The organism is Rhizobium sp. 2YAF20, assembly GCF_052114685.1.
Classification (GTDB): Bacteria; Pseudomonadota; Alphaproteobacteria; order Rhizobiales; family Rhizobiaceae; genus Rhizobium.
This window is the reverse complement of the sequence record NZ_JBFRFF010000007.1, coordinates 167,482-224,145: the sequence shown is the minus strand read 5'-3', so window position 1 is coordinate 224,145 and position 56,664 is coordinate 167,482. Positions and strand designations below refer to the sequence as shown.

The following is a 56,664-nucleotide window of genomic DNA, read 5'->3' as shown; positions in this document are numbered from 1 at the left end:
AGCCGCACGTAAACGGGCCGCCATCAGCGGCCCGCTTGCGTTAGCAACCGGACAAAACAACGCAAATCGTCGGATTTGCAACTGGAGACAAACCCTTCCGGTTTGCTCCAAAAAGGGGTATTTTGCTACAGCAAAAACCCGAACTATTTTGCCCATGGCAAAAACGTCGTGACGCGGGGTGGAGCAGCCCGGTAGCTCGTCAGGCTCATAACCTGAAGGCCGCAGGTTCAAATCCTGCCCCCGCAACCACTGACACTTGCAAATTTGCCCACTCTGGGTATTTGCCTTTGAGCTCCTCGGCATATGCGTCGAGGAGCTTTTCTTTTTTGTCCTCGGTGTCGATCTCGCCCGAAGCGAGCTTCTCCATTAAGTCGTTCTGCGCGGCCACGATAAACTGACGCTGCAAGAGGTCGATGACTTCCATCGAGGCCATAATGTTGGCAATCGAGCCGTGCACTTGAAGTGTCGCCGGCTGATGGCCCGGCGTTTTGCCGATCACCACTCTCTGAATAAGATCGCGAACAATCGGCATCAGCCGCTGCTTTGCGTAGTCGTCAGCGTCGTTGCGAGCCAGGAAGATGAGCTTGCGGATCACAATCTCTATGTTGTCCGCGTTGAACTGCGCCTTAAGGCGCGCGACCTTCTCTGTGAAATCGTCCGCCGGCTTTCTGGCGTCGCCAAGTTCGGCGGCAAGATTTGTCCTGCTTTCCTCCAGCTCATCGAGCTGGTCGTCCAGGGCGGCGAGGCGAGGGCGCCCTTCGACGTCGCGATCGCTGATCTGTTGGATAATGCTGCGCTGGCGTTGCTCCACCTTTTTGAGCTCTCCCTCCAGTTCGGCCCGTCGCGAGGGGGCGTTTCTCAGGAGTGCGACTTCATGCGAGATCATCTTTTCCGAAACGCGGTCGATCGTGCCCATGGAGAAGAACGCCACTGGAATGCAGTTCAGCACCCGTCCTTCGATCTCGTGACGTGTGATCGTCTTGCTGTTCGAGCAGCCGCCGCCGCCGAGATCGTCAATCGGCAAGTGTTTCTTGCGGTTTGTGCAGCTATAGCGGTCTTTGCCATTGATCGCGTAGGGCCCACCACATTCGGCACATTCGAGAAGGTGGCTGAGAAGATATTCCGGCCGGTGCGTTGCGTTGAGACGGTTGCTTGACGCGCTTTCGTAAAGATCGCCGACCTCCTTGTCTCGAGCACGGACACGTTCCCAGAGTTCGTCGGAAACGATGCGCATAGAAGGGACCTCCGATACGACCCATTCACTGGCGTCGTTGAAACGGGCGACACGCTTCTCCGTCTTTGGGTTCTTGCGATAGGTTCGTCGGTTCCAGACGATGCGGCCGATATAGCTCTCGTTGTTGAGGATGCCGCTTCCACGCCTCTTGTGTCCCCTGATCGCCGTGTCGCGCCAATATTCGCCGTCCGGTCCCTCGACGCCGTCTTTGTTCAAGATGACAGCAATTGCCTGAGGCGATGATCCATCCGCATACATCCTGAAAATACGCCTGACAATCTCGGCCTTCTTTGGATCGATATCGCGCAATCCCTTGACGCGATCGCCATTGGCGTCGCGCGTTTGAGAGAGCACGTAGCCGTAGGCGAGACAGGTTGATGCCTTGCCCTTGCTGACGGCTGTCTTCATGCCTTCGCGGGTTCGGTAGCGGATCTGTTCCACAAGCTCGTGGCTGAGGACGGCTCGGATTGACAGTTCCATATCGGTCACGGGCGTACCGGCGTGCACGGTCCAGAGTTCGATGTCGCGATAGCGCAATTCTTTGAGGATCTTCGAACTGTGCTCGATATCGCGCGACAGCCGGTCCACGGTGACGCAAAGCACGACATCGATCTGTTCACGCTTCACGTGTTCGAGAAGCTGTTGGATGCCCGGACGCGACGCGAAACTTGTGCCGCTGATCGCGGAGTCCGAATAGGTGTCTACGAGTGTCCAGCCCTTCTTCTCGATGAAACTCTTACCGAGTTCGACCTGCGTCTCGATCGACACCTCGGTCTGACGGTCCGTAGAGTAACGCGCATATAAAATTACTTTTATCACTGTCCAATTCCGTCCCTAAAATTTGAGGGAGGGGCATGTATCGCCGACCCCTCCCGTTTAGCTCTTAGCTCAGTTTCATGCGGCTGGCGCCGGTTCTGCCGCACCGCGCGCTCATTGCGGCGTCCCGCCTTCGAACGCGATCCCAAAGTTCGTCACGGAGGATCCGTAGCGGCGGCAGATAGGCAAGCGGCGATCCACCTGGACTGTTGAGCTGGCCAACGTATAGCGCGTTGTTGAGAATGTCGTTTCCGCGAGATCGGTCACCGCGAATGGTCGTATCGCGCCATGCTTTGCCGCCAGGGGCCGCTACGCCCTCCGCGTTCAAGCGTTCAGCGATCTGGCGCGGCGAGAACCCTTCTGCGTACATCGCGAAAATGCGCCGGACCGTCTCGCTCTGCAGGGGATCCACGACCCGAAACCCCGAAATGCGCTGGCCTTGAGCATTATGCGCGTGCGAGAGCTTGTAGCCAAAGGCAGGAGAGACAATCCCGGTAGTCGTGACCGCATCGGTCTGAAGCGACTCAACAGCAGGATTGCCGCTGTGATCGGCGTCGTTACAGTCGGGGAGTTGGTCGAGCAGGTTTCTGGTGACGATCTGCGCGCCGGGATCGGCAACCCAAAGCTCGACACCATTGAGACGAAGTTCGCCGAGGACCTTCACGAGAACGCGGAACCGACGTGACAGTATGGGAAGCGTGTCACACAACACTGCATCGATCTTCTCGCGCTCGAGATGCGCGAAAAGTGACTGGATCCCCGGCCGCGATTTGAAGACAACGCCGGTGACTTCGGTGTCCGAGTATGTCTTCACGAGCGACCAGTCGTTCTCGGCGACAAATTCTTTGCCGCGTTTGATCTGCACCTCAATCGATCCGCCTCCGCGGCGGGTTTTTGCGCGAGCGTAAATGAGTACCTTCTTCGTCATGCCAAATTCCGTTCCGAAAATTGCTGGGAGGTCGGAAGGCGGGCGTTGTATCAGCCCGCGATCCCTCTGAGAGCCCGGTCGCAGCGGAAACTATTGCCGCCTAGTGGCAAGAGCTTCGCGATCGACCGGAAAAGCGCCGTGTTTGATCAGAGCACAGGGTCAATCATTTGCCAGCTTCTGCGGCGCGAACGACGGCTGCCTGGAAAGCCGAAACGGCATTCAGCAAATTGACCGTAAGCGGCGGCAGATCGGCAGCTCGGCCGCCCCTTGCGGCGTGAGCCGAGTGGTGATCGATCTCCCGCACCCAGAGCTGCGCTGAAACCAACGGCTCCAATGCGTCCTTCTGCAAGGCGACCGCGATATCTGCCAGTCCCACCTTGGCAGGCAAATCCAGCGTGAACCGGAATTCGAATTTTGCGAAGACCGATCCCTTCGGATTGAAGCCTGCCTGCTCAGGGAAGCTGACCGCCCGTGGCTCGATGTAGACACATAGCGGTCCCTGCGGCACCACCGCCTGTGCCAACACGGTGTCGATCCTGGCTAGAAGGCCGGGCAGCTCCTTCTTCCACCAAGCAAGATGCCGGCTATAGCCAGCAGGACTCGCAGAGAGTTCACGCCGCTTGGTTGAAGAAACACGGGTAGATGTGATGCTCGTCGGCATAGGGACCTCCTGTTGCTGCCGTTGGCCATCGTCGTCGAAGACGATGGACGGCGGAGGTAGCGTCGCCAGAGAGGGTAGGGCCGAACGGATGGCTCTGCGAAAAGCGAGCGCAAAAGGGCGCGCCGGAAGAGAAGACAGCGGTATCGAAAAAACGTGAAACGATCATTTGCATCTCCTTTCCTGTTGGCGCTATGGGCCGTTGAGTAGTCGGAGGCGCTTGTATCGCAACTTTTTGGCAGGCGCAAGTGTCTATAATATCTATCTTTTTGGCAATAATTTGTTGCCACCCCGCCTGTGCCTTTTTGAGACTCGCCTGTAGAATCTGTAGGTTGGGGAAACATGTTCGGCAAAACTTCAACCACTGTTAAGTATCTGCTTACGATTTTGATCGTCGCGAAAATGCGACGCGCAGCGTTCCCGACGGGCGTCAGCGAACAGGGGCGATGCACGAGTCGGCGTCTCACTTCGACTTTGACCAAGTCACCGCGCCACCGCGGTTCTGGTGGACCGATAGGCAAAAATTGCAATCGGGACTTGTCACTCGAAACACTTCAGCACCAAAGCGGAAATGATTTCCGCTTTGGTGTGAACAGGAAGCGTTATAGGCGGCAGCCATTGGTCCGAAGCCGACTTGTGGCGAATCCAGCCTGTATGACCGCTTTGCGCCCCCAAGTCGGTCATTCGAAATCTCGGTCGTGATGCCTGAAACCTGCCGTTGGCTCAATCGCGTCGCTAATCTTGAATGTAGTGAAGCCCAGCTCAACCAGATGTTGGCGGTCAGCTTCGCTGGCATTCGGAGATAATGTGACTGTCAGATCGACCTGAATGGTAGAAAGCTGCGCCAAGGTATCAAGAATCTCGCGTCGTTTTGTCTCCATGCCTTCGAGGAGCGTCAGCGTGAGGATGGCACCCGGCAACAATGCATCGTCGGTTGTGGATATGTTCGGCGCTTCGGCAGGCGCACTCGACAGCTTAGCGACCGCGCGATCGCCCAACGCCGTTGTCGCGCTGTCCTTTCCAATCAGGAAATCGATATTGGGCGCGCCTTCCTCGCCACGTCGGCCGATCGGTCGTGCTCCCGCGCGTCCCAGTGCATCGCGCATGGCGGCCGGCGTCGTCTCATAGCGGACATAGGAAATCGGCGTTTGCCCCCACTTGGCGAGCCCCTTGCTGGCAAGCCATTCGGGTTCCGGATCGGACAAAAGGAGGGCTTCGGCATTCTGCCGCAGCATTTCCATCGTCTGCGCAAAAAGCTGCCGACTCCAATTCCCGTTGGCGGGCGCCGCCGATGCAAAGCTCAGCGACCCGACACCATCCCGCCCGGTCTGCTTCGTCAGAGCTTTGCGGGTAAGGACGCCGAAAGGTAGTAACATCACGACATCGACGCCTTGCCTCAGGAAGATCTCGGCCAAGTCTTCGCTGGCGCGAGTACCGTAGACCAGCGCGACGGTCTCGCCGACGGTCGAACGTGACAGTTCAGCCGCGATGGCCTGCAATGCCTGCAATTCGCGCTCACCGGGATTGCGCGAGGGCAACAGCCCGATCCAACGCCGCGACAGCGCTTGCGGACCTCCCAAAACATAGAGAGGGCCGGGCGCCTCCAAGCCTGGCAGGCTATCGCGTTCGACAAGGTTGTAGCCGAGCCGTTCGGCTTTCTTCCGCTCGTCCTCATTTGAATTCTCTGTCGCTGTGCGGCCAGCCTGCCGCGACGCGGCAGGTTCGAAGACAAGCACATGGGCATCGACGCCATCAAGCTTGTCGCTGATCATCCGCGACACGCGCTCCCAGTCCAGGCCGCCATGCCCGCAGCCTAGTGCGGGGAGCGCGACGGTCACCGGGCCGAACCCGTCCAGATAGGAGCGCAGATCATCCAAGCCAGCGTCAATATCCTCGTAGCGCGATGGTTCGCGCCAGTCCCGCTTGGTCGGGAAATTGATGATCCAGTCCCCCGTCAGGGGCTTCCAGACGTGCATTGTTCCGGGGGTAACGCGACCGTCCTTGCAGTCCCGTTGATACTCCTTGAACATTTCTGGGTAGCGCTGCTTGAACGCCAGAGCGACGCCGGCCCCCATCACGCCAACGCAATTGACGGTGTTGACGCGTATATCTGCGGGAGCATCGAACATGTCGCCTTTAACGAACTCAAGCATGACCTACTCTTCCGCCTCTTCCATCGTCTCTACGCAGCGTTGGTATAATTTAGCTGCCTTCTCCTCGTCCCACCAATGTGGAACCAAGGCACTGACATCCGCCTTAGCGATCGCGAACAGCATATCCAGTTCCGTCACGTCGTCCACGATATCGAGTATTTGCTGTTCGTCGCGTCCTTGCCCGAGGACGTCGCCGACGAGGTCATGATAGCACACAAGCTTCATCAACCTTCTTGCAGACGACGCGCCGACCCTGCCGACATGTTTGGTCAGGATCTCGGCCATCATCGGCATCGCGCCAACAGGATGGTCAGGATCGACCTTCTGTAGACCCCCATTGCCGTCCCAACGCGAGCGCGGCCCCTTTCCTATATCGTGCAAATAGGCCGCGATTTCGATAAGCATCTGCTGTTTAGCGTCAAGCGCATCATATTCATCAAGTGCCAGAAGCTGCGTGACGACCTCCTTCGTGTGGACATCGACTGTGCGTTTGTGTACGCCGTTCTCCGACCGCAGTTCAACCAGTTCGGCAGTATGCGGTAGACATCCGAAATCGACGCGGAGTCCTTCGCGCAGACGCTTCAAGCTTTTGAACGTCGCAGTGTCTACATGATCGCCGCCATGCTTCTCGACGTAGGCGACTGCATTTTCGAGAATGCTCGCGATCTCGCCGGGTCCCTTCACGAGGCTGCTCTTTCCATTGCTCGCGAAGTTCGTGAACCAGTGTGGTCGGTTCCATTGATCTTGAAACTCGATGGGCGGAAACGGTCTGCTGCCGACAATAGCTTCGACACGCTCCTTAGCCTCTTTGTTCCACACGACGCAGCGCGCCGCGGCACTGACTGGCAATTGACCATGGATGAGCACCTCGGCCATGCGCCTGTGACGAAAGTTTTCGTCAGGATTCCCCCACTTTTTGCTGTCGATCGCGGCCCAGTCGAGCTGTACGAGTTCCGCCGCATCGTTGTAGAAATCTGGTGCGACCGCCGTGTTCGCAGATGCGCCGGTGAAGACCGCATCCGCACGTTCGACTAAGGCGATGGGGAACTCAAAATAGAGAATATCATATTGATCGACATTCTTTGCATTCACGACGCCCAGCAGCATCGGGCTTACCGAGCCGAAATAGAAGGGCACATAGTCATGGACGCAGCCCTCCGGCCCGCATGTCACCTTCATCAGTGCTCGGCGGCCCTGGATGCCCTCCGCCGCGATCGAGCGATGCTTTCTGGGAAACTGCGCATGATTGTTCGCCAGGAAGCCGTGCCGCAGCAATCCGGGCAAATTATCTGTATGGGAAAAATGGTAGACGTAGCGATGCGCGTGCTCGGCTGGAATTGGCATAGGTTGTCCCCGTTGTAACCGGGGTTCGCGTGCCGCGTGCTTGCGCTAAGCCCCGATGAATGCTGGTCGTCAATATGGTGCGCCAGCACAGAAATCACAACCTGTCGGGCAATGACAACCAAAAGTTTAGGCGCTCTGACGCCGCGTTGCCCGAATGAAGGTCCTGGGAATTGGTGAGCCCGTGTTATAGTCCTTCAAGACTCTTCGCAGCGGAGTTCCGTCCCGCTGTGACCCAGTCCAACAATCAGAAGAAGAGCAAGACTATATAAACAAAGAGGTGAGAGAGGGATTCCCGGCGCCTCGGCTGAGAAAGATGGGGTAGTGAATGTCTGTCTCGCACTGCCGCCATTCTAGCTCCTCGGATACTCGGCCGGCCGCCTCTGGAAGCGGCGCAATTTATACGACGAGCGCTCCTCTGACTCTTGGGACGACGTGTAAGTGTGGTCTGACAGTAGATGTTTTCAGGCTGGGGCGAGGCAGTCTCTGGGTGCAACGATGGTGGGTTTCGCGCTTAATCAACAGAAAGCCGCCAGACCGGTTCCGGCGCCGAGGCGGTCACTCGTCAACCCGACGCCGATGTCACGTACTGGCGCGAGGGAGAAGCTTGCTAAGCGCAGCGCCCAGTTTAAGAAGGGCCTTAGACGGCAGTCGCGGTATGTGCATTCATGTCGGCTCGGCAGTCCAGACACCTATCGCAGATCGTCCGAGCAACGTTTCCCCGGTTCCGACCTTAGAAAGGGTTCGGTCGACGAGCGTGTGGGCTGAAGCTGCGAAGCTTGCACGATTCCAAGGCTTTCGCTGATGTGATAATGCGAGCCTAAGGCCAATCGCCGCCATCCATCCGATCACGCTGATGCAACGGAAATTATTTCCGCCTGTAGTTTGACAGCGCGGAACGAAGATACGAAAGCCGCGGGCTTCGATAAGCAGGATTGCAATCTGAGATAGTAATACGAAATACTTCAGATTCCAAAAGCAACAAAATTTGATTTTTCCACATTTGGACCATATATTAAGTATCCCATGTATAAAATATAGTATATATTTATATCTTACTATGACTGCAACTATTTATACACATTTACCGGATTCTCTTGTTATGCGACAATATGTATATCAGATGGCGATGTGCCTCTGATACTTGTTGAATGCAACAAAGGATCTTTGACATGACGAATGTGACTACAAAGGCGGCACCGGCGGTTCCCTTCAACTACGATGCCTACGATCTCGTGGGCGCCACCGTGAAGGAGCTGGAATCCACCGCCGCCGACATCCTTTCCCTCGGCCGCAAGAGCACGGCCCAGATCTTCGATCTCGGCAGGCTTTTCGAGCACGCTGCCGGGCTCGTGGAGGAAGGCGCCTACGGGAAGTGGATCAAGGAGCGATGCGACATCGAGCCGAAAACCGCCCGAAATTATCGGGCGATCTTCCGGAACCTGGAAGTTTACCGGGAGCGCATCGTTTGGCTCGGCGTCAGCCCGACCGTGCTCATCCATTTGAGCTCGGCCCCCGAGGAGAAAATTGAGGAAGCGCTTTCCTTTGCCGAGCGTAACGGCCGCATCAAGGTGAGCGACGTCAAGGCCTTGCTCAAGGATGATGCGTCTTCGAGGGATCAGGCCGACGCCGATGCCGATCCGACCGATATCGGCGGCCTCGATGGTCTGAAAGCGATGATCGCTCTGAAAATCAAGGGAGGCCTTACCTCCTTTCTTGAGCATACCTCCGCACTCCAGACCACAGTCGGCGACGCACTTGCCGCCAGGGCCACTGGCAAGCGGCTGGTCAAGAGCAAGCTCATCGATCAGGTGGAAGCTACCGCGAGGCTTGCTCACCGGGAGCTTTCCAGCCTGGTTCTCTTTGTCCAGCCACTCGACCGTGATCCTTGCACGATCCAGGAAAGCCGGTTGCCGAAGGCAAGCCATTGGAGTGCGGTGCTCGCCATGCTCTACAATCTCGGCGGGCGCGATTACTGGCCGGAAGCAAAGGAGCTGCAATCCTGGCTCGCCAGTGAGGTGATGCCGCTGCTCGATTGGGCGACCGCCCGGACCAGGCTTCCTGAATGGCCACTGGCAGCATCCGAAGACGCACCTGTGGCGGGACCGAGGTCGGATGTGATCATGCAGAATGGCCTGGAAGCGCTCAGCGGAATTGTTCAGGTCGAGGCGCCAAGTCTCGATCCGGCCGAAACCGAATTGCTGTCGGCAGGCGAACTCGCCGACTTGGATGAAGACGGCGAGGAAGACATGTTGCCGATCGACGTCGAGATTGTCGGCGATGCCGATATCGCTGCCAAGACGCCAAAGAGCTTTCGGCCTCCGTTTCTCGACGTCGGCAGGACAACCGTCGAGGCATGAAGCTGCCGCATTGCCGGGTTCGGCATTGCCATCAAAGTGAGGGGCCTTCGGGCCCCTTTTCTGATTCCGGCGGTATCGAAGGATGACTGAGGCCACGGAAACGTTCGATTTACCATTGTCGAAAACGCCGCGACCGCCGCCGCGTGAGCCCGCCGTTAACCTTGTACCGGCTTCGTTCTCTTTTTTGTTAGGGGATCCTTGAGATCTGGTCCCGGTCCTGCCAGGAAAGGGAGGCTTCATTGTGAAGCTTAGCGGCCCAAGCCGGTGTTTGCACCACCGACAAGGACCTGACCCTCAAGCCTTGGTGAAAAGGAATCGGGCTATGACCAGACTACACAATCCCATCCCAGTTGGGGAAGTTCTCCGTTCAATCTGTGCGGCGGCTGCGTCCGGCGAGCGGTCCACCGTTACCTCGACGTCGCATCGCCAGTTCGAGGCCCGGCCTGCCACCCGGCCAGAGCCGCCGGTGTTGCGTCGCCATCCGCACATCGTGCGATACCCCGACATCGAGACCGACTTCGATGCGTTGATCGAAAAGGCCATTGCCGCCATCGCCGACGGCGACCCGGTCGAGGACGAGATCCTTGGGCACTACGTCAACGTCGCCTCCATGGTCCGTGCCGTCTCGTTTCGTGAGGGCAAGCTACTCGAGCAGGCGGTCGAACGCCTGTCGAAGGCCAACCCGGAACTCGTCGTCCTGATGCAGTCGATTAAGTTGCCGCTGGTCAAGGCGGCGATCGAGGCGGTGGCCGGCAACGACTGGCGCAGCCTCGAAGGTGTCCGGCTCGATTGCGAGGCGCCGGCCAGAGGCAGCTACACGCCCGACTTGATCGTCGTCAACCGGGCGAAACACGCGGCCGTGATCCTCGATCTCAAGCGATCGCTGGCATCCTACGGGGATACTAGCCGGCTGGAAGAATTGAAGCTGAAGTTGATGACTGCGGCAATGATCCTGCCGGACTGGCTCTACAAGACGCAGAAGCGGATGATGGTCGATACCGTCGGCGTCGCCATCGTCGACGGCGCCAGCCGGCCAAGCGACCATGCCGCAGGTGTGTGGGCGCTTTCCGAGGTCGATGACCTGCTGGACATCGACGGTGCGGCGGTCTGTATGGCGGAGCTTCGTCTGCGCTTTGGCCAGCGCGTGCAGCAGCTTCTCGAAGCCGAGGCGCGGCGCGCGCTCGGCTTCGTCCAACGGCCGGCCGTGGTGCCAGCGGTCGCGTCGGCCCTGGCATCGCTGCGATCCGGTCCGCTGCGCAGCCGACGGCGGGTCATCGCTTGCTCCGAGCCCGAGGACGACGTCTTCGACGCCAACTGCTTCGAAGCCTTTGACGACGAGGCGGATGAGCCCGCCGCCGATGAGGACGACGAGATGCCCTGGCCGCCGGAGCGCATCCGGGTGGGCTTTGCCCGGCGCCTTCTCGACGCCTGATCGGCTCCGACATCGGCCCTCGACATCGGCAATGGTTGCGGCGCTGACGCCGCGGCCTGTCCCATTGTCATTCCCTTTCCATAAACGCCGACCGCTTGCACGGTCCGGCGAGGAGACATTGCATGTCCAAACATCACCATCGTCGATCACTCGGCTTCCGGGGCGACGCCGCCAACGACAACAACGACGTCGCAGGTCGCACCTGCGTCCGCGATACCGATGCAGCCGCGGTCATCGGCCTTGCTCTTGCTCACGCTCGGCGGGCCGGAGATGGCAGCACTCTCATTCCCGTGCCCGTCATGGCGCGGCTCGATGCGCTGGCCGACCGCGGCGATCCGGCCTGCCGCATGGTCCGCAAGTGGATCAGGGGCGAAGCGGAAATTATTTCCGCAGCGGCAGCCTCCAGGGAGGCGCGCTGATGGATCGGCTCGCTCATTTCCTCGTCCGTCGCCTGCGTCATGTCGCGCACCGCGAGGTTCTTCGCCAGGCTCTTCGGAACGGGCTGGTGACCACCAAGATCGTCCATGTCGACGGTCATCTGGTTCACCGCTACACGCCGGCATTCGATCTTTCCCATCTGACCGGCGACACTGACCGGGATCTGCACTGGATCCGGACCCAGTTCGCGCCGTTCCTGATCGAGCCGCCGAAGGACAGGGCGGGCAATATCGATCCCCTCGGGCCTGCGCCTGTCCTCGCCACCCATCTGCGGCGCAATTCCGTAGAGACGTCGGCGGATCGCCGGGAGACGGATCAACGGCTTGCCTACACCGTCCGGCTTATCGCGGACGCCGGCGAAGCAGTCGGCATCAAGCATATCGCCACGGTGCTTCTACTTGCCGGCGCCATCCGCAATGCGGGCATTGAACTGCGTGAGCTCGTCAATCTTCTCCGCCAACCGGCGCCAATCGTTTCGATCGAAGTTGCCGTCGAGGGCTTCGAGCTGGCTCTGCTGCAGCTTGTCGAGAAGACCGCGCTCGTTCTGTTCGGTCCATATGTAGGCGTGTCCGCCGACTTCATGAGCGACGAGCAAATGTGGGCGTGGAAAGAGGCCGAGGTCAAGAGAGTATTTCTCTACGTGCTGTCCGAGGATGATGTTCGACAAAACCGGCCTGTCATGCGCAAGAGACTGATCTCGGCCCTGGCGCACGGATCGCCGGTACTTGCCGTCGCGGAGGCCGAAGACGGCATCCCCGACCAAATCGACATTGCGTCGGATATCAGGTTGTCGGGCGCGCGGATGGATAGATCGCTGCTTGCCGATCTTCTTGAAGCGGTCCACGGGGAGGCGATGACTGAATACGAGGGCGCCATCGGTCTGATTGATGCCGCCGCCCTGACGCTCGACGATCTCAGTCTTGCAATCCGTCCGGGGCGGTCCATCGAAGCGAGCCTTGAGGCACTTGCCGGACTTGCTGCGCGCAACCGAGACGATGCGGAGGGTAACGGCAGTGCCTTCACTCGCAAAATCATCTCGCAAAGTACCTCGCAGCGTCACGAGGCCGACAAGGACAACAAGTCGTCCGGCGACTCCTCGTCGGGATCGGGCGGCAGCAGCAGTGCACGTTGGAAGCGGAAGCCCAGCGGCGCCGAGGTGATCCGGCCGCAATCCTTGGCGCCGGAAGACGCAAAAGATGGGAAGCCCCCGCTGGTTGTCGAAGCCTTGTCCGGTTACGGCGCCGCGAAGGACTGGGCACTGGGGCTGAAGGCCGACCTTGAGGATTACCGGACCGGCGATCTCCACTGGTCGGATATGAGCACGAAGCTGCTGCTGTCCGGTCCGCCCGGAACCGGCAAGACGATCTTTGCGCGGGCACTGTGCAACAGTCTACAGGTCCCGTTGGTGGTCACGTCGGTATCCACGTGGCTGCAGGGCGGTTATCTCAACGACGTACTCCACCGGATGGCGAACAGCTTTGCCGAGGCAAGAGACCTCACCCCCTGCATCCTGTTTATTGACGAGATCGACGGCATCGGCGGACGCAGGCCGGGCAATCACCCTCATAGCGACTACTGGAATACCTGCGTCAACAAGATGCTCGAGTTGCTCGACGGCACCGTGAAAAGCGAGGGCGTTATCGTTGTCGGCGCCACCAACCGGCCGTATGAGATCGACGAAGCAATTCGGCGGTCCGGGCGGCTGGAGACCCATATCGAAATCCCGCGCCCGGACATTCCGGCGCTAGCCGGCATTCTCGCGCATCACCTCGGCGCCGATCTCGACCTCATCGCCGAAAGTGCTACGCAGGAAGGAGCAGCCCTATGATCGGAACTGGAGAAGGAAGCGACGGGAACGGGCTGACGGCCGAGCGGGTGTTGCGGCGTCTGGCAACAAGGGCAACGGGACTGACCGGCGCCGACATCGAGCGGGTTGTTCGCGAGGCCAGACTGAAGGCGCGGCGTGAGAAGCGGCCGTTGACCTATGCCGATATCGAGGCCGGTATTCGCGGGCATCGGCCGCCAGTGCCCTATGATCTTCGCTGGCGCCATGCTGTCCACGAATCCGGGCATGCCGTTGTTCATCACGCCCTGCATCTCGGTTCAATCAAAGCGTTGACGATCGACACGAAGGACGGTGGCCATAACACGCTGACCTTTGGCAGTGCGAGAACCGACACCGTCGATTGGTACCGGCGCATGCTCTCCATGCTTCTAGCCGGTCGGGCTGCCGAGCTCATCGTCCTCAAATCCGCTGGAAGCGGCGCAGGCGGCGCGGAGCACAGCGATCTTGCTCGCGCGACGCGGATCGCCCTCGACATGGAGCAGGCCCTCGGCTTCGGTGCCAGATATCCGCTGCTTTATCTTGATCACCGCGATCCGGCCATCATCCTCAATCGCAATGATGATCTTGCCGGGCGCGTTCACCAGCGGATGGAGATGGCACAGGCCATGGCGACCGAGGTCATCCTTGAACACCGATCTGCCTTCGACCGGCTCGTGCGGAGCCTGTTCGACGCCCAGGCGCTCGATGAGGAGACCGTTCTCGAGATCCTGACGGCGCCGGAGTGAGGAAGGCAGCACGAAATTCGAGGTGTTGGCCTGCTCAAGGCAAAGTGAGCGTCAGGCGAGACAATGTCCCGGCAACGTTACTCGACGCGCCGGCAACCTAAGACAAATTGCGCTCATTGGATTCGAAGAGCCGGATCGGCGATTCCAATCTGCTTGCGAACGATTCAAAACTTCGGAGGATGGATTCGGAATTCCAGATTTTTGATTCAGAACTCAAGCCGAGTGATTCACGATTGTGGCGTCCGAGGCCGGAGAGGTTGGAAAGGGCTATATGCCTTGCAGGCAACCTGTCTCAACCTGCCGTACATCGAAACAAATTGCGCTCATCCGATTCAATATTACTGGCGACCGAATCAAAACATCATAATTCCGATTCACCCGAAAACGCCTTGCGCCGGTCCGCCGGTCCTCTGACCATAGTGGAACCACAACCGAAAAAGGAGGAATGTGATGGCAAGACAATCGGACAGCGAGCGCAATCGCAAGCAGCGAGAGCGGCAGCGGCAACTAAGGGATCAGCAGCGGGCGGAGCGGAGACCGGGACGCGATGACGTCGCCCGCATCACGCTTCATTGGATGATCACCCGCTCGGTGGCGACGAGCAATGAAGACCAACTAGACGTAATCGAGGACGTGCTTGTGCGCCGGCTGGTCGCCCAAGGATATGACGAGAGGGCCTCGTACGAGGTCTTCGATGATCTCGTCGATAAGTACGCCGATACGAATTTTGGCTTTCGCAGAAAAGTGCACCTGCTCTTTTCTCCAGACCTCCTTTCCCAAGATGAGCGATGACGTCGCGCCTGACCAGCTTTCCCTTGTTCTGAGGGAGAGGCCCGTATTGCAAACCGCGTTTCCAGATGGGGGGATATTCCCCCCATTACTGCGCAAAACGCCGTTTGATTCTGAATCGGATTTTCAAATGTCCTGCCGGAGTCGCCACATAGACATGCGTTCCCATAGTATTTTTTCACACATCATAGTATTTTTTCACACATCGACGCAACATCCTCCCAGTTAGGCGACAAGTCGACCTCGGTATATTGCCCCTCGTCACCGATTCAACGAAATTGACCGCCTCGATCCGCTACGAGTCGGTCTTGTTGAGATAGTATTTCGGAATGGCTGCTGCCCGATCGGTCAGGTGGCTAACGCCATGAAAACGAGAGCTTAAAAATGTTGCCTGACAAGAGCAAGCAATGGCGGCGATGATTCCGCAGCTGCCAAAATGCGAAACCGTTCGTTAAACAGTTTAGGTCGATGCAATAGCGGACGCATCAACCCATAGGTGCCATAACGCAATGGCGCCTGGATCGGTCGCAGGCGGCTCGTGTGCGCATGAAGAAAGGACCGGCTGAGCCCCGAGCGGGCGATCGATTGACCAGGCGCGTCAAAAATTATTTCAGTCTCAAAGCGTACTTGTCTATGTTAATCGGATTCAGGGGGCGAAACTTCATGCAGATTACCAATTGCGGCCGTGGCGTACATAAGAGAGAAGTGAAAGGTTTAGAGCGGCTCAAAAAGGATTTTCCGCAAGGTTGGTATGCCTTCACGAACCTTGATCTAACGTTGGCGCTCGGAAAATCCCGTGAAATCGACCTCATCATTGTAGCGGATCATCGCATCTTCTTTGTTGACATCAAAGATTGGGACGGGCGGATCGAAAACAAGGACGGGCGCTGGTATCAGAACGGCAAGGACCACGGGCCATCCCCGGTCCAAAAGATCGGCGACGTCTCGCGTGAGGTGCTGCCGCTCCTCGGCAACGTTCTTAAAAGCAGACAGGAAACGCAAAGAGAACCAATCCCCCAGATCGTCGGTCTCGTTGTGCTTACAGGATCCGCGACAAACACCCATCTTGACGGGCTTGAAAAGGCAAAGGTTCTGTCGGTCGACGAGTTCGTAAAGCTGGCGACTAATTCACGAAAACAGAACGAAGCGTTCGGAGAACCGTTCACAACTTTTATACGAAGACCCCTCACCGACAATTTCTGGAAGGACAAACTTAGCCGGTTCTTCAATGTCGGACCAAACTCGCCATTCAAGCCGGGACGCCGCCGCTTTCAACGATACCTGGCGGAAGACAATGCCAGCTACGCGCACCCCAGCGATGTTTACCGTGAATATGAAGCAGCAGAAGATGGGAATAAAAACAATCAGGGAATTCTGCGGCTCTGGGATTTCACCAAATGCACCGACGGCCGCTTTCAGACGGAAGAAGGCCGACTGCAAATAGCGGGGAGGGAGCAGCAGGTTTATCACTGGCTGCGTGATCGCGACCAGGATCTGGAGAGAACGCTGCTCACGCCGCGCTTGGACGATCCCGAACGTGGCGTTAATTACTGGGAAATCTATGATCGCCGCCGCCGCATGCGGCGCCTGAACGAGTTTTCGATCAGTGACGCGACGACGTTGCTGCCGGGTGAGAAAATAGAACTGGCGCGCCAGGTCGTGTCAGCCGTCGCCGCTATGCATAGGCAGAACGCCTCGCATCTTGATCTTGGGGGTCACAGTATCTGGCTGGAATTGCCGACATCGGTCAGATTATCCCACCTGCTGGCAGCACGGTTCCCCGAAGGAAAATCGCTAGGACCATCCCGTTATCAGTTCCTTTCGAGCGTGGCCGTTCCTGAAGATGTTCTCGGCGTCGACATGGGCCCGAAAAGGCGCGATGTATTTCTGCTGGGCGTTGCACTTCACAATTTGCTGTTTGGCGAGATTCCTGCTGGGGAGCCAGCCGAATGGAAACCCGCGGTCGATCGTAGCAACGATTACGCGCTGTTGCATGATTGGTTCTCGGAGGCTCTGGAAGTCAGCCCCGAGCAGCGTTTTGCAGACGCAGCGATCGCTCTCGAAGCTTTCAACAAAGCGACCGCGTCACGCCCGACGCCTAGTGAGGTGATAGCCGGTCTCGACTCGTTTCGAACCACGATTCGCTCCCAACGGCAGTTGTTCCTGGCTTTCCCGGCGGAAGGCGAGATGATCATCGAAAGCGATCGTCTCGATGCTTGGCGCAGTCGCGACAATGGACTCCCTGTTGTGGTGAAGCAATGGAAACAGGCCTCTTGGGGCGACCTTCAGAAAGAAGGTGGCACGGTCCTGACCTTCTTGCGCAAGGCCGCCGACGTGAAAGCGGATCGGCTCCCCGGCATAGCACTTGTACGAGATGTTTGCTGGCTGGGAGACAGTTTCGTCATCGTTCAGGACTGGATAGAAGGTACGCCGCTGGATGAGCTGCTACTGCAACCCGCCGACATGATCCGGGCACCTGACAGTGCGCTGGCGATTGCGAACCGCCTGCTGTCGGTAGTCGAAACCCTCCACGATCATGGTTTCGGCCACGGTGATCTCAAGCCGTCGAATATCATCATCAATTCGGATGGTGAGCCGGTTTTGATAGATGCGCTCGACTTTTCTCCCAGTATCGACGGTGAGCTTACGACGTCAGAATATGCTCCGGAAGCAGGAACTCGCCTGGAGCGCGACCGCTTCGCCCTTACGAAGATCGTCGAGGAAATATTCACTGTTGTGAACCTGGAACCCGCCATCGCGGCGGACATCGCGTCGGCGATCCGCGATTGTCGGGAAAAGCAACCTGTGCTTGCCACCCTTCTGCCTCTGCAGGATTCATTGGCGCGAACGCTAGAGCGTCTTGCCGCCGCAAACGAACCGGAGACAATTCCCGGCGATCAGGCGATTTCAATCTCACTTGCGGGGCAGCAGACTGGCGCGATCGATCCCGATGAGGGCGACCTATTCCTTCGCGTCCGCCGTCATCCCCGTTATGGCCACCTCTGCCTCGTCATTCGCGGTGCCTTTGAAGAAATCGAAGTCCGTCTTGACAGCCAAGGGCAGGCGACCAGCGCTTTGCGGCGCAGGCTGGAGCAGTGGCTGCTATCGCGCGTGGCAAAACAAGAATTCCACAAAATAAGCGCGGCGCTAGCTGTCACCCGATCAGACGTCACCGACCTGTCGGCTCTCGCCCCGCTGCTCGCCGATCCCATAGTGAAAGCTCGTATCGAAAAAGAAATTTCAGGCCCGGTTTTACCAGCGATTCCCGAGGCGCAGGAAAGTGAGGAACTGATCCCTCAAGAAGACGAGGCCGAAGATGCGCTCGCTGAGGAAATTGCAGCCGCCACTATACCGGCGTCAACTGACGTCGACGTACCGGCCCTTTGGCGTGCCCTCATCGATGTAGAGAATGAACTTACTACCGACGGCGTCGCGCAGCTCGACAGCTTCTATGATCGCAGTATCGGGCGTCACAAGGTTGTACTGGAGCTCGAAAGCGGTGATTTCGGATTTTCGCGCAATGATACCGTCGGCGTGCAGAAGCTAGACCAGCGGGGAAACTGGCGTCGCATCGGCGATCTCGATTTGAACAGGTCGCGCCCTGACCTGGCCATCATCGATGCCCAGGGCGGAAACGCGTTTGGATCGTGCCTGGTCGAAGCTGGCCAGCGCCTGCGGTTTCTCAGCCATTTTGAAGGAACCAGCCTTAAGCGCCGTACCGACGCGGTGGATCGCATTTTGCTGGGGAACGGACGGGCCGCCGACTTATTATCCGTATTCGATCCGCGTTCGAATTCCGCCCCCGTAGTTGGCAACCAGCAAGCTCCCGACGAGATGCTGGCATTATATGGGTTGAACGAGGATCAGAAGGACGCTTTTCGCCAGATCATAAGCGCCCGCCCGGTGGGTCTCTTGCAAGGCCCCCCTGGCACTGGAAAAACCAAGTTTATCGCTGCCCTCGCTCATTACGCCATCATGACAGGACTCGTCCGAAACGTGCTCCTGGCAAGCCAATCGCACGAGGCGGTCAATACGGCCGCAGAAGCCGTACTTGCTCTGTTTCGCAAGACCGGGGAGCTGCCCAGCCTATTGCGCGTGGGCATGGACGACGGGCAGGTTTCGGCACCGCTGCGTCCCTACCATACTTCGCGGGTCGAGCAGTCCTACAAGGATCGCTTCAGCGCCACCTTCGGCGAGCGCATGGCCGTCGCCGGTAAAACCCTGGGGATTCTACCCGAGGTCATCTCTTCCGTGGTCATGCTGGAAACAACCATACGCCCTGTGATCGAGAGGATTGCCGAAGTCTGCCGCGCCCCGGAGCCTCAGGCACAGCGGCTAAACGGTTTGACAGAAACCCTGCGGCAGCATCTGTCATCGCTCGACCTTGATGTTCAGTTGCCTGAAAGCCTCTTCGAGGAAGACTGGATCTACTTCCTGGAGGATGTAGCGGGGGCGATTTCCCGCCGTGCGGGCCGGCAAAACGCCGTAGGCGCCGACAAGATCGATCGCCTCAGATCAATCGCCGGACTGGGGCGCGATTTTGTAGGAAGCGTCTCGCGCGCCGAGCGCAGCTTCGACACCTTTCTTGCAGGAACACGGCAGATCGTCGTGGGGACATGCGTCGGCCTTGGAAGATCCTCACTTGGTCTCACCGCGACAGCCTTTGACCTCGTGATTATCGACGAAGCGGCCCGCTGCACATCGGGAGAGCTGCTAGTGCCGTTGCAGGCCGCGCGCTGGGCCGTTCTTGTCGGCGATCAGGCGCAGCTCCAGCCGCACCATGAACCCGAGGTCGTCAACATGGTTTCCGAGCGCACCGCCATCTCCAAAAAGGAAATAAAGCGCAGTGATTTCGAGCGCGTGTTCTCGACGGGTTATGGCCGTACGGCAGGCGCAAGGCTGAAAACGCAATACCGCATGCTGCCACCCATCGGGCAGCTCGTTTCCGAAGTGTTCTACCCCGACTTGAGCCTTCTTGCCGGCCGCTCCCAGCCTGAAGTCGATCCCCTTTGTTTGCCGCAGGACCTGACCAGGCCCTTGGCCTGGATCGAGACGGACAATCTTGGCTCTGCTGCTTACGAACGGAAAGAGGCGAGCAGCAAGACAAATCCCACAGAGGCGGAAGCGATCATCCATCTACTAGAGCGCTGGCATTCTGAAGATAATTTCCGCGAGTGGCTCCTCACCCAGCAGAAGCATCCGGTGGGCATCGGCGTTATCTGCATGTACGCAGCGCAGCGCAATCTCATCGAACGAAAACTGCGCCAGTCATCGTTGGCGTCGCTGCTGGAGCGGCATGTGAAAATAGGGACAGTCGATAGTTATCAAGGCAAGGAAAATCCGATCGTCATCCTTTCGCTGGTACGCAACAACGCCCTCGGCCCGACTGAAGCCGGGGTGAAGACGATCAGGGAAGGCTTCCTCACGACGCCGAACCGCATCAACGTTGCTGCCAGCCGCGCGATGGATCGGCTGATCATCGTCGGCGCGCGCCATCGCTGGCAAAGCGCCAACCCGATGGGCCGCCTTTCTGCGGGGTTCATGCGCCGGGTGGAAGACGGCTCTGCTCTGGCGACTTCGATCGAGGATTTGACCGGCGCGCCTGTAAATCATCAGGAGTCCCGTAGCCATGCCCCGGCTGCGGCTAAAAAGGAGGGCGCAAATGGGAACGCTTAGACGTCCGCTGCTTCGGCTGAAGGGCGACGAGCTCGTCCCGCCGGAAGAAGATCGCCGCGTCGGGCTTGAAATATTCGACGTGCTCCTGCCATGCCGCACCTATGAAGTGAAATACAAGGTCGCTTCTCTAGGGCAGGTCAGCCCGACCCTTGAGTTTCTATTGCGGCTGGTGAAATCAGCGCCGGGAATCAGCGATGCCGACGCGGCGTCATTCTTCGGCTATAGCCCGTCCGAAATGACTTACGTCCTGGAAGAAGCGTTTGGTCCGGGCTACCTTGAGCGCAAGGCCGGTCGGCTCTGGTTGACGACCTCGGGTGACAGTCTGTTCCGGGAAGGCGAAAAAGAGCCCACGATTTATACGGTGGAATCGCGGCGCCGCTCTTTTGGCTTCGATTTGATGGCGATTGCGCCTCAGGGTCGGCGTTGGCTCGAACCGCTGGAGAGGTTCTTGCCGGAACTGGCGTCGGAAGATCCGGCCGGAACCGGGCGGGTTGCCGAGCGCCTGCCGGGAAGGTTCAGGCAGTTTTTCCGCGAACTCGCGAATCAGGCAGATCGGGGAAAGCTCGAAAAGCGTGACATATATTCCATCGACCCTGTGGTTGTGCCGGGTGAACGCTTTCAGATACCCATTCGCGTTCTGACATATGCGCAGGCATCGAATCCCAGTGCTGCGGAAATCGATCTCTCCCTCTGGCGGCCGGATCATGAAATCGCCGATCGACCGGAAATCGAGCGCGCGGTCGCGCTCTTCGTGAAAGATCAGCAGACGTCGGTAAATCAATTGGATGCGGCGTCCGCATACCAGGCACTTATTGAATTTGCCCCCGAATTCCTCAAGGACTTCACAACGCGCAGCGGCCTTTCCGAGGGGCGGTACTGGAGAGAATCCGTAAGCCGGACCGGCGAACCGCGGACCGACAGAAAGACCATACCGATCGTCGGCTCTCTGCTATTGCCCGAAAATATTGAACGTCTTCAGGCAGTCCTGGGCTATGGGTTGCGCATCGCGACCGAGACGCCAGTCGATGTTTTCGCCGTCGCGCCGCAAACGCGCAGGTGGGGCGCAACAACGCAGCAGCGCGATATGCTTACCTTGATACAGGAGAAAGTCGCGGGGGCATTTCCTATTCTGGAGCGGTCAGAGATGAAAACGACATGCCTGTATGCGGGAAAGCCGGCGCCTTACACGCAGAATGCGTTCGATGAGATCCTATCGAGCCACGTTGAGTATTTCCCCAAGGCGTTGGAAATCCTCTTGATACCGGGAGTGTTGGTGGCGGCGCTGGTTCATGCCCCACTGGGATCGCCAACCGGCAATCCGGTCCCGCTTGGGTTGGCTTCATTCGACCCGGTAGTAGTGGATCGAGGGTATCAGTACGTGATGGAGCGTTTAGAACGGTACCAGAACAATGGGGCGGCATCCAATGCGACATCGGGAGTCTTTAGGTAGTCTCCGGCGGGAGGTCGTCCTCGTCGAGGTCCATTTCCAGGCGGAAATCGTGCACCTCTGCATGGCCGTAGCGCAGCTTCGCGCCGCGCAGCACGGCGAATCTGATCCTGTCGCCGGTCAGCATCGTCAGGAGCGAGGGCAGTACGTCGCCCGGAAGCGAGAACAATCCGTCGAGCTGACCCCGATGCAGGTTGAGCGTGCCGATGTGTGGTCGGTGATGGCGGTGCCACTGATCCCGATTATAGGCGTTATCTGGGAGGAATATCAGCCGCACCGCGTCCGCCTTCGTTTGAGACGGGCGCAGTAGCTTTCCGATCAAGTGCAGATGACGATAGTCGCTGTAGACATCGCTGTTATCTGTCATGTGGTTGACGCCAAACGAGTAACTCCACTCCCAGCTTTCCACGACCGTGTAGTATACCGGTTTCTCCAGTGGCTTTCGTTTGTGGCGATTGCGCTTTGCTCTGGTTGTTGCCGTCTTGGTCATCGTGGTGCTTGCTGACGTTGACCCTATGAGTTTTGTCAGGACGTTTGCTTCAAAACGCGTATGTATCGAGCGGTCCGTCGAAAGGATGAAGCCAGCACACCCGCGAGGGGCTGACGTGGGCAGACAGCTCTATCCAACGATGCAAGCATGGCATCGTTGCGCCTAATACTTTCCGTTGCGCTCGCTGCAAGCTGGAATCTTCGCATCTCCTTCTTATTGAAGGTCGTCAGTCAGATGAGGGGCACGCACGCCGCTTAGGGCATCGTCGGCTTCTACAAGGCGGGCGACTGAACATCCAGCGATATGGGTATCGACGATCCCAAGGGTACCTTGCAAGGTGAGGGAGGGGAAGCCGGAAATAATTTCCGGCGTCATTGAGCCACTGTATTGCGGCCCCCACCAAAATCGCGAGAAGCTTCTGAGGCCAAGGAGTCTCACTTGTTAGTTTTTGGCTCGCGTACTCTATCCTGACGGTTCCGAGCAGAATGCTTAGTCGCGTTCGTCCGTTTGTTGCTTCCCAGCTCGATCAACCGCTAACGGCTATTGCTTCCTTTGCGACTTCTCCCAATACAGAGGTATCTATTTGGACATTTGCCAAAGGAGTCGCGGCGCTCGGTATGGCGGGCGGCATCTTTGTGACTGCGACTGCTCACACGTCTACTATCATTCGAAGAAACCGGACAGATCACCGGCCATGGTCGGGACTAGCAAATTGCGATCTAGAAACAGATTTCTCATTTCACAACTTGTTTCAGCGATGAGCAGGCAACCATGGCAGGCAGCACCATGAGTTGCACGATCGCCGCTCCTATCGTCCGGCTCATGATCCGCGCAAACTGGATCATTTGAACAAATCCGGAGCCGATCTAAAGCGCTATGAAGGATTCGCGCAAACCGGGGGGCGGTTGCAACAAGACCACCGAGCGTGCCCTGCGCGCCGGCGCTTGCCGTGTAGATAAGGATGCCGCAGCGGTCAATATCGCCGCCGCCTCGCGTACTGGACAGCGCGTAGACTCGCTCCTTCAACGAACTCGCCGGATAGCCGCAATCCAAGGCAATTTCGGCCATCAGTGCGTGTGAGATGCTGTGAAGAAGGACGTACGGGGTTCCGGGGTAAGCGGGCGCCTTCCCAGCGAACCGCTTTTGCCAATGTCCATATCCCGCCAGAAGCTTTCGATTGCGAGAAGCCGTGCTCTCCTTTTGAAGCCATTCGCCGATCGCCGTCGCGTCAAAATGGACGAAGATGCCTTCTCCAAACTGCTCAATCGCCGGCAGCCAGTCCGCGTCGCGGGAAATCGGCGCGCCGCGGACGCTCAACTGAACATCCTCAATATCGCCATCCGCGCCCGTAGGCGCAGCTTCAAATCGTGTGAACCCATAGAGGCAAGACACCTCCCGCAATCGATGCACAGCGACCAGGCTCTTGATCCCCGACAGATCGATCTCCGCATTGGGATCTGCCCAGACATCGCGTGCGAGCGTTTGAGCGTAAAGCTTGGCGGTTGGATGGTTGACTCCGATTTCCGAACGTCCGCTCGCGAACGTGTCGAACTCGGACAGCTTTGGCGAACGAGTGGCATCCGATTTCGCGCCGTCGCGAATGCGCTGAAGTCTGTCGAAAATGTCGCCGTCCGGATAAGGTCCAAGCGCCGCCGATACCTTCGGATTGAATCGCTTCGCTTGGGCGACATCCTGGACCGTTTGAACGCCTGCTAAATCCCCCGACAGCTCATCAACAAGTTGGCTCAATTCGTCCTCCTCGGTTGGAAGCGAAATCACCGTAAGAACCTGCGGGAAATAAGTATTCGTGGCGGTGCGGGTCAGCAGTTTGAGGTTGTCGCCACAACCATTTGGGTCTCGGTCGAGCAGCCAAGGCCTCTCGCCGCGGCACTTGCCCAAACGACCAGGCTGAAAGGTCTCCTGAAGCGAGAGGCGGCGACCGCAACCGCAGACGATGCTGGTGTCCGCGGGGTCAGCGCTAGTGCCTTTTTCCTCCACCCACATTGGCTCATGGCACGGCCCCGAACCGTGGACTACCCATCGCCACTCAATGTCTTGAAGATGGCCCTTATCGCACGCGCAAACAAAGCGGATCGGCGTGACGTCGCTCTTGCGCCCGTCATCGTATTGAAACTTTCGCCGTCCCTTAGTGTCGAGATCCTGCCAACGCACCAACCGGCGCCGGCGTGCCGTTTTGGTCCCCGCCGTCGTTGTCTCGACCTGCTCGCAAATGAACCATGTCGGGAAGATCGGGACAGCGACACCGCGGGGTACTCCATCACGCGCATCCACCGATGTGGGAGGAGTACGCAACGAAAGGGTTACTGCTGGATCCAGGCGCCCTTGTTCCTTGAGAATTTGCTCCAGGCGCATTGTTAGGCGTGGTTCTGGAAGCGTTGTGAATGCGTTGCCCCTCATGTCCCATTGTTCGAGGCCGCCGACCACGACCGATCGAGTTGGCAGATCGATCATCGCGCCTGGACCGAAGGTCGAAATCAACTGGCTTAGTCGCTGAGCATTCTTGGTCATGCGAGATCATCCGCGTTCGCTATCATGTTTCCGTGAGGATCCCTGACCTTCAGGGTGACGTTGGGTTCCACGTCGCGCATGGAACGGCCCGCCACAAAGCGGCGATGGGGTTCTGTCAAATTGCCGATCTCGGGTTCGAGCGGCATGTGCAGTAGTCGATGCGGGCTCTTCTTCTTAGCGTACGCAAAGGCGTTTCCACCGGCCGCCTGTTCATCGGCGGTTTCGATCCAGGCATCCAAGATGTCATCAATCAGCGCTGCGAGAGCCGCGCGGCCGCCCGCTATCATTCGATCGGGCGCCCGATCGACGATCGAGTCACGCACCAAATTCCTTATCCCGGCATTGTTCTTCAGCTCATTGACCGCGACATCCGGGGTGAGCGCGCCATCCACATGCCGTGCGGCGGCGACAACGACCGCAGCCAAAGCGCGATCCAACGCTCGGGCCGCCCAAGGCGTGACGCTCGTCGCTTCAACGGCGCGATAGAAGGTACGGTGGAATTGGCCGAATTGCTCAAAGTGCATCCGGTCACGCGGCTTATGCAGGTTCAGAACCGCCAGCACGAGGCCAGGCCTGGAATGGTCGCGTCCGACGCGGCTGGTCGCCTGAATATATTCGGCGGCGGTCTTTGGCTGCCCCTGCACGACCATGAGCCCCAAGCGCGTGATGTCGAGACCAACCGAGATCATGTTGGTTGCCAGAGCTACATCGACGTTTTCGGCATCCCGACCAAAGATCGCTTCCAGACGCTGCTTCGCTTTCGCGACCTCATCCGTCGAGACACGCGAGGTGAGCTCCATCGGCTCCTTGATCGCGCGGTCCGCAAATGGGATGTCGGCAGGGTCCACCCGACGCCGTTGGGTGCCGTAGCGCGCGGCACGATCGCGCACCTCATCCTCTACAATCCGGCGTGCCCCCCCCAATTCTCGCAATGCATTGAAATAGCAAAGCGCCGTCATGTACGGATCGGCAGGATTTCGGGCCTTGGCGTCAGCAGGGATATTCGCATCGTAAGCCGCCTGCGCGGCGGCAACGAGCGTGGTCAGCGAACGCAGGAAGACGAGCTTTGGGCCGCGACCCTGCGCCGCAATGCCCAGATAGAGCCGGGCAGGATTGGTCGTTGACGGCACCGTGCGCGCGAAGAAGCTGTCGACACGATCGATTCCCGGCGGCGGAAAAATGCTCGTGGTGTCGCGATCAAACAGGGCGGCGATTTGATCGGCGGCACGCCTGACAGTGGCGGTCGAGGCCACGATCTTTGGGCGCACACGGTTTTCACCGGCGCCGCGCGAGGCGAGTTGGTCAATAGCGGCTTCGTACAGCCCGGCGACCGTTCCAAGTGGCCCGGCGATAAGGTGCAATTCGTCCTGGATGACCAGGTCGGGCGGATCGAGCGACCAGCCGTTGCCCAACGGTCGGCCTTCGCCTGGCTCAGCCGCGCCGTAAAAGCCGACGCCATCTTCGAAACGGTCAACGTGACCGAAGAAAGCGCCAGTCTCGCCAACCCACGGCAGCGCGGCGAACTTGTCTACCGTGGCGATCAGAAACGCCGGCAAGCGCCGGTAGATGGGCTCATCGACAGTAAGGACCGGCAGAGGTCGGTTCCTGCTGAACTCGCAGGCAGTGCTAGCGCAGCGAATTTCCAGATTGGTCGGCGCATGCTCGTTCGGCGTGCAAGAAAAGGATGACGGCGTGAACTCCGTTCCGCACCACGGGCAAGCTTTCAGTGGCGCCGGCGCCCGCTTGTCGCGCCCGTTGCGATAACGCCGAATTCGACCGACCGCGGTTGCCTCATCGGACTTTCCTTTGCCGCCGAGCTTGTTCGGCGACGCGTCGGAGCCGACCCACAAGCCGATCTCGATCGGCCAGTCGCCAAGCATTCGGCGGCCGCGCTCATCAACGTTCTTGGCGTCGGTACGCATAAGTTCCAGCGCGCATACGACACCAGCGGCGCGTGCGAGCTGGTCGAGGGTGAGAAGGCGCAGCGTGTAGCGCATGATGACGGCGACACCAGCGCCGAGCACACCCGATCCACCCAGTCGCCGATGCGCAATCACCAGTGCCGCGAGGCCGAGATAGGCTTCAGTCTTGCCGCCGCCTGTCGGGAAAAACAGCAGGTCTGCCGTCTCACGATCAACATGAGTCCGGTCGATCAGGCCGGCCATGTTGAGCAGCACGAAAGCGAGCTGAAACGGCCGCCATTGCGGCTCATCGAGCGCACCTGGATCGCCGGTCGCACCGGCAACGCGACGACGCGCGGCCATGGAAACGGACAGATTCATGAACCGGAACGCCGTGCGGGCCTTGGCGTCGGTTGCGAGGATCTCGATACCCTTTGCGATCCGGTTCTTCGCAGTCTCCATCTCGGTGACAAGACGTTCACCGGTCTCGCGGCGGCGAGCGGGAAGACCTACGAGCTTGTTACGCTCGGCGTCAATCCAAATTCCATAAAGGACGGGCAGGTCTGTCAAGGCGGCGCGAAGTCCAGAGCCATCCCCCGCCGCCAAGTGTGCGAGAGCCTCCATACCGAAGGTCACCTGGGTCTTGAACGCAGCGTCCTCGTTCGGCGCAACACGTTCGACCTCCGCCGATGGCAGCGGATCGGTCCATACCCGCGTTACTCTGCCGGTACCGGCTTCGGAGGTGTCCCATCCGGCAGCCGCGTTTCGGCCCACAGCCCATTCACGCATGTCGCGATAGTGCAGATCTGCGATCCGAAGGTCCCAATCCTGGGCGCGATAACCAGACAGATCGCGACGCGGAAGAAACCCTGTTTCGCTGGCAAGTTCGAGCCGCGCCTGAAAGGCGTAGCTGACATCGGCATAGAAGCGATGAACCGTGGCCCGACGATTGACCAGGAAGACAGTGAGGGCGCGGACGCGCTCAGTTTTGCCGTCCGGCGTCGCGTAGCTGAACAGGCGCGAATGGGTTTCCAACACTAGGCCGCCGCCGCGGCGCTGTTCGGCCGCGCTCTCCGGCACGATGATTGGGCCGCCGCGGCCGTCTTTGATGGGCAGAACGACGATTCGGTCTTTCGGGCTCCGAATCCAATCAACCATGGGCCGCTCGGTGCGCTTGGGCTTGCCATCTTCCCCAAGCTCCTCGGGCAAAGGCTCCGGTAGCAGGATGGCCTCAGGCAATGGTGGTTCTGTTCGATAATCACCCCAGGAAACGCGCGCTTCGATCGAAGTGACATCCGGATCGAGCAGGACGGTCAATCCGACGGAGGACGGCAGAAAGCGCCGACGAGCATTCGGCGCCTCAGGCTCCTCGTTATCCGTCGCGGCTCCCCCAGCGCCATCGGCGTCCGGTTCCTCGACATCGATTTCCATCTCTTCCTGAGCGGACGGATCGGTCTCGTCGTCATCCCCGTCGAGGGCCAGCGCATCTTCCGCGGGCGCGAGAAATCCCGCCAAATACCACCGCGCCGGGCTCTCGTTCAGGCGCTCGCTGGCCAGGTCGGCGTCCTGTGGACCCGGGCCGATTAAGTCACGACGAAAGACGTCCACGATATGGGCGCGTACTTCGACCGAGTTCGTCATGACCGCCCAAGCCCCTCTGAAATAAACAGTTCTCCAAGGACCTTTTCGAGCCACTTGGTCGTATAGGCCAATTTCAAAGCCTCTTTCGGCCGATGCCCGGCATCGCCAAGAAGCGTTTCCAGAGCGATCAGCCGATCTTTGAGCCCAAGCCGGACGCCGAAGCGCAAACTGGCCTTGTCCGGCCCGCACAAAACCCAGGCATCATTTCTTGTCAGCGCATGAGCCCACAAAGATCGCTCACCGACATCAAGCGCAATGTCGGGGGCTCGCACCGCCACGACGGCACGTTCCGCGTCCGTCACCGGATGGACTGCCTGGAGAGTGGCCACAAGGTGTGCGGCATCGATCTGCAATTCCGCCCGACGCCTCTGAAATCCCGTCTGTGTCTCAGTCACGCAATCCTCGACAGTCTCGACGCCGTAGCCGCTCGAAAGTGCGCGCCACGACCCAACCCGGAAGCACTCCAGGATGGCGTTGGTATCGAGGAGAACGGGACCGTGGTGGCGAGCCATGCGACCTCACAAATCGACCGGGGATTGAACCCCATGGGTCGCGAAGAGGTCAGCAAGATCATCAACCGTCAGGTCCAGCAACGCGCCCGCTCGCCGTGCCGAGACGTGGCCTTCGTCAACGGCTAGGGCAATCACTTCCATGAACGGCTTGGAGAACGGTGGGGGCAATACAGCTTGAACACCGTCCCGACCATTGTTCCGCAAGGCTACGTCTGGGATTGCGCGCGCCATAGCAGGCTTCAACCGATCGAGGGCGACAAGGCGCCATTTCAATGCCGAGGCTGTAACCTGAAGCTCATCCGCCACGGCATTTAATCGGCCCGCAAGTTCGCCTGTGGCGATCTCGGACCAGTCGCCAAACCTGTCGAGCACGGGGGTCGGCATCAGAACGGCTGACGCGAAATTGTTGGCGAGCTGCTCCACTCGACTGCCACCGGTCTCCCGCGCCTCCTCGGAATGCTCGGGTGGCATCGCGTCCCAGGTGAGGATGTGGAAGAGCTCGTGAGCCAGGTCGAAATGGCGGCGGCCAACAATCTCGTGACGATTGATCAGCACGATATCCAGTTCTGGCAGCCGGCACGCCGCGCCGGAAATGCCTTGGAATGCATCCACCATGAGCACGAGGATGCCCAGTTCGCGCTCCATGACTTCGACAAGGCGAACCGCCGGCACATCACCAAGCCCGAATTCCGCGACGAAACGATCGCCTGCCTCCATGGCGTCTTCGAAGCGTTGGTGCCGCGTGATCCCCAAGGACCGGCGTAGCAGGGGTGCGGAGCGGCCGACCTGAGGTGCAATCGCGCGAAATGCAGCAATCCATCGCCCGGCGTTCCGTTCGTACGCATTCAGGCGCTGCGGCCCAACGTCTGTCTGACGCCAGGAAAACCGGCCCTCACCAACGAGCAGGAACGGATCGGTGAAGTAGTCCAAATTGGCGCCGAGTTTCTCGACGGCGATGACCAGCTCCTCAGCGGTTACACGTCGCTCGCCGGTCTCGATCGCCGAGACGGTCTGGCGGTCCTTGAAGCCGAAGAGACGCGCGAGGTCGTCCTGCGAGAGCCTTCGCTCTTCGCGCAACGCTTTAATCCGCGCTCCTATAAAATTTTGCACCATGACAGTCTCCATCGGCACTCTATAATCTTGCAAATCGATAATTGCAAGATTATATTGCTTTTTGCGAAGCGCCATTTGCCCGGCGACGCAGAAGAAAATCGGGCGCAAAGGATATTAAGATGACCCGCAAGCCGCAGCATCCCGGCCTCGATGGCCGGTCCCGGGACAAGGATGGCGAAATCCGCCATAAGAACGGAAATACCCGCGTTGATACACTTCGCGAAACCTACGGAGACAGCTTCGCGCCAGGCGTCCGCGGCGACATGCATTTGGACACGCTGCTCGAGCGCACGGGGGCGAAATCGCTCAGCGAGCTTGTCAAGAACAAGGGGGAGTAGGCGTAAGGAGCTTTACGCTGCCGCCCCCTCATCGTCGAGATCTTCATCCTCTTCATCCGCCATGATGGTTAGCCCAGCAGCGCGTTCCGCTCGCGCGCGGTCGGCGTTGAGGGCAAGAAGGCGGGCCAATACCTCGTCCTTGAACTCCGTCGGCCAGTCGAGACGGGTCTTCGGGGTCTTTCCCTCATCTGCGTCCTGCTCGATGAATTCGGGCACCGCCTGATCAGCTAGATCGTCCCAACCATAGGCGTGCAGCACTGCGACATCCATCTCGGCATGTAGCGCGCGGAGCCGGGCGATATCGGGTGCATTCTCATTGCGCGCGTGAAAGCGGTTGTAGATTTTGGTTAGACCCTCGTCGCGTTCGGTCATCATCTGAGCTCGGAAGGTATGATAGGCGCAACCTGCGGCTTCGAGGTCGAGGTCCATCTCGAAACCTTCAGGAAATGGATAGGTGCGAAAGCAATCTTCGATTGTATACGTTAGGTCATCTTTCATAGTAGTCCCCACGAATCGGGCCCAAATCTCATGAGATCTCGATTGCATAGCGGTAAATGACGCGAAGCTCTCAAGAGCGAAGACATTAAGATTCTGAGAATAGACAAGACCTTTTGGGAGAATCCCAATTACGTATTGAGGGGCTGCCTTGCTCGCATTCACGAGAATCCGATCTAGCTTAGCCATTGCTTTCTTAAGGGCGGGAACGCGTCTTGTGTGCTTCCACCAGATTTCACGACGAGTTCGATCAGCGTTCTTGGCCCTCTCCGGCTTGACCAATCGATCAACAATCTCCAAGAGATCGGGCCAATCCGAGGCCGCAGGCTCCGAGTAATCGAGAGGCACAATGCCATCGCGTAACGCGTCATCCCGCTCGCGCGGTGTCATCGCCATCCAAGGCTTCATTTCCCCGTCGCGCCGTAGCGGAAGATCGGCAAAATCGATCACGTAGCGATGGTGTGCATGGCGTGGATCGGTGTTGACCTCTTCGCCGCCGATGTAAGGGAAGATGCGCTCTGAATTGCGTGGATCCTTTGCCATAAGGCTATGCAAAGTTGCTAAGCTCTCAGCCTCGCCTTTTGCAGCGGCCAAATCGTCGAATATAAAACCCGCGCCAAGAACAATGGATCCCTGGAATGCTTTGCCGGAATTGGCGACAAGGGGCGACGGCGATGTATCGAGGTCACCCTCAACTAAGTAGGCTGAAATACGGCGAACTTGCCGATTGTCGAGCACGGGCGAGCTTGCTTCGCCTTTCACGATGTGAACGACGGACACCACTACCGATGCCTCGCCCGGCCACTTCAATCGACGCCGCGCGCGCACGATGGCACCGCCGTCGGCGACAATCATTGTTAGGCCAGAGGCTCGCGTGTCGCCCTGACCGATAGTATTTGTTGCAATCAGACCGAATTCACCTCCCTCTCGCAATAAGCCGAAAGCGCGTCGGAAAAAATGCGCAACCAGGTCGGAATTGCCATGGGCACCTTCGTGCAGCGTCTGCAGCCACGGAAGATAGCTCTTGGGGCTACCGCCAACGATCGTGTTCTTGCCGGCAAATGGCGGATTGCCGATGATGGCGTCGAAGCCTGGATTGCGGCGAGAAAAAACTTCCGGGAACTCAATTTGCCAGTGAAAGGGCGGAATCGGGTATATGCCAAAGAGAAGGTCCTTGGAAAACCAAGCTGCCTTCTCCTCCCAGCCTCGCGAACCCAGGTTGCTTTGCACTAGCTTCTGAAAGGCGACCAGTTGTTCGATCCGCTTTTTCGGCTTGTCGGCCGAAAAGAAGGCGGCCACGATGCCGTCGCCAATCAACCTAGCAACCTCTAGCTGAGTTTCAACGGCTTTGAATTGCGGGCGCAGTTCAGCCTCGCTTGCCCATTCGGCTTGCTCGCGAATGCGCACTCGGCCTTTCTCGGCTTCTCGCAAATGGTCGCTGACCAACTTGCCGACAAAAGTGGGCGGCTTCGTTGTGTCCCAATGGGTTGCCGAAATCTGATCCTTAGTCAGTCCGACGAGGCTGTCGCCGCATTTCAGCGCATGATCGAGGAAGGTGAACTCATGGTCGCGTGCCAGCGTGGCAAGCCAAAGCGATAGTCGGGCCAGATCGACAGCGCGTGGATTCTTGTCGACGCCGTACAAGCAGCGCTGTGCGACAAGGCGGCGGGCATGAAGCTCCTCATCCTCGTCGGCCGGGATGGTGGGCCGTGTTTCCGGCCAGCACGCCCAGGCCGCGACCAAACGCTCGCCCAAGGCACGGCACGCCTCGACCAAGAAAGCACCCGATCCCATGGCTGGGTCGCACACCGTCAAATCTAGCACCTGCTCCGGCGTTGCGTTCGAACCCAGCCGAGCGAAAGCCGCCTCCAATGCATACTTGACGATCGGGGCTGTCAGTGACCGCGGCGTATAGTGGCTACCCGTCCGTCGCCGCTCTCCGGTCGGTTGCAGGATCGGCGTGCCCGATGCCGCAATCCTTTTCTTGGGAGAGCCGCGCTCATCGACCATCCCGTCGAGCGCGGCCACAAGATCTTCCACGCTCTTCGCTTGCTCAACCGGGCCGCCTTGAGCAGCAGTCAGGGCGCGTCCAACATTTTCCTTCAGGTCTTTGATCCGCTCCTTGCCCTTTCTTGCAAGAAGCTCATCGAGCGCGACAAAAACCGGAGTCCTGTTGTTCTTGCCCGCCTTGATAGCGAGAACCCGAGACTTGGCTGCTTCGACCGTGAAACCCATCACGGTTTCGTAGACCGAACCAATCTGTTCGACATCGAGGGTTCGGTAGGACAGGCGTTCGCGCTCCGCTCCGCGCAACTTCAGGGTCATGAGTCCCTCAAGGATGCGCAGGAGACATCCATCTGACACAGTCAATATCCGGGCCGGCTCATCCTTCGACGCGCGCCCCTCAAGGAATGGGAACTCGTCTGGGTCGAACAGTTTGCCGCCACGCGCCTGCACAAAGCCGGTCTTGTGACCTTTGTGGATCAGGCGAAACAGCGCCAGCAGGCCACCCCAGCCGCCCCGACGCTCGTCCATCGTGTCGGGATTGAGCGTCGCGTCTTCCGTAAGCTTCGCGTAGAGCCCACGAACCGAATAGCTGGTTTCGTAGATCTCGCGCGCCCGCGCGTCGGATCGTGACGGCAGAAGGTCCCGGTCCTCGGCGTAGAGCACGAACACCAGGCGCATGAGGACGGTAAGCAACCCCTCGTAGAGATGATCAGGACGGCTGACCGTGAGGTCGCGGACGAGCGCCGGCTCTGCGTTGTCCAAGCCGCGCAAAAGCTCGTGAAGCGCGCCAAGGACCTGCTCCGCTAAGGCGGTCGAAACCAATGCTTGGGCATCGCGGCTCCGTTTTAAAAGCGCCGGTAGGCGCCTATCGTCGGAATCTGAAAACAGCCGGAACCGATCAAGGAGGAGCTTCAGGCCGCCGAGCATCGGCCGGCCGGCAACCATTGTCATCGGCCGGATTGGAAAGCTCTGATGGCCTGAAGTCTCACCGCGAGGGGCATAGATCAGACGGAACTCGGGATAGTACCGAACCTCGCCATCTTTGCGCTCGTCCCGCTCTGAAATCAGCAGACCAGCAAAGACCCCGGTATCGCGCAACAGCCGCTCGAACCGCTGATGCGGCGTCGCCTCCCAGCCATCGAGCGCGTTTCGGGCATCTGGATCGACGCCAGGTGCCTCGATGCGGACCAGAAGCTGCCAGAGACGACCTTCCTCCCCAAGTTCGGCCACTGCCCACGTCGGTCGAAGCGTGGTGCCGTGTTCCGGCAGCGCGACCAGCAGTTCGTCGGGAATATCTGGGCCGCCAGGCGCGCCGGCGACATGGCGCGCTTCCCAGCCAAGCACCTGTTCCGCGAAGGTCCATGGATCGGAGAGACTGGGTTTTGACGGCTCTGATCCAATAAACTCGCCGACTTGGCCGGTGTCGATTGGTGTTTGCCTGAGCGGCGAGAGCCCAAGTTCCTTGAGGAGAGTCGCGGCGACCACAAGGCCAACCGGCGGCACATGGTCGAGCCATTCGAGGTCTGGGTCCCTATAGATTTCCGCGGCCATCGTGCTCATCCCGACACCGGCCAGAGATAGACAAGGCCGACGGGCTCGAGCCGATGGGCGCGCACTTCATAAGACTCGCGAAGACGCCTCGGTTCATTACGCAATTCTCGCTCAAGGCGAGTCAGGCGTCCTTCCCAATGTCGCCGGTCGGCCTCTCGCTCGCGCCGTTCCTCGGGGACCAGATCGAGGGTGAGCTGATTGGGGTCGAATTCCTTTGCGGCCTTTGCGATGCGTGATCGCTGCTGTTCCAGCAAGTCGGACAGCGAACGCGCTTCCTCCTCTCCGCGCTTTTGGAGTTGCGCCGTAACCGCCGTCAGTCGCTCGGCCGCGATCTTTTCCAACGCCGGGACGAGGTCCGCGATATCCTTGGCGACGAGACCTTGGATACGAGCGACGGCCGCACCTGGCGCTTCGCGCGCATCGCGCAGCGCCGCTTCAAGCTGATTGAGGGTTTTCTCCTCGCCGCTCTCGCCCAAAGGTCGGAGCGGCTTGCGGTCGCGTTCTGACTCAGTCCAAATCGCCGTGATGGGGATGACCTCTTCGTGTAGCCGGGCAGCTCCGGCGCCAAAGACCGCGAGCCGTCCCATCAGCACGACGCGTGGCTGCGCGCCTGGTCCATAGATGACGGAGACGCGCGATAACTTGGATTGGAACCCCTGACTGAGGAAGCGGGAGAGGAGGCGGCGGACAAGTCGGTGCTCGAGATGTACCTGGACGACGTCCGAGGCGTCGCGGCCGTCACTTAAGACGGGTGGACTGAATGCGATTGACCGAATGGGCGCATCGCGCCGCCAATCTCCGAGACGCTCACCGCGCTTGCGCGGCCGAACCCGCAAATCGTCGAAAGCGTCCTCCCAGCCTGCATCTTTGGTGAACGCTGGGTCATTGGGATCGAGCCGGTAAGTTGCGACGCTGCCGACCGCTGCGCCACGTGCGTCGTCGAGCACATAGCCTGCGCGCGATAGCGCGGCTGCGGCCACGCGATGCAGGTCTTCCGGGTCTACGCCGACCCGCTCCCGAGACCGTTCAAGTGCGCGCTGAAGATCGGCCTGCTCTCTCAGTAACCGTTCGTGACGGGCGCGTTCGTCGTCGTCCATTTCGGCGCGCGCGCGATTCAACCGTTCTGCATCGCTCTCCTCCGCAATGGCACGAGCGATCGCCGCCCCCTGACCGCGCAAGATGCCCCCTTCGGCCAAACGTTTTGCGATGCGGTCCTCGATCACCTGACCGACCGAGCCGAGCTGTTCGCGGATGGTCTCCGTTTTCCGGACCAGCGCTTCCAACACGATGTCGGCTTCACGCTGCTCATAGCGAAAATATCGGCAAATGACCTGCTTTGCCGGCTGAAGCTTGCGATCGATTCGGCCGTTGCGTTGCTCAAGCCGGGAGGGGTTCCACGGCAGATCGAAATGGATGAGGTCCGAGCAGTAGGTCTGGAGGTTGATGCCCTCCCTGGCCGCATCGGTGCAGATGAGAATCCGCAGCGGTTCCACATCGGGGTCAGCGTTGAAGGCCCGTTTGACCTCCTCCCTTCGATCCGATCCCGTAGCGCCTGTGAACACGCCGATACGGTCATCAGCGCGATCTGTGTCCGACACCATCTCTCGGAGACGCCGTTCCAGCCAACGGCGTGTGTCCTCGTACTCGGTGAAAATGATGAGACGTCGACGGGTCCAGTTGTGACCGGAAAGGAGATTAGCTTTGATCCAGTCGTTCAGCCAAAGCACTCTCTCATCTGGCCGTGACGCGTATCGCTCCGCGATAGCCAGCATATCGTCGACCGCGGCTAATTCGGTGCGCAGGTCGCTTGTCGCCGCGCCGGCGGCACCGAGGGCTGATGCTGCCTCCGCAGTTGCGTCGTCATCCGCATCGATGGTTTTCTCAGCTCGATCATCCTCCAGGCCAAGCTCGGCGCTGTCTTCGCTGGTCGGACCTTCGACAAACGCCAGCGCGGCAGCCGCTACCAAGGCGGCCTCCTCGCCATCCAGCATGCGTTGCAACGTCGCTTTGTGAACCTTCAAGGTTCGTGCGAACGCAGCAACGGAGGACAGGAGGCGCTGCTGCAGGCCGACAAAGGCGAGTTTCGCCATTGACGCCCTCTGAGTCGGAAGATTGGCGATTCGTGTCATGCGTTGTTCGCCGTAAGCTGCGAGCCGGCGGGCGAGTTCAAGCTCTGGCGTATCCTCCGGCAGACCCGCGATCCGAACCGCCTCGATAATCCGCTCGGGGAACGCCTCGCCAAGACGCCGAAGATCGGCCTTCAGCCGGCGAACCATGACCGGTTCGAGGTCCTTGGGTCGAACTTCGACACCTCGCGTGAATCGCTGGGGATCGAGCATCTCGAGCAACGCCGAGAAGCTATTGGAATGTCCGTTGTGGGGCGTCGCTGTCAGGAAGAGACGATGCTCAAACCGATCTCCGAGTTCGCGAACCGCCTTCGTGAGCTGACTGGAGATAGCGTACCGGATGCCGGCCGCCGGGGCGGCATGGTGCGCCTCGTCCAGAATGAACAGCGCGCGGGCGCGAAATTCGCCGAGCACATCGCGTAAACCGGCGGCATAAACTTCATCGGTGAGCAACCGATGCGAGACGATGAATCGCGAGCCGGTCGCCCAGGGGTTCATAGAGAACCCGCGAAGCCGGCGCATTTCGCCGATGCGCTCACGGTCGATGATTTCGAACGAAAGCCCGAACTTTGCCTCGAGCTCATCCTTCCATTGGATGGTCATCGAAGGCGGAGCCGCAATGATGATGAAATCTATCCGACGGCGCAGCAGTAGCTCGCGCGCGACGAGACCTGCTTCAACCGTCTTGCCTAGACCGACGTCGTCAGCGATCAAGAGGTTGACGCGCGGAAGCCGCAGCGCCTTGCGAAGGGGCAGGAGTTGATAGGCATCAAGTCGGATGCCCGCCCGAAATGGTGCTTGCAACAGATCCCGATCAGCGGCTGTCGCAGATCGCCATCTTATCGCGCGAAGGTGTGCCGCCAGCACTTCGGCCCTGTCGGGCAGCCCCGCGCCGATATTTTGCCATCCATCCTCATCGAGCACAACGGCGCCGATTTCGGCGTCCCAAAGGATTTCGAGCCTCTCACCTTGCGCGTCGTCGGAGATGCAGGAGAGATTGAGCGTCTGAAGGTCGTTTGCTTCGCCTTGGATTCCTTCGACCAGCCACGGTCGCCCGCGGAGTTCAACAAAGCTTCCTTGTTTGATAATTTCCCCCATGGCCCGCTATTTCATTTCTCTTGCTTCTTGGGGGAGCTGATTCTTGTGCTCTCTCGATTCGTTCTGGTTAGGCGTTCGTATTCCTCCACCGCCAGCACAACCACGACAGGGCGACCATGCTTGTCGATCGCAACGGGAGCTGCCCGAGCGTCATCGATCAAACGACCAAATTGATTCTTAGCTTCGCGTGCCGAGACGTGCTGCATGTGTCGCTCCGCTTTAAAGGAGCTATTTTAGCTACAATTCGGCGGCTAGGTAAGGGGGCGCTAGCAATTTAGGTGATGCCGTGGGTCAGGCAACTCACCGACACAAGGAAGCCCCGAATTGCCGGCTTCTGTGCCGTTCGAGCCGTCACCAGCGATGGTCCGCGTCCGTCGATCACTAAGGCGTGGTCGCCCGACCGGAAACGTAGGGCTCCATTGAGATTGGCAAGCCCGATAAAAAGCGGGCGAAAACCAAGGCCCCTGCCGGAATTTATGCCAAAGCGCGAAACGCCATCGGTCAAGGTTAGGCGCAATGCTTCGCCGTGATCGCTGAGGTCCGCATAGTCGGGACTACCACGAAGGCTTTCTAAAACCCCAATGCCACGATCGCTGACCACTAATTCAAATCGACCGGGTTGCGCATGAAATGCGACGACGCCGGTATCTGATGCCTTCGAGTGCTCGTAGACATTGCTATGGAGTTCGCCGAGCGCAGCGGTAAGCTGTGCTGCAATCTTTCGTGGAAAGCCTGCTGCAGTTGCCGCCTGCTGCGTTGCTAGACCGAAAGCAGTCCAGATCGTCTCGTCCTGCGGGAAGGAAGTTGCGCTACGCAGGAAACCAATCATCCGTGACTGTGGACAAATCCACTGCGTGTTGCCGGTACAGAGCGCTTGCACCATTGGACTGAGCCCGTTCAATGACAGGAACGGTGAAACGCTAGGGGCAGGTAGCAACCCTCCGTCGCTAAGCTGGGCAAGCTCGAGAATCGGGCCGATCTCCCTCGCGATCATGATCGGAAGTGGCCGGCCGTTAAGACGCCCACGCGCGGCGGCGAAGGCGAGATCATCAAGAGCGGCGAAGTCAAGGGCGGGAGAGGCGGTTTCGATCATCCCGGCATCCGTGCGCCTTCAGTCGAAGATGCGAGGATGTCGCCGATCCATGCTTCTACAAACTGGCAATTGTCGGCAAACAGCTCGTCGATGGGCGCGCCGCGCTCGGTCGGTGAGTTCATCCATCCGAGCGCTGCATTGGTCTTCGCATAGGCACGTTGCCGTTTCATCGTCTTCATAAAGATCGACGTATCGAGCACGGTCATACCGGCGAAGGCGCGGACCAGAATTGGAAGCGCGTCGAGCCCACCCCGCACGACCAAATGAAGCGGGTACCCGACAGTGGCCGCCAGTTCGGTCAACCACTGCGCATGTTGTTCCTGGCGCCCGGCCCAACCGGTGCCGGTCGTGAATTCATAGGCGACATGTGTAATCTCCGGGCGGGCACGGAGATAGGTCGCCCACCGCCAGAAATCAGATTCAGATCGCCCATTGACATGCAACGCGGCGGGCAGGCCCTCGCGCAGAAACTCTTCATGGATGATGGCAATCCGCTTCATCGCATGGAGATCATCCCAGCGCGGGCGATCAATGAACAGGCTGTAGTTCGGAGTCGTCACCAGCCCAATTCCGACCGTTTTCATCGCTCGGATGATCGTACGCCGTCGCTCCTCCCCAAGCTCCCACCAACGTTCCAACGGAGGGTCGCGGTCAGTGCCGGTGAGTACGATGGTGCAACCTGGTCTGATGCCAAAAGCCTCGCAGAGCGCGTCATGTGAGGCATATCGGGGCAAGCCAGAGCGCCGGTCGAACAACGAATAGAGTGGCAGGGCAACTGTTTCTGAAACGGGAGGGGCATTGCGGGCAGTCCGATGGTAGATCACCGGTATAACGTGTGGCAGAGCCGGTGCGACAAGGAGAGGCGCGTGAGGCACCGTACCGAGATCGAACGTGGTTACCTCCCGCACCCGGTCCGGATAGTCAGGGTGGTTCCGACAGACGCGGTCGCAGCCGTCTGGTTTGCCGCAGCAAAATTGGAGGCAATCGAAGAAAGTGGCCTTAAGCCGCAATCCGCCGCAGATTTGTCTTTCGGAGCATACCACGCGACCAAGCGAGCTGGTTGCCCTTTCCGGTTCATGCCAGAGACGGCGTTCGCGGCGCAGATTACGATCTGGTTTCCCGGCAGTCTGAGCCCTACCAGTCGGCTTAGGTTCGGCATCGGATCGAGTGGGCGTCAGCATAACGAAATCTCCGCAACCCCGGCGAACAAGTGGACCTGCTCAACCGTGCCCTTGGCGATCCCGCAGGAAGCGTTGACCGCTTGAAGAAGTCCCAGAGGCGGATTGGTAAAGCGGGCGACATCGCAATTTCCCCGCCGCGCGATCAGAGAGCCGTCTTGTGCTTCGACAATAAGTTGGTCGCCTATCTTGAGTCGAGCATCACCGATAATGTCCGCCTCGGCGCTACGCGGTGCGCAATCCGGCGAGCGAGTAAACAGATCTGCCGTTCCGAGAACGACACGCGCGCGATCCCAACTTTTCTTAAAGCTCGGCGTCGCTTTCTCGATGAAGTCCGCTCCCACCTCTCACGCTCCTTCAAATAGTGGGCGATAGCGCTTGGCCCGGCCCTGACTCTGTTCAATGACCAGGCCGAGAGCGGCTAGAGACGCGAGCCTGTTGTTCCATGCGGTGGTATGTTTGACGCCTTCACTCTCGCCGTAATCACGCATCAGGGCACCGGCATCTGTCTCGCCGCGTTGCAGCACCAAATCAAATGTCATGCGCTGCTTCGGATCCAGTTCGCCGAGCGGAGTTGGATCAGTGACAGTGCCGTCATCCGCGAGCGTGCAAGTCATCAAAACTCCGCCGCGCGGCTTCAGGACTTCGATGAGTTCGTCCTGCAGGAGTTCGCCGGGATTGGCCACGACAGGGTAATAGTGAGAACGGCGTCCGCGGACGATATCACGGAACGCCAGTACGCTTTCGCGGAGGAAACTCGCCGTTGCGACCTCGATACCCGAAAAATCCAGGAAGACTGGCTCTGGAGCGGTCCCCTCCGTCGCGGTCGCCTCCAACAGGCGTCCGAGCATCGTCCTGCCATTCAAGGCGCCGGCCAAGACCGGGCTGCCACCAATTTTGAGCAGGTCAATCTTCATTGAATCATATTCCTCACGTATCTGATGTGAGCAATATAGCTCAGCCGGGACTGAGCGTCAAGATCCTGCGAGGAGTGCAGCGTATTGTGACGTGTTGCAGACGAAGCCGGAGTATCGACTGTCGAAAGACCTGACGAGCGTTCGGCATCATTGTGGGTGATCCCGCTCGCCCACAGTGGCCGTATCAAGAACAATCGGGCCGCTTTCGAAAATCGCGAACTGATCGATTTTGACTACAGGCCGATACTGGCCAAAAGTTACAGGTCTGTGCCATCAGGTCCAGGCTCGCGACCTGGTGGGTGTGTCACTGTGTTCGTCTTTCGGGCCTTCGGAAACTCGGAAATCCCGGTGGGGTCTGTATCTCGTTCCAACGAGAGCTTGTTTCAAGCGCGCATGATGACCTGGCGTTAAGGGTTGACTATGCTGCCAACCACAGCCGACAGCGAATCGAATCTCCGAATTCGAAAGACCAAAATGATGCACTGCTGATCGGGGCGAGGGGATACATGAAGGACGCGCAAAAGCCCGATCACGTAAGTCTAAACACGCTCATCAACTACCTTCGGGATGGCCGTTATGTGATCCCCGACTTCCAACGTGAATTCGAATGGAAACCGTGGGATATCCGCGACCTGATGAGGTCGATTTTTCTGGACTACTACATTGGCAGTCTGCTCTTGTGGAAAGGCAAAACCGAAAATTTCGCCTCGCTCTCTTGCGAACCGATTTACGGGTATGAGGGCAACGGAAAGCCAGAATACATCGTGCTGGACGGCCAGCAGAGGTTGACGGCAATCTACTACGCATTTCTGTCGCCCGATAAGCCGCTACAAAACCGCACCAGCCGCTTCTTCTACTTCGTCCATGTCGATAAGTTTATGGCTGACGAACACGATGAAGCCTTTGGATATGATCGCGTGACCCGCCGATGGTCCAAGGTGCTGGCGGACAAATCCGTCCAGTTCGAGACTCACTTTTTTCCGCTTGCGGTCATAGGCGCCACAGGATGGGAGCTTCCAAATTGGCTTCAGGGTTACGAGGCTTACTGGAAAGCAAAGAAATCTGAAGCCGAGAGCACAGGTAACGACGAGGCCGCCAAGGCTGCTCAGATTCATTTGGAGAATGCGAAGGGTTTCGGGGAGCACCTTCAAGGAATTACCGGCCAATATCAGATTTCCTATAATGAGCTTGATAAGGATCTGGATGTAGACAAAGTCTGTGACATCTTCACCCAGATCAACAGCCGCGGTGTTCGTCTGGACGTTTTCGATCTCGTGAACGCCCTTCTCAAGCCAAAGGGACTGCAACTCAAAATGATGTGGCGTGACGCCAAGGCGCGCCTAGATGGGTTTGAGGCAGAAAAGATGAACGTCTATATTCTTCAGGTGATGAGCATCCTTAGGCAAAGCTATTGCTCACCGAAGTATCTCTATTTCATGCTACCTGGCCAGCAGAAGTCTGTCCGTGACTCAGACGGCACTCTGCGTAAAGAGATACTCGTGCCTGATATCGCGGATTTCGAACTGCGCTGGAAGGCGGCCGTCGAAGCGCTCGAAAGCGCCCTTAAAGTGCTCCGGCACCCGCAGGAATACGGCGTAGTCAGTTCGGCGTTTCTGCCCTATGTCTCCATTCTCCCGGTTTTCGCGTCCTTGCGCGCACAGGCCAAGAAGTTGCCTCCGACTCACCAACTCGATGCCCGGAGAAAGCTGCGCCACTGGTACTGGAGCTCAGTCTTTACCAACCGTTATTCCGGTTCGGTAGAGTCCACGAGCGCTCGCGATTTTCTTGATGTGAAAGCTTGGTTTGATGACGATGCCGCCGAACCGCCTCTGATTGCTGAGTTTGCGCGTCGGTTTCGTAGCCTCGAGCTGCGGAAGGAGATCAAGCGCGGAACGTCCGTCTACAACGGCGTATTCAATTTGCTCGTGTTACAGGGCGCGCGCGATTGGATGACGGGTGATGTTCCCCAGTACGGGGATCTCGATGATCACCACATCGTCCCGGACGCCTGGGGAAAAAAGCACCTTGAGAACGGCATTCACGGCTCCATCCTGAACCGCACTCCACTGTCGCAGAACACGAATCGTCACGTGATTCGTGCACGCCTACCAAATGAGTATCTCCCGGAACTCATTAAGGCGACTGGCGAGGGCGCGGTTCGTGCAATTCTAGAATCGCATTTCATCTCGCCGATTGCTTTCGACATTCTGCTGCGCAATCCGTTCGGGTCGGACGACTTCGAGGCATTTATTGCTGAACGTCAACGTACGATCCAAGATGCTATCGAGAACCTGTTGATTAAAGAGCGGCTCGATCTGTCGCCTCAACTCCGCGATCTCGATATTGCAACCGAGCGTGTTGAACTTAACATCCGGAAGTGTATCGACAAAACCCTGAATGGCGACAATGCGGCCGTTCCGTCCCATGTAGCGCAGAAGATTGATGATCGGATTGTCCGCGCTGTGAAAAAGAATGCCGCGCTTGACGCCGAAAACTATCAAAGCCTGTCAGCCAAGCTTCAGTATTTCGATCTACGCGAACTGCAGGAAACGATCACTAGCAAGGCCTCTTGGCATAGGTTTGAGCAGAAATTCTTGAACAAAGAGACTTTGATCGCGAAGTTCGATCAGCTCGCCGAACTCCGGAACGGCATTCGACACAGCCGCGCGGTAAGCGAGGTGGTCAAGAAGGAAGGCGAAGCGGCAATCATTTGGTTTAATCAGGTGTTGGGCACCAGCGTTTCGTGATCGCTATGGCTGCAGAATTTCAACATATTCGAGTTCTGCAAGATAATAGTCCGAAACGCCTCGTCGACGTGATCGGCGATTGGCTGCACTCGTGACTTTGTCTGCTTTGAGCGGAAATGATTTCCGGCAACTTCCGACATACGGTGGATGCCGCGTATTGCTATGAAGCCGAAATTTGCAAGCCTCCGCGCCATCAGGCTTCATGACATATAGACTACACTGCCGTCGCCGCGGATCTGGAATACGTCCGTTAAAGCGTGAAGTTCAACCGCATCGCGACCATCGCGAAAAGCGTCGGCCAATGCATGGCCATTTCCGAGCGTCCGGTAAAAGGCTACACTAAAGCGGCGGGCTGCTTCATCGTCTACCGCGTCGGTGGTCCCCACAACAGCCGGGACACTCGTATCGATCATTCCCGCTTGAGCGTCAGAATAGCAAGAATTGAGGACGACAAGCTTCACGCCTCGATCCCTTAGCAAAGTCGCCAGCGATGTACCAGAAATCGATCGGTACGCTCCCGTGTCATCTCTGACGATGATGCCACCCGGCGACCCGTGTCCGCTGAAATGCAGCACATCGGGCTTTTCTTCCCTTAAATATCGAACGAGATCATCCGCCCGTACCGCATGCTTCGAAACGAGAGAGATGTTGTCTCGGAACTTAACGGCGCGAAGCTCCAGCTCAACAGCCCGCAGCTCTTCTTCCAGGTCGAGATAGCTTCCGGTTGAAGCAGGATTGGCGGCGAGAAACAGAATTTTCAGCATTGGGCTTTTTTTCCCATGTCGCTGGCGATTGCGGTCGGATCCGATTTCGCCCCGTTCCAATAATAGCCGCACGACATCAATTTTCGGCGGCGTGTCCCACTGCAGGTAACCCGGACTGTATCCTCTCGAAAGGAGAGTTTTCTCCGATTGTTCAAGTTCCAACCTTTTTTCGCTGAGTTTGAAGCTCTCTGCTTTGGCAATGGTCGCTTCGACTTGGGTTCTGGACTTGGCGAGCTCGTCCAGATTTTTTCTGACCGCCCTGATCGCGCTTTCGATATCGGCCTTTGAGCGATCGAAAAGACGGATTTCGGATTCAAGGTCGCGAAGTCTGGCGTTTGCGGCATCGTAGGGTTTCCGTGTCGCGGCGCCGAGTTCTCCACGCAACCGATTCACATGGCTTGCCGCCGCCTTATAGAATCGACGCTCATCTTCTGTCATATCTGCGCGAAATGCGGCTTTCTTTTCAACTTCAGCGGCTCTGAGCTGTTGTTGGAGAGTGAGCATGCTCGCGGCGCCCTCAGAGGTCGCCAAGACGGCCACACGTGTATCGAGATTTTCGGCGCCTTGATATTCCGAGCAGAACGTTTTTAACGCGGCTATCTCGTCGTTCAGGTAGCGGACCTTTGCTCCATTTTCGGTCTCGGGGTCGTCAAACTCTTCGCGAGCCCGGTCCAGAGCCTCAGCTTTCGCCAGTAGAGGGGCTGCTATTCGGGCGTTGGTCTCAATTGCTTCGGCCGCCTGCCTTTGTCCGCAAATGTGCCACTTTATCTCCCACTTCAGCCGCCAATGGCGCTCGACCAAACGGAATTCATCGCTGATTGGACCCAGAGCGTCGCTATACAACGATTTCATCGTTTCCCGGCGCGCCAGGGGAATGACGACAGGATGTTCAAGGTCAGTGCCATTGACAAACACCAAACAAGGCATTGATGCTTCTAAGATGCCGAACCTTGTTGCAAGATGGCTCACCGCCACTTCGGTCGCCTTCGCGATGATTGAATTGGTTTTCCGGCTCGCTCCAAGTCTAACCGCGTCTGTGAGTTCGTCGTTGAATTGAAGCTCGTCTTGGCGCTCTTCGATTTTGATAAAACCTTGCGACATCGAGAGGCCGTCAATATGATGTTCGAAGTATGCCGAACAGTGGGGGTGTCTGCGCAATATTGACGATTCCTTGCCGTGAAAGACGATAAAGGCCACATGCTGGCGCATGGTTGCATCGATCGTCTCGACATTGCGTATGAGCTCTTCGAAAAATGCTGGCGCGATCGCGGACCGCACGATTGCAAAGCAGGCAATCGTGCGGTCTCCAATCAAGCGATGCAGGCCATTAGGGCTCAAAAGCTGGTCGACAATTGCTCCAAGAGGGATGTCGTCCGCATCGATAGTCTCCATTTGATAACCCCCGGCCCAAGCGATGTTAGAGGCCGGCATCTTGCCACACGGAACCTAATCTTTCCTTTCTAGTCGTCTCAAGGTTAAATGCCAGTGGATGGGATCAACACCGGCGTCGGATGCCGGCAGATTCGGCGATGCGGGCATGCCGGTGTGTCCTTGTCCGCGCGCGGAATACTCCGCTTCGGCGGCGGGAGAGGATGGACCTGAGTGCGCTTCCTGATCCACTTCCAAAGTAGGTTCGCATTGACCCCATGTTCGAGCGCAAGTCTCGATACCGATGCGCCACGCTCAAGACAGGCCGTGACGAGATGCGAGCTACACCACTCCTCTGGACACGATCCAAAATCCGGAAATCACCCAGGGTAGAGCTTCGGCCGTGCAATTCAAACGCATCGAAGGTAGCTGCAATCTCAACCCTTTGGAGCTTTCGATTGAAGGTCGCCAGCGCAGCCGCTGCATTGCATGTTCCCGCTGCGGCGACCGTATCAATTTGAACCATACTCTGCGATCCGGGACTTCGGATAAACGATGCGCATGCGCGCGATGGTCCAGGTTGAAGGTGGTTGAAGGTGGCTGAAGGTCGATTTTTTCATTACATCGGCGAGCCAACTGTCGGCCAATCTTTTTGCGACCATTCTCCCAACTCCCATTTTTGGGCCTCACGACGCTCGGCGAGACTGACGGAGCGCGCGCTCGGGCGAAGCACTGATAAAACTCGGTTGAATGGTTCGTCTTTCACGAACTGAGCCAAGGAAGTACTTTTCGGTTTCAAACCAAACTTTCTGGCAACGAAGAACACGTCGAAATCGGGGCAGGGCCTCCTCGGAAAATTCTTAGTAACCACCGGCGGCGACGAGCGTCCTGTGATTGCTCCGTGATTAAACACCTAGCGCCACCGCGCATGCTGACCAAGTAACACATAGGATAGGAGCCGTATATGTTGAGCGACCGGAACGTCTTTTATCTTCAGACGCATGCAACGGAACAGCGACACTCAGCCCTCTCTTTGCCATACCGTATCCTTAAACCCGACACGGCCATTGTTTGGGTCACCATTTTCCTTTCCGTTGCTTTCCTTGCTTTCCTATTTCAAATCGGACATTTCGCAGAACACGCAACGCAGTTCGGCGTTTGGCTCTTGGGCGATTCGTCTCAGATATGTGGACGCGGCACACCATGGATGTCTCCTTGGGCCACGAAAATTACGGAGGTACTGGGGAGTTATTTTCTTCCGGATGAGGATAGGTCTCGCAGAATGGTCGTTGGCATGGAAATCATGCATCTTTGCGGCAATCTGATTTTCCTTAGCGGACTGATATCGCTTTGGTGCTTTTTCCCAACAAGACCGAACGCGTGGGCAATCGCGTTTGAAACTTTTCACCTCTACGAACACATTATGCTTACCGCATCGGCATATTTCATCGGAAAGCCGATTGGAATGAGCACCCTCTTCGGCGGGAGCTTCGCGTTGGGATGGCCAGAATTTGCGGTGGGCTTTAGAGTATCCTGGCATTTCTTTATGAATGCTCTGCCTATGCCATTCGCGATGCTTGCTGTTTTGCAAATCTATCGAGCGTACCGCGAAAGGAATTCCGCTGAGGCGGAGATCGGAGTACTGGCATCTTAATCTCTTGCGGAAAGAATCTGGGGCGATTTCTCCGTGATTTCATCGTGATTGGTTGATTTTTTATTAAGTTTCGGTTGTATTGTTGGCGACCAATACACGCTCGCATGCATTCATCGAAGTCGCATGGGGATGGCCGATGCTTGATATTAATCTATTCGGATCAACGTCGTTTTCGGTCTCTGGGAAAGTTCTGCGAACTGAGCTGGGGCAAGCGGGTCGCTTACTTGCATGCTATCTATTTCAATACAGCGGCCGTAGTCATCGACGAGAACGATTGATTGATCTCTTTTGGGGTGACCTTGACCCAGATCGAGCGAGATCTGCGTTTAATACGGCAATCTGGCGAATCCGGAAGATGCTGGATCAGGTTCAGCCGGACGGAGGTGCGTGTCTGGCCACATACGGCAATGACGTCCGGTTGGAGAGAGCTCCCTTTTTTGAGGTCGACACAAGAAAATTGGAATGTGTCAATCCGAGAATGCTTTCCTTAATCAAAAGCAATTTGACCGGCTTTTCAGAAGAGGAAGAGCTATGTAGCGCGCTTGATTGCTACACCGGCCCTTTCCTCGAGGGGGACGATGGTGACTGGGTCTTGCAGGAAAGAGAACGACTCCACAATCTGTACATCTTGGGCAACCTCGAATTGATGCGAGCTTTCGCTCGGAAAAGTGATTTCGAGCGGGCCCTCGCCTTTGGCCGACAGATTTTGGTGACAGACCCTTTGCGAGAAAGCGTCCAACGCGACGTCATGCTTCTCCTTGTTTTGACAGGGTGCCCCGCTGATGCGCTTCTCTCCTATCAACGACTTAGATCTCTTCTTAAGAGCGAGCTTGACATTGCGCCAATGCCCGATACCAGCCAGCTGCAACAGGAAATAGCTTCCGGCTGCCTTTACTCCGACATTGAGAGCAGAATTTGTCGACATTTCGGGACATGTTCGGTGCCGGTTTAACAGCGCCGTGATTGCATCGTTAGCGACGCGAAATCCAATCAAGAGAATCGTCAGACTCGTCCGCAAGGATTTCAAGTTCACCCGGTCCTAAACTGGGGTGGAATGGGAGTCGCAGGCGTGAAATCACCCGACAGTCGGCATAACGAGTCGTTCCTTTTACGGTTCTGGTATGAGCGGAGCGACTCCGACGCCGGACATTGGCGGGGCACGGTCAAACGCCTTCACGACGATGACATGGTTACGCCTGTCAGCAGTCCTGAGCACGCTTTTCAAAAGATCATAAACGCGCTGGAAGCTGTCCCTGGCAGGGCTGATCACCAAGCGCGCAATTCTTCAGCTGCCTTCATCCAGTTTGGACGATTGGGCTCGTGGTTTAAAGGGTTTTTTCGATGACGCGTTCCGATCAGAATCAAATTAGTCCGAATCCGATTGTTGGCGAACAATTGGAAAACACTATTTCGGGGCGACTTGCCAAGAATCTCGCTGGATATCTTAATCGCAAGGTGGCTGGAATTGACGCTACACAAGCGTCATTCACGGTCCGCCGATTTACCTCCTCAAATGCACAGGTCCAGCAGAGACTTGAGAACATAGGGCGCCTTTTCCTCAAGGGCTATAACACGGCGCTTCAAACATCAAACATTTCTGAGTTGATGGAAATGATCTCCGATTTCGAGCGGCGATTCCGCGGCTTCGTCATCGAAGGTGCAGCGATGGGCTGCGCCATTGCTGACAGCATGCCTTGGGCAATACTCAGCGGGTCGAGCAATAGATCGGGCGAGTTTCTCGCGAACTGCTCAGAGTACAATCCTTACCTTTCGACCGTGGGAATAGGTTGGGCGCTCGCCAGAATTCCGTGGCGCCGCCGCGCCAGTCTGCGCCAACTTGACCCTTTTCTAAGATCCCTCGCCTTTGATGGGTGGGGGTTCCACGACGTCTATTTTTTCCCCCGGCGAGCGCTTGAGCAGGGCAAAAAGAATTCCATCGTCAATCTTGGCGGCCTCCATGGACTGTGCGCTTGGCACCAGGGTGCGGGAAGAGCTCTGTGGTTCACATCGGGCGGAGATTTCAACGTTGCCGCAGATCTAATCAATACGTTGCCGCAGCAACATCGAGGGGATTTGTTTGCTGGCTTGGGTCTAGCCATGACTTACGCGGCGGGCGCGTCACCTCCGCGATTTAGGGACGTCATTACCAAGGGGGGTGACTATCTAGGTAACATCATGCAAGGCGCCGCATTTGCGTTAGAAGCTCATGATCGAGCTGGGACCTTGCATCCGGAAAATGAGGATATGGCCAACGCCCTAACTTGCCAAGAACCGATCGATATTGTCGCAATGGTTCGCGCGAGAATGCCTCCCGCACCTGCCACTGGTTTCACCGTTGAAGATGGTCAGCGCTCATTCGAACGCTGGCGCAATACTGTTTCGGCGGAATTGATTTTTCGCCACACGGAGGGAAGAAAATGAAGTCCGGTGCCGGTCGTATTGCTGGGGGGCTGACTGCAAGCCTATGCGCATTGACATTGTTTCTGATTGCGCGTGCGGGTTCTCCATCTGAACAAGAATTGGAAAAGATCGCGTCGCCATTTGCGTATGTCGAAAGCGCGCTACCCCCAGCAAGCATTGACGGATTTCGTTCGATCCGCGCCGTCCATCCAGCCTTTGAACACATTGCAGCGTGGATCTCGTCCGTTGGCGCATCGGTGACTTTGGGTGATCTTGACGGTGATGGGCTCCCCAATGACGCCTGTCTCGTCGATCCACGCAATGATACCGTGTCTATTATGCCGGTGCCGGGTACGATCCGTCTCCAAAATAAATCGAACTACGCACCGTTCGTCCTAGTGACTCCAACAGTAGGCTACGACGCTAAATCGATAGCACCGATGGGATGCATACTTGCCGACGTCGATGCAGATGGGCGCATGGACGTCGTCGTCTACTATTGGGGACGAACTCCCATCGTCTTTCTTCGCGTCGGCGCCATGGACGCAAGTGGTTTCACCGTCACCGAAATAACCGCGAACAAAGAAGTTTGGTTTACCAATGCGGCAGTCTTTGCGGATGTCGACGGGGACGGATTCGGCGATTTGGTGTTCGGAAACTACTTTCCTGACAGCTCCGGTGTGCTGGACACGTCAGGATCAAGGCCCGTCCAAATGCAACATTCAATGTCGCGTGCCGAAAATGGTGGACGCAATCGTTTGTTTCTCAATACCGGTGCGCGCTCCGGAAAATTTGAATTTGAAGACCGGTCACCGGAACTCAATACTGCCGTTCCGGCAGAGGGTTGGACCCTAGCAATCGCAGCGGGCGACTTAACAGGCGACAATCTTCCGGAAATCTACTTCGCAAATGACTTCGGTCCAGATCGCCTCCTGTTGAACGTTTCCTTGCCCGGTATTCCGAAATTCGAACTTGTCGAGGGCCGCAGGGGTGTTGCCGACTTGCGTTCCGCTGTCTTGGGGCGTGATAGCTTCAAAGGAATGGGCGTCGATTTCGCCGATGTAAACGGCGACGGCCTTCTAGACATCTATGTCAGCAATATCGCTGAGGAGCACGCTTTATTCGAGAGCCATCTGCTCTTCCTGCAAGATAAATCAGGTTGGGACTCCGGTCATGCGCCATTTGTCAATGCAAGTGGTCGACTAGGTCTGGCGAGAAGTAGTTGGAGTTGGGACTGCAAACTCGCCGACTTCGACAATGATGGTCAGTTGGAGGCACTTCAAGCAACAGGCTTTGTAAAGGGCAACACCGATCGGTGGCCGGAGTTGCAAGAGCTCGCCATGGGCAACGACGAGCTTTTGAAATATCCGAGTTCCTGGCCCCGCTTCGCAAGCGGAGACAGTCTATCGGGGAACCGGCATATGGCCTTTTTTGCTCGTGATGCAAACGGAGTTTACCAAGATATCTCTGTTTTGATTGGTCTAGCAACACCGGCGATAAGCCGCGGCATCTCCATCGCAGATGTCGATGGAGATGGAAAGCTCGATTTTGCCGTTGCCCGCCAGTGGGAAAACTCCAGCTTCTACCTGAACGTATCACGAACAGAAAACAAGTATCTCTCGCTTAACACCCGACTTACCAACTCTAACGGAACGACCCGCGCCGCCATTGGAGCTGTCGCGCGTCTAACGTTACCGGACGGGCGGGTCCTCGTCGGATTTTCCGACGTCAGCAATGGTCATTCGGGGCACCGTTCTTCTGAAATCCATTTTGGGCTTGGGCAGTTGCCAACTGACCAGAATATTGCGGTGGAAATCAGTTGGCGCGCGGCCGGCCGCCGGCAACAACGACAATACCAATTAAAGCCGGGGACACATCAGCTTATTCTTGATCAGCGTGAGAGTGCGGCAGCGACCAACCCCTGGGGGGGCAATCAATGAATATTGTCAATCCGGCAAGCGAGCCTATTCAACAAAGGTCTTTGGGAGAGCGATGGTACGCTGATAAGCGGAATGCCGGACTCTCTCGCTTTGCAGTTGCTATCACCTCGCTAAATATTCTAGGCCACCTCTACCTTGGTTTCGAACAGTCATGGATCACTCCGTTCGTTGCACTGTTGGCCGCTTACTCGACCGAATTCCTCGCCGAAACCGCCGCTGCCGCGAGCGAAGGCCGCAAGGCACGCTACCGCGGCACACCAGGGCAGACCATTGCGTTTTTTCTCTCAGCGCATATCAGTGGTCTTGCAGTCGGAATGCTCCTTTTCGCGGCCGAACAACTCTGGATCATTGCGTTTGCGGCTTCGATGGCGATCGCGTCCAAGTGGCTATTTCGAATCAGCATCAAAGCTGCGGGCGGAGTTTCCTTCAATCGACATTTCCTAAACCCTTCGAACTTCGGCATCACGATAGCTCTCCTGCTGTTTCCCTCCGTTGGCATAGCTCCACCTTATATGTTTTCCGAGAACATTACGGGCATTTGGGATTGGCTGCTGCCTTCGCTGGTCATTACGACGGGCAGTCTGCTTAATACCAAGCTAACGGGACGAATGCCACTCATCGGAGCTTGGGTTGTGGCATTCGCGACGCAGGCGATCATCCGATCGATCGTCAACGCCACCCCGGTTGCCGCAGCCCTGCTTCCAATGACAGGCTTCGCGTTTATTCTGTTCACATTTTACATGATCACCGATCCTGGGACGACGCCCGGCAAGCCGTCGGCGCAGGCGTGCTTTGCAGTCGCAGTCGCATTGGCCTACGCGGCTCTAATGGAGCTTCATATCGTCTTTGGCCTCTTCTATGCGCTTACTATCGTCACCGCCCTACGCGGCGTCACTTTATTTGCGAAGGAACGAAAGACTCGTGTTCGGCAAACAAAGGCTGTGCAATCCCAAGCGGTTCGAATCTCTTCCGCACGCAATCAGGTCTGAAGGCGATGCTCAACGACAGAGATAGAATTATTGTATCCGCCACGGCCTGCCGGTTTGCGGACGCCGCGACATCTGATGCCTTGTGGTCGAATGCTCTGGAAGGAAGACGGTCATTTCGCCCGATCCCCCGAAGGCGCCTTGATATCTCCGCTTATGATGCCAAGGTTGCCGGAGAGGCGGATTCGATCACGCCTATCATGGCAGGCCTGATCACGAATTGGTCGTTTGATTGCCAGCGATTCCGAATCCCTAAACGGACATTTGCTTCCACCGATCTATCGCATTGGTTAGCGCTTGAGCTAGCGAGCGACGTAATGGAGGCAATAGGTGGCGCGCAGGCGCTCCCGAAGGAGCGTACCGCGGTAATCGTTGCCAATACGCTTACAGGCGAATTCAGCCGGGCGACTAGTATGCGCCTGCGACTGCCGTTTTTTGACGCCGTGCTTGCTCAGGCGCTGAGGGAAGCCGAAGTTGACGAGCGCGCATGCCATTCTACGCGGCAGCGCTTTATTCAATTGATGCGGGATCGGCTAGAGCAACCGACAGAAGAAACGCTCGCCGGCAGCCTTGCCAATACTATCGCGGGTCGGATAGCGAACTTTTTCGATTTCCGTGGCGGCGGGTATTCCGTAGACGGAGCCTGTTCGTCTTCCCTGGTTGCCGTCTCAAGCGCTGCAACGCTAATCGAATCTGGGCAGGCGGATTTTGTGGTGGTCTGCGCGGTCGATCTCTCCCTCGATCCTTTCGAGCTGGTTGGGTTCTCGCGAAATGGTGCGCTCGCGCGACGTCGGATGCGTGTGTTCGACCGAAATTCGGACGGCTTTTGGCCGGGAGAAGGCGGGGCCGTAGTCCTACTTGCGCGCGCTGAGACTGCGGCGCGTTACGACATTCCCGTGCGTGCAATCCTATCGGGATGGGGCATGTCAACCGACGGAGCTGGCGGTCTGACTCGGCCCACAGTTGAGGGCCAATTGCTAGCTTGTAAACGGGCCTACGAGAAAGCAGCGCTCGATCCACGAGCCGTCGCCTACATCGAGGCACATGGAACGGGGACCGCGATCGGCGACTCGGTCGAAATTGCCGCTCTTGCACAACTGCGGGAGGACGCCAAAGACCCACTGCCGATAGGGTCGATCAAGGCGAATATTGGCCATACGAAAGCTGCCGCCGGAATGGCCGGGCTCATAAAGGCGATAGCGAGCTTGGAGACGGGTCTTCTTGCGCCGCATGTTGGTTGTGAGACACCGCACCCAAGCTTTCATGAGACAGGCGATAAAGTTTTTCCGATATTAGTGCCGACGCGGATGAATGGTCGATTGCCGATCGTCGGCGTTTCGAGCTTTGGGTTTGGTGGCATCAATGTTCACTTGGTGCTGGAGCCGGCAGCCAGTATATCGGGGGCACACCACAACTGCTTCCCTCCGCGGGCGCGAGACTGCGAGGTTTTTTTATTCAGTGCTGCAGATCGTGAAACCCTACGGCGGGGCTTGGTCGCCTGCGAAGCCGTTGCAGATCATCTTTCATTATCCGAGATGGAGGATCTTGCGGGGAAGTTCGCCCACGAAAAGGACGGTTCGCATCCATGGCGGCTTGGCTTCGCGGCTTGTAGTCCCACAGAGCTTCGCAGAAAAACTCAGCAGGCGATTTCGGCCGTAGACGCCCTGGCAACGGGCTCTGTGAATGGAATCCATTTCTCGATTAACTCGCCGGCCGCAAGGATCGGGTTTATGTTTCCCGGACAAGCGGCTCCAGTACGCCCGATTGCAGGGATATGGGCGAAGCGCTTTCCCGAGCTGATCCTTCGCGAACATCACCTCACTATTCGTGACGGCAACACAGACACCGCGAATGCGCAGTTGGCCATCATACAAACGAGCCTGACAGCCGTCAGGCTGCTCGAGGCGTTGGGCGTGAAGGCCTCTGTTGGCGCTGGACATAGCGTTGGCGAATTGTCCGCCCTAGCGTGGGGCGGCGTGCTTTCCGACCCGGAAGCTATATCTCTCGCGGCAAAACGCGGCCACGCCATGGGACGCCATGGGCAGCTTGGCGGCGGAATGGTCCGGCTTCAGGGAGACCATGATCGAATCGCAGCTATTGCTATTGCTTACGAATGCGACGTTGCCTGCCGTAACGGTGCCGGTGAATTTGTCCTGGCGGGACCAGCGGAATCCATCGCCGCGGTGATTGACCAGGCGCGACAATGTGGTTTCGAGCCCTATAGGCTGAATGTTTCCCACGCCTTCCACAGTCATGCTATGGATCTAGCATCCCAAGTCTTTACGAAATTGCTAAATGATGTACCGCTGCACGAGCCAGCCGGCACAGTCCTATCCTCGGTGTCGGGATCGCGCGTAGGCTCGGCGTCTGAGGCAAGAGTATTGCTCGCGGATCAACTCACCCACCCGGTCCTCTTCGATGCAGTACTCCAATCAATGAAAGAGCATGCCGACTTTGTAGTTGAAGTTGGTCCAAGCGCCGGGCTGTCGCGTCTGGCTTCATCCGTAGGGCTAATGAGCGCCAGCATCGACGCTTTTGGAGAGACGCTGGTTCCCTTTATGGAAACCTTGTCGGCTCTGCATATCAGCAGATGCGATATCAATGCAGACGCCCTGTATCCACGTGACAGCTTGCGGGTCATCGATTTAAATAGCCACCCTACCTTTCTTTCAAACCCCTGTGGTTTTGAGACACAGTCGGTAGCCGAAGCCTACGAAGAGAATATGGTTGTTAGCCTCGCCCCTTCCATTGATCCAGTGGGGCTCGAAAATCTATCTGTGCTTGATGTAGTTCGAGACTGCGTTGCGCGCGAAACAGGTTTGAATCGGAACAGTGTTTCCCCAGATTCAAAGTTCTTGAACGACCTCCATCTGAACTCCTTGACTGTCTCCCGGATCGCTGTCGCGGCAGCACGAGCGTGCGGCTTGGCTGGGCTGTCAAATCCGACGGAATTTGCCAATGCAACGCCTGATATCCTTGCTCTTGCTATTAGAGAAATCATGGAATTTCCGACCGACGTCGCTCGGCAAAGAGTTGAAGGGGCAGGGCGATGGGTGGCCGCGTACTCCATGGTCTTTGAAGCCGTCGAGCCTCCGGTTTCCTATCCAGCCGATATGGATCCGTCGAACCGCAATGAATGCGATTACCATATTCTCCGGATTTCGAGTCCTTTCGACACGGGTGCCGCGGTTGATTTTGTTCGCGCTTTGCAACGAGCGGTTCTCGAGAAGGTCACTCGTATTGCGATCTTGCATGCTGGCGCACCGATTTCCGGCTTTTGCCGCTCTATCGTGGAGGAGCAGTTTTTTGAAACGTTCGTCTTGATGGATGTTGGATCGGCGCCAGCCGACGATCCGAGAATAATGAACGCTCTGCGCCAAGTACCGAGGGGACTTACTGAATTCCGGCTTACCGCGTGTGACCTGGAGATAGCGGTATTCCGTCCGAGTACCCTAACGTCCAGCCACCCCCCCATCCCCTGCAGCGATGAAGTGATCTTAGCAATAGGGTGCGCCAAGGGCATCGGCTTTGATTGTGTCGCCGCCTCAGCCGTCACCGGCCAGGCGATCGTTTTGGTCGGTCGCAGCACGGAGGAGGACAGGGAGGTTCAGGCCACTTTGGAAAACGCTGTTCGATTGGGCCTTCGCTGCCAATACATGCAGGCGGACGTAACTGAAATAAAGGACGTTATTGCGCTCAAGCAGCGCCTGCAACATGCTGGGTTGCTGCCGACTACCCTCTTGTTCGCCCCAGCCATAAACGAGCCAACGCCCTTTCTGGAAATACACTCTGATCGTCTCAATGTGACTCTTGCTCCCAAGGTTTGTGGTCTTCGCCATGTACTGGAATCGTTTGGTGGGGATCTGTCATCTGTAGTCGCTTTCGGATCTATCATCGCTCGCGTCGGCTTGGAGGGCGAGGCACATTACGCACTGGCAAACGCAATGCAGTCTGATCTGCTAGAGAAGTTTGC

Annotated in this window: 34 protein-coding genes, 1 tRNA gene and 1 pseudogene (1 of these 36 only partly in view); 17 read left to right on the top strand and 19 right to left on the bottom strand. The window is 57.8% G+C overall.

Annotated elements, in window-relative coordinates:
• Positions 1-172: 172 nt before the first annotated feature.
• A tRNA-Met gene (locus AB4Z52_RS12760) sits at positions 173-249 on the top strand.
• Here AB4Z52_RS12760 and AB4Z52_RS12755 read toward each other — a convergent pair.
• The 5 genes from AB4Z52_RS12755 to AB4Z52_RS12735 form a co-directional block, all read right to left on the bottom strand.
• A complete protein-coding gene (locus tag AB4Z52_RS12755; protein WP_442218288.1) occupies positions 206-2,002 on the bottom strand; it encodes a recombinase family protein in 1,797 nt (598 codons plus the stop codon). The genes AB4Z52_RS12760 and AB4Z52_RS12755 overlap by 44 nt on opposite strands.
• 115 nt (positions 2,003-2,117) lie before the next feature.
• Positions 2,118-2,978 (bottom strand): recombinase family protein, encoded by an 861-nt coding sequence (locus AB4Z52_RS12750; protein WP_442218284.1) that lies wholly within the window; start codon positions 2,976-2,978, stop codon positions 2,118-2,120.
• Positions 2,979-3,141: 163 nt separating this feature from the next.
• Positions 3,142-3,639, bottom strand: coding sequence for a hypothetical protein (locus AB4Z52_RS12745; RefSeq protein ID WP_442218283.1), 498 nt, complete (start codon positions 3,637-3,639; stop codon positions 3,142-3,144).
• 677 nt (positions 3,640-4,316) lie between these two features.
• Positions 4,317-5,789 carry a macro domain-containing protein gene (locus tag AB4Z52_RS12740; protein ID WP_442218282.1) on the bottom strand — a complete coding sequence of 491 codons (1,473 nt, stop codon included), beginning with the start codon at positions 5,787-5,789 and terminating at the stop codon, positions 4,317-4,319.
• A gap of 3 nt (positions 5,790-5,792) precedes the next feature.
• Complete coding sequence (locus AB4Z52_RS12735) at positions 5,793-7,133, bottom strand: DarT ssDNA thymidine ADP-ribosyltransferase family protein (RefSeq protein ID WP_442218281.1); 1,341 nt, start codon at positions 7,131-7,133, stop codon at positions 5,793-5,795.
• A gap of 1,169 nt (positions 7,134-8,302) precedes the next feature.
• Between AB4Z52_RS12735 and AB4Z52_RS12730 the strand changes: the two genes are divergently transcribed.
• The 8 genes from AB4Z52_RS12730 (at position 8,303) to AB4Z52_RS12695 (ending at position 21,846) form a co-directional block, all read left to right on the top strand.
• Positions 8,303-9,490 carry a hypothetical protein gene (locus tag AB4Z52_RS12730; protein WP_442218280.1) on the top strand — a complete coding sequence of 396 codons (1,188 nt, stop codon included), beginning with the start codon at positions 8,303-8,305 and terminating at the stop codon, positions 9,488-9,490.
• A 322-nt stretch (positions 9,491-9,812) separates the two neighbouring features.
• Complete coding sequence (locus tag AB4Z52_RS12725) at positions 9,813-10,922, top strand: hypothetical protein (protein WP_442218279.1); 1,110 nt, start codon at positions 9,813-9,815, stop codon at positions 10,920-10,922.
• Between the two features lie 122 nt (positions 10,923-11,044).
• Positions 11,045-11,341 carry a hypothetical protein gene (locus AB4Z52_RS12720; protein WP_442218278.1) on the top strand — a complete coding sequence of 99 codons (297 nt, stop codon included), beginning with the start codon at positions 11,045-11,047 and terminating at the stop codon, positions 11,339-11,341.
• Complete coding sequence (locus AB4Z52_RS12715; RefSeq protein WP_442218277.1) at positions 11,341-13,188, top strand: AAA family ATPase; 1,848 nt, start codon at positions 11,341-11,343, stop codon at positions 13,186-13,188. Before AB4Z52_RS12720 ends, AB4Z52_RS12715 begins: the two co-directional genes overlap by 1 nt.
• Positions 13,185-13,931, top strand: coding sequence for an ATP-dependent Zn protease (locus tag AB4Z52_RS12710; protein WP_442218276.1), 747 nt, complete (start codon positions 13,185-13,187; stop codon positions 13,929-13,931). Before AB4Z52_RS12715 ends, AB4Z52_RS12710 begins: the two co-directional genes overlap by 4 nt.
• Before the next feature lie 450 nt (positions 13,932-14,381).
• Complete coding sequence (locus tag AB4Z52_RS12705) at positions 14,382-14,723, top strand: hypothetical protein (protein ID WP_442218275.1); 342 nt, start codon at positions 14,382-14,384, stop codon at positions 14,721-14,723.
• A gap of 660 nt (positions 14,724-15,383) precedes the next feature.
• On the top strand, positions 15,384-20,396 hold the full coding sequence (locus AB4Z52_RS12700) for an AAA domain-containing protein (RefSeq protein WP_442218274.1): 5,013 nt from the start codon (positions 15,384-15,386) through the stop codon (positions 20,394-20,396).
• Entirely contained in the window at positions 20,383-21,846 is a 1,464-nt protein-coding gene (locus AB4Z52_RS12695) for a hypothetical protein (protein ID WP_442218273.1), read from the top strand. The genes AB4Z52_RS12700 and AB4Z52_RS12695 overlap by 14 nt, the downstream gene beginning before the upstream one ends.
• On the opposite strand, the gene AB4Z52_RS12690 is transcribed toward AB4Z52_RS12695, so the two are convergent.
• The 5 genes from AB4Z52_RS12690 to AB4Z52_RS12670 all read right to left on the bottom strand — a co-directional run bounded on the left by AB4Z52_RS12690 (position 21,839) and on the right by AB4Z52_RS12670 (position 30,029).
• On the bottom strand, positions 21,839-22,333 hold the full coding sequence (locus AB4Z52_RS12690; protein WP_442218272.1) for a hypothetical protein: 495 nt from the start codon (positions 22,331-22,333) through the stop codon (positions 21,839-21,841). The two genes, AB4Z52_RS12695 and AB4Z52_RS12690, sit on opposite strands and share 8 nt — an antisense overlap.
• A 663-nt stretch (positions 22,334-22,996) precedes the next feature.
• The gene (gene drmB, locus AB4Z52_RS12685) at positions 22,997-24,862 is read right to left on the bottom strand and encodes a DrmB family protein (protein WP_442218271.1); all 1,866 of its coding nucleotides are present in this window, start codon (positions 24,860-24,862) and stop codon (positions 22,997-22,999) included.
• Positions 24,859-28,404, bottom strand: coding sequence for a DISARM system helicase DrmA (gene drmA / locus AB4Z52_RS12680; RefSeq protein WP_442218270.1), 3,546 nt, complete (start codon positions 28,402-28,404; stop codon positions 24,859-24,861). The genes drmB and drmA overlap by 4 nt, the downstream gene beginning before the upstream one ends.
• The gene (locus AB4Z52_RS12675; protein WP_442218269.1) at positions 28,401-28,916 is read right to left on the bottom strand and encodes a hypothetical protein; all 516 of its coding nucleotides are present in this window, start codon (positions 28,914-28,916) and stop codon (positions 28,401-28,403) included. The genes drmA and AB4Z52_RS12675 overlap by 4 nt, the downstream gene beginning before the upstream one ends.
• 6 nt (positions 28,917-28,922) lie before the next feature.
• On the bottom strand, positions 28,923-30,029 hold the full coding sequence (locus tag AB4Z52_RS12670; RefSeq protein ID WP_442218268.1) for an XRE family transcriptional regulator: 1,107 nt from the start codon (positions 30,027-30,029) through the stop codon (positions 28,923-28,925).
• Between the two features lie 119 nt (positions 30,030-30,148).
• Here AB4Z52_RS12670 and AB4Z52_RS12665 point away from each other — a divergent pair, with 119 nt between their 5' ends.
• On the top strand, positions 30,149-30,367 hold the full coding sequence (locus AB4Z52_RS12665; RefSeq protein WP_442218267.1) for a hypothetical protein: 219 nt from the start codon (positions 30,149-30,151) through the stop codon (positions 30,365-30,367).
• 12 nt (positions 30,368-30,379) lie between these two features.
• Here the strand turns inward: AB4Z52_RS12665 and AB4Z52_RS12660 are convergent, their stop codons facing one another.
• The 7 genes from AB4Z52_RS12660 to AB4Z52_RS12630 form a co-directional block, all read right to left on the bottom strand.
• Complete coding sequence (locus AB4Z52_RS12660; protein WP_442218266.1) at positions 30,380-34,429, bottom strand: Eco57I restriction-modification methylase domain-containing protein; 4,050 nt, start codon at positions 34,427-34,429, stop codon at positions 30,380-30,382.
• Positions 34,426-37,644: a DISARM system SNF2-like helicase DrmD gene (gene drmD / locus AB4Z52_RS12655; RefSeq protein ID WP_442218265.1), complete on the bottom strand. Its 3,219-nt coding sequence runs from the start codon at positions 37,642-37,644 to the stop codon at positions 34,426-34,428. Before drmD ends, AB4Z52_RS12660 begins: the two co-directional genes overlap by 4 nt.
• Before the next feature lie 11 nt (positions 37,645-37,655).
• On the bottom strand, positions 37,656-37,850 hold the full coding sequence (locus AB4Z52_RS12650) for a type II toxin-antitoxin system Phd/YefM family antitoxin (RefSeq protein ID WP_442218264.1): 195 nt from the start codon (positions 37,848-37,850) through the stop codon (positions 37,656-37,658).
• A gap of 68 nt (positions 37,851-37,918) precedes the next feature.
• Complete coding sequence (locus tag AB4Z52_RS12645) at positions 37,919-38,737, bottom strand: ATP-binding protein (protein ID WP_442218263.1); 819 nt, start codon at positions 38,735-38,737, stop codon at positions 37,919-37,921.
• A complete protein-coding gene (locus AB4Z52_RS12640; protein ID WP_442218262.1) occupies positions 38,734-39,297 on the bottom strand; it encodes a hypothetical protein in 564 nt (187 codons plus the stop codon). Before AB4Z52_RS12640 ends, AB4Z52_RS12645 begins: the two co-directional genes overlap by 4 nt.
• Before the next feature lie 614 nt (positions 39,298-39,911).
• Positions 39,912-40,259: a hypothetical protein gene (locus AB4Z52_RS12635; protein ID WP_442218261.1), complete on the bottom strand. Its 348-nt coding sequence runs from the start codon at positions 40,257-40,259 to the stop codon at positions 39,912-39,914.
• A 3-nt stretch (positions 40,260-40,262) separates the two neighbouring features.
• Positions 40,263-40,832: a hypothetical protein gene (locus AB4Z52_RS12630; RefSeq protein WP_442218260.1), complete on the bottom strand. Its 570-nt coding sequence runs from the start codon at positions 40,830-40,832 to the stop codon at positions 40,263-40,265.
• 506 nt (positions 40,833-41,338) lie between these two features.
• On the opposite strand from AB4Z52_RS12630, the gene AB4Z52_RS12625 reads away from it, so the two are divergent.
• The gene (locus AB4Z52_RS12625; RefSeq protein WP_442218259.1) at positions 41,339-43,579 is read left to right on the top strand and encodes a GmrSD restriction endonuclease domain-containing protein; all 2,241 of its coding nucleotides are present in this window, start codon (positions 41,339-41,341) and stop codon (positions 43,577-43,579) included.
• 200 nt (positions 43,580-43,779) lie between these two features.
• Here the strand turns inward: AB4Z52_RS12625 and AB4Z52_RS12620 are convergent, their stop codons facing one another.
• Both AB4Z52_RS12620 and AB4Z52_RS12615 read right to left on the bottom strand, forming a co-directional pair.
• A complete protein-coding gene (locus AB4Z52_RS12620; protein WP_442218258.1) occupies positions 43,780-45,735 on the bottom strand; it encodes a CHAT domain-containing protein in 1,956 nt (651 codons plus the stop codon).
• Positions 45,736-45,911: 176 nt separating this feature from the next.
• A pseudogene (locus AB4Z52_RS12615) lies at positions 45,912-46,046 on the bottom strand (transposase); the annotation flags it as partial.
• Positions 46,047-46,675: 629 nt separating this feature from the next.
• Here AB4Z52_RS12615 and AB4Z52_RS12610 point away from each other — a divergent pair.
• The 6 genes from AB4Z52_RS12610 to AB4Z52_RS12585 form a co-directional block, all read left to right on the top strand.
• Entirely contained in the window at positions 46,676-47,365 is a 690-nt protein-coding gene (locus AB4Z52_RS12610; protein WP_442218257.1) for a DUF6008 family protein, read from the top strand.
• A 136-nt stretch (positions 47,366-47,501) separates the two neighbouring features.
• Positions 47,502-48,317: an AfsR/SARP family transcriptional regulator gene (locus AB4Z52_RS12605; protein WP_442218256.1), complete on the top strand. Its 816-nt coding sequence runs from the start codon at positions 47,502-47,504 to the stop codon at positions 48,315-48,317.
• Positions 48,318-48,706: 389 nt separating this feature from the next.
• Positions 48,707-49,786, top strand: coding sequence for a DUF1702 family protein (locus AB4Z52_RS12600; RefSeq protein WP_442218255.1), 1,080 nt, complete (start codon positions 48,707-48,709; stop codon positions 49,784-49,786).
• Positions 49,783-51,705, top strand: a complete 1,923-nt coding sequence (locus tag AB4Z52_RS12595) for a CRTAC1 family protein (protein WP_442218254.1) — start codon at positions 49,783-49,785, stop codon at positions 51,703-51,705. The genes AB4Z52_RS12600 and AB4Z52_RS12595 overlap by 4 nt, the downstream gene beginning before the upstream one ends.
• Positions 51,702-52,694: a hypothetical protein gene (locus AB4Z52_RS12590; RefSeq protein ID WP_442218253.1), complete on the top strand. Its 993-nt coding sequence runs from the start codon at positions 51,702-51,704 to the stop codon at positions 52,692-52,694. Before AB4Z52_RS12595 ends, AB4Z52_RS12590 begins: the two co-directional genes overlap by 4 nt.
• A 5-nt stretch (positions 52,695-52,699) precedes the next feature.
• A protein-coding gene (locus AB4Z52_RS12585) for an SDR family NAD(P)-dependent oxidoreductase (RefSeq protein ID WP_442218252.1) crosses the window boundary here: on the top strand, positions 52,700-56,664 show its 5' portion. The gene runs 1,600 nt beyond the window's last position; 3,965 of the gene's 5,565 nt are visible here — the first part of the coding sequence; its start codon is at positions 52,700-52,702; its stop codon lies off the right edge, out of view.

Excerpts from the sequence above, each read along its gene's own strand:
- AB4Z52_RS12600 (WP_442218255.1), top strand. The coding sequence starts at position 48,707 with ATGACGCGTTCCGATCAGAATCAAATTAGTCCGAATCCGATTGTTGGC.
- AB4Z52_RS12665 (WP_442218267.1), top strand. The coding sequence starts at position 30,149 with ATGACCCGCAAGCCGCAGCATCCCGGCCTCGATGGCCGGTCCCGGGAC.
- AB4Z52_RS12660 (WP_442218266.1), bottom strand. The coding sequence starts at position 34,429 with ATGAGCACGATGGCCGCGGAAATCTATAGGGACCCAGACCTCGAATGG.
- AB4Z52_RS12735 (WP_442218281.1), bottom strand. The coding sequence starts at position 7,133 with ATGCCAATTCCAGCCGAGCACGCGCATCGCTACGTCTACCATTTTTCC.
- AB4Z52_RS12625 (WP_442218259.1), top strand. The coding sequence starts at position 41,339 with ATGAAGGACGCGCAAAAGCCCGATCACGTAAGTCTAAACACGCTCATC.
- AB4Z52_RS12745 (WP_442218283.1), bottom strand. The coding sequence starts at position 3,639 with ATGCCGACGAGCATCACATCTACCCGTGTTTCTTCAACCAAGCGGCGT.
- AB4Z52_RS12620 (WP_442218258.1), bottom strand. The coding sequence starts at position 45,735 with ATGGAGACTATCGATGCGGACGACATCCCTCTTGGAGCAATTGTCGAC.
- AB4Z52_RS12715 (WP_442218277.1), top strand. The coding sequence starts at position 11,341 with ATGGATCGGCTCGCTCATTTCCTCGTCCGTCGCCTGCGTCATGTCGCG.
- AB4Z52_RS12690 (WP_442218272.1), bottom strand. The coding sequence starts at position 22,333 with ATGACCAAGACGGCAACAACCAGAGCAAAGCGCAATCGCCACAAACGA.
- AB4Z52_RS12700 (WP_442218274.1), top strand. The coding sequence starts at position 15,384 with ATGCAGATTACCAATTGCGGCCGTGGCGTACATAAGAGAGAAGTGAAA.
- drmA (WP_442218270.1), bottom strand. The coding sequence starts at position 28,404 with ATGACGAACTCGGTCGAAGTACGCGCCCATATCGTGGACGTCTTTCGT.
- drmD (WP_442218265.1), bottom strand. The coding sequence starts at position 37,644 with ATGGGGGAAATTATCAAACAAGGAAGCTTTGTTGAACTCCGCGGGCGA.
- AB4Z52_RS12725 (WP_442218279.1), top strand. The coding sequence starts at position 9,813 with ATGACCAGACTACACAATCCCATCCCAGTTGGGGAAGTTCTCCGTTCA.
- AB4Z52_RS12730 (WP_442218280.1), top strand. The coding sequence starts at position 8,303 with ATGACGAATGTGACTACAAAGGCGGCACCGGCGGTTCCCTTCAACTAC.
- AB4Z52_RS12595 (WP_442218254.1), top strand. The coding sequence starts at position 49,783 with ATGAAGTCCGGTGCCGGTCGTATTGCTGGGGGGCTGACTGCAAGCCTA.
- AB4Z52_RS12630 (WP_442218260.1), bottom strand. The coding sequence starts at position 40,832 with ATGAAGATTGACCTGCTCAAAATTGGTGGCAGCCCGGTCTTGGCCGGC.
- AB4Z52_RS12650 (WP_442218264.1), bottom strand. The coding sequence starts at position 37,850 with ATGCAGCACGTCTCGGCACGCGAAGCTAAGAATCAATTTGGTCGTTTG.
- AB4Z52_RS12720 (WP_442218278.1), top strand. The coding sequence starts at position 11,045 with ATGTCCAAACATCACCATCGTCGATCACTCGGCTTCCGGGGCGACGCC.
- AB4Z52_RS12710 (WP_442218276.1), top strand. The coding sequence starts at position 13,185 with ATGATCGGAACTGGAGAAGGAAGCGACGGGAACGGGCTGACGGCCGAG.
- AB4Z52_RS12670 (WP_442218268.1), bottom strand. The coding sequence starts at position 30,029 with ATGGTGCAAAATTTTATAGGAGCGCGGATTAAAGCGTTGCGCGAAGAG.
- AB4Z52_RS12590 (WP_442218253.1), top strand. The coding sequence starts at position 51,702 with ATGAATATTGTCAATCCGGCAAGCGAGCCTATTCAACAAAGGTCTTTG.
- AB4Z52_RS12695 (WP_442218273.1), top strand. The coding sequence starts at position 20,383 with ATGGGAACGCTTAGACGTCCGCTGCTTCGGCTGAAGGGCGACGAGCTC.
- AB4Z52_RS12645 (WP_442218263.1), bottom strand. The coding sequence starts at position 38,737 with ATGATCGAAACCGCCTCTCCCGCCCTTGACTTCGCCGCTCTTGATGAT.
- drmB (WP_442218271.1), bottom strand. The coding sequence starts at position 24,862 with ATGACCAAGAATGCTCAGCGACTAAGCCAGTTGATTTCGACCTTCGGT.
- AB4Z52_RS12675 (WP_442218269.1), bottom strand. The coding sequence starts at position 28,916 with ATGGCTCGCCACCACGGTCCCGTTCTCCTCGATACCAACGCCATCCTG.
- AB4Z52_RS12740 (WP_442218282.1), bottom strand. The coding sequence starts at position 5,789 with ATGCTTGAGTTCGTTAAAGGCGACATGTTCGATGCTCCCGCAGATATA.
- AB4Z52_RS12705 (WP_442218275.1), top strand. The coding sequence starts at position 14,382 with ATGGCAAGACAATCGGACAGCGAGCGCAATCGCAAGCAGCGAGAGCGG.
- AB4Z52_RS12605 (WP_442218256.1), top strand. The coding sequence starts at position 47,502 with ATGCTTGATATTAATCTATTCGGATCAACGTCGTTTTCGGTCTCTGGG.
- AB4Z52_RS12610 (WP_442218257.1), top strand. The coding sequence starts at position 46,676 with ATGTTGAGCGACCGGAACGTCTTTTATCTTCAGACGCATGCAACGGAA.
- AB4Z52_RS12750 (WP_442218284.1), bottom strand. The coding sequence starts at position 2,978 with ATGACGAAGAAGGTACTCATTTACGCTCGCGCAAAAACCCGCCGCGGA.